Origin of the sequence: Nocardia salmonicida NBRC 13393, assembly GCF_001613085.1 — a bacterium.
GTDB classification, from domain to species: Bacteria; Actinomycetota; Actinomycetes; order Mycobacteriales; family Mycobacteriaceae; genus Nocardia; species Nocardia salmonicida.
The window spans coordinates 1-57,671 of record NZ_BDBR01000036.1 but is presented as its reverse complement, the minus strand read 5'-3'; the positions used below and the strand labels follow the sequence as shown (position 1 = coordinate 57,671).

General features: G+C 67.0%; 49 protein-coding genes and 1 pseudogene (1 of these 50 running past the window's edge). 21 read left to right on the top strand and 29 right to left on the bottom strand.

Annotation, left to right across the window (positions count from 1 at the left end):
* A protein-coding gene (locus tag NS1_RS28620) for an MFS transporter (protein WP_218019985.1) crosses the window boundary here: on the bottom strand, positions 1 to 25 show its 5' portion. Its footprint begins 1,454 nt before the window's first position; 25 of the gene's 1,479 nt are visible here — the first part of the coding sequence; it begins with the start codon at positions 23 to 25; the stop codon falls past the left edge of the window.
* A gap of 85 nt (positions 26 to 110) precedes the next feature.
* Here NS1_RS28620 and NS1_RS28615 point away from each other — a divergent pair, with 85 nt between their 5' ends.
* The gene (locus tag NS1_RS28615) at positions 111 to 530 is read left to right on the top strand and encodes a MarR family transcriptional regulator (RefSeq protein ID WP_056822221.1); all 420 of its coding nucleotides are present in this window, start codon (positions 111 to 113) and stop codon (positions 528 to 530) included.
* On the opposite strand, the gene NS1_RS28610 is transcribed toward NS1_RS28615, so the two are convergent.
* Positions 514 to 1,359 carry a helix-turn-helix domain-containing protein gene (locus tag NS1_RS28610; protein ID WP_062989457.1) on the bottom strand — a complete coding sequence of 282 codons (846 nt, stop codon included), beginning with the start codon at positions 1,357 to 1,359 and terminating at the stop codon, positions 514 to 516. The genes NS1_RS28615 and NS1_RS28610 overlap by 17 nt on opposite strands.
* A gap of 123 nt (positions 1,360 to 1,482) precedes the next feature.
* Positions 1,483 to 2,067, bottom strand: coding sequence for a DUF4282 domain-containing protein (locus tag NS1_RS28605; RefSeq protein WP_056822226.1), 585 nt, complete (start codon positions 2,065 to 2,067; stop codon positions 1,483 to 1,485).
* A 194-nt stretch (positions 2,068 to 2,261) separates the two neighbouring features.
* On the opposite strand from NS1_RS28605, the gene NS1_RS28600 reads away from it, so the two are divergent.
* The 3 genes from NS1_RS28600 to NS1_RS28590 all read left to right on the top strand — a co-directional run bounded on the left by NS1_RS28600 (position 2,262) and on the right by NS1_RS28590 (position 5,842).
* Entirely contained in the window at positions 2,262 to 2,768 is a 507-nt protein-coding gene (locus tag NS1_RS28600) for a hypothetical protein (RefSeq protein WP_056822229.1), read from the top strand.
* A 107-nt stretch (positions 2,769 to 2,875) separates the two neighbouring features.
* Positions 2,876 to 5,050, top strand: a complete 2,175-nt coding sequence (locus tag NS1_RS28595) for a molybdopterin oxidoreductase family protein (protein WP_062989456.1) — start codon at positions 2,876 to 2,878, stop codon at positions 5,048 to 5,050.
* A 168-nt stretch (positions 5,051 to 5,218) separates the two neighbouring features.
* On the top strand, positions 5,219 to 5,842 hold the full coding sequence (locus NS1_RS28590; RefSeq protein ID WP_062989455.1) for a pyridoxamine 5'-phosphate oxidase family protein: 624 nt from the start codon (positions 5,219 to 5,221) through the stop codon (positions 5,840 to 5,842).
* A 1-nt stretch (position 5,843) separates the two neighbouring features.
* Here the strand turns inward: NS1_RS28590 and NS1_RS28585 are convergent, their stop codons facing one another.
* Entirely contained in the window at positions 5,844 to 6,341 is a 498-nt protein-coding gene (locus NS1_RS28585) for a GtrA family protein (protein ID WP_084504580.1), read from the bottom strand.
* Between the two features lie 15 nt (positions 6,342 to 6,356).
* On the opposite strand from NS1_RS28585, the gene dprE1 reads away from it, so the two are divergent.
* The 3 genes from dprE1 (at position 6,357) to NS1_RS28570 (ending at position 10,682) form a co-directional block, all read left to right on the top strand.
* Positions 6,357 to 7,784: a decaprenylphosphoryl-beta-D-ribose oxidase gene (dprE1, locus tag NS1_RS28580; protein ID WP_062989454.1), complete on the top strand. Its 1,428-nt coding sequence runs from the start codon at positions 6,357 to 6,359 to the stop codon at positions 7,782 to 7,784.
* Positions 7,781 to 8,560 carry a decaprenylphospho-beta-D-erythro-pentofuranosid-2-ulose 2-reductase gene (dprE2, locus tag NS1_RS28575; RefSeq protein WP_056822241.1) on the top strand — a complete coding sequence of 260 codons (780 nt, stop codon included), beginning with the start codon at positions 7,781 to 7,783 and terminating at the stop codon, positions 8,558 to 8,560. Before dprE1 ends, dprE2 begins: the two co-directional genes overlap by 4 nt.
* A gap of 115 nt (positions 8,561 to 8,675) precedes the next feature.
* Complete coding sequence (locus tag NS1_RS28570; RefSeq protein ID WP_062989453.1) at positions 8,676 to 10,682, top strand: galactan 5-O-arabinofuranosyltransferase; 2,007 nt, start codon at positions 8,676 to 8,678, stop codon at positions 10,680 to 10,682.
* A 28-nt stretch (positions 10,683 to 10,710) separates the two neighbouring features.
* Here NS1_RS28570 and NS1_RS28565 read toward each other — a convergent pair whose 3' ends face one another.
* Positions 10,711 to 11,340 (bottom strand): TIGR03086 family metal-binding protein, encoded by a 630-nt coding sequence (locus tag NS1_RS28565; protein ID WP_062989452.1) that lies wholly within the window; start codon positions 11,338 to 11,340, stop codon positions 10,711 to 10,713.
* Positions 11,341 to 11,423: 83 nt separating this feature from the next.
* Between NS1_RS28565 and NS1_RS28560 the strand changes: the two genes are divergently transcribed.
* From NS1_RS28560 to NS1_RS40380, 7 genes are all read left to right on the top strand, one after another.
* Entirely contained in the window at positions 11,424 to 12,386 is a 963-nt protein-coding gene (locus tag NS1_RS28560; protein ID WP_062989451.1) for a helix-turn-helix transcriptional regulator, read from the top strand.
* A gap of 176 nt (positions 12,387 to 12,562) precedes the next feature.
* Complete coding sequence (locus NS1_RS28555) at positions 12,563 to 13,105, top strand: hypothetical protein (RefSeq protein WP_062989450.1); 543 nt, start codon at positions 12,563 to 12,565, stop codon at positions 13,103 to 13,105.
* A gap of 215 nt (positions 13,106 to 13,320) precedes the next feature.
* Positions 13,321 to 13,833 (top strand): hypothetical protein, encoded by a 513-nt coding sequence (locus NS1_RS28550; protein WP_062989449.1) that lies wholly within the window; start codon positions 13,321 to 13,323, stop codon positions 13,831 to 13,833.
* 33 nt (positions 13,834 to 13,866) lie between these two features.
* Positions 13,867 to 14,550, top strand: a complete 684-nt coding sequence (locus NS1_RS42545; RefSeq protein ID WP_157125434.1) for a helix-turn-helix domain-containing protein — start codon at positions 13,867 to 13,869, stop codon at positions 14,548 to 14,550.
* Positions 14,551 to 14,575: 25 nt separating this feature from the next.
* On the top strand, positions 14,576 to 14,884 hold the full coding sequence (locus NS1_RS42540) for a zinc ribbon domain-containing protein (protein WP_373864372.1): 309 nt from the start codon (positions 14,576 to 14,578) through the stop codon (positions 14,882 to 14,884).
* Positions 14,885 to 14,960: 76 nt separating this feature from the next.
* A complete protein-coding gene (locus NS1_RS28545; protein WP_062989448.1) occupies positions 14,961 to 18,308 on the top strand; it encodes an arabinosyltransferase domain-containing protein in 3,348 nt (1,115 codons plus the stop codon).
* Between the two features lie 162 nt (positions 18,309 to 18,470).
* The gene (locus NS1_RS40380; protein WP_156677619.1) at positions 18,471 to 18,632 is read left to right on the top strand and encodes a hypothetical protein; all 162 of its coding nucleotides are present in this window, start codon (positions 18,471 to 18,473) and stop codon (positions 18,630 to 18,632) included.
* Positions 18,633 to 18,753: 121 nt separating this feature from the next.
* On the opposite strand, the gene NS1_RS28540 is transcribed toward NS1_RS40380, so the two are convergent.
* Positions 18,754 to 22,086 carry an arabinosyltransferase domain-containing protein gene (locus tag NS1_RS28540; RefSeq protein ID WP_062989447.1) on the bottom strand — a complete coding sequence of 1,111 codons (3,333 nt, stop codon included), beginning with the start codon at positions 22,084 to 22,086 and terminating at the stop codon, positions 18,754 to 18,756.
* Positions 22,087 to 22,418: 332 nt separating this feature from the next.
* Between NS1_RS28540 and NS1_RS28530 the strand changes: the two genes are divergently transcribed.
* The 4 genes from NS1_RS28530 to NS1_RS28515 all read left to right on the top strand — a co-directional run bounded on the left by NS1_RS28530 (position 22,419) and on the right by NS1_RS28515 (position 24,840).
* Positions 22,419 to 22,931: a hypothetical protein gene (locus NS1_RS28530; RefSeq protein WP_062989445.1), complete on the top strand. Its 513-nt coding sequence runs from the start codon at positions 22,419 to 22,421 to the stop codon at positions 22,929 to 22,931.
* A gap of 100 nt (positions 22,932 to 23,031) precedes the next feature.
* Positions 23,032 to 23,529, top strand: coding sequence for a peptidylprolyl isomerase (locus NS1_RS28525; protein WP_056822265.1), 498 nt, complete (start codon positions 23,032 to 23,034; stop codon positions 23,527 to 23,529).
* Between the two features lie 146 nt (positions 23,530 to 23,675).
* Entirely contained in the window at positions 23,676 to 24,191 is a 516-nt protein-coding gene (locus tag NS1_RS28520; RefSeq protein WP_062989444.1) for a hypothetical protein, read from the top strand.
* 88 nt (positions 24,192 to 24,279) lie between these two features.
* Positions 24,280 to 24,840, top strand: coding sequence for a Uma2 family endonuclease (locus NS1_RS28515; RefSeq protein WP_062989443.1), 561 nt, complete (start codon positions 24,280 to 24,282; stop codon positions 24,838 to 24,840).
* Positions 24,841 to 24,901: 61 nt separating this feature from the next.
* On the opposite strand, the gene NS1_RS28510 is transcribed toward NS1_RS28515, so the two are convergent.
* The 21 genes from NS1_RS28510 to NS1_RS28410 all read right to left on the bottom strand — a co-directional run bounded on the left by NS1_RS28510 (position 24,902) and on the right by NS1_RS28410 (position 53,514).
* A complete protein-coding gene (locus NS1_RS28510) occupies positions 24,902 to 26,446 on the bottom strand; it encodes an acyl-CoA carboxylase subunit beta (RefSeq protein ID WP_062989442.1) in 1,545 nt (514 codons plus the stop codon).
* A 4-nt stretch (positions 26,447 to 26,450) separates the two neighbouring features.
* Positions 26,451 to 31,643 carry a polyketide synthase Pks13 gene (gene pks13, locus NS1_RS28505; RefSeq protein WP_062989441.1) on the bottom strand — a complete coding sequence of 1,731 codons (5,193 nt, stop codon included), beginning with the start codon at positions 31,641 to 31,643 and terminating at the stop codon, positions 26,451 to 26,453.
* A gap of 99 nt (positions 31,644 to 31,742) precedes the next feature.
* Positions 31,743 to 33,653 (bottom strand): long-chain-fatty-acid--AMP ligase FadD32, encoded by a 1,911-nt coding sequence (gene fadD32, locus NS1_RS28500; protein ID WP_056822283.1) that lies wholly within the window; start codon positions 33,651 to 33,653, stop codon positions 31,743 to 31,745.
* Positions 33,654 to 33,834: 181 nt separating this feature from the next.
* On the bottom strand, positions 33,835 to 34,854 hold the full coding sequence (locus NS1_RS28495; protein WP_056822285.1) for an LLM class F420-dependent oxidoreductase: 1,020 nt from the start codon (positions 34,852 to 34,854) through the stop codon (positions 33,835 to 33,837).
* 140 nt (positions 34,855 to 34,994) lie between these two features.
* Entirely contained in the window at positions 34,995 to 35,987 is a 993-nt protein-coding gene (locus NS1_RS28490; RefSeq protein WP_373864373.1) for a cutinase family protein, read from the bottom strand.
* Positions 35,981 to 36,484 (bottom strand): DUF732 domain-containing protein, encoded by a 504-nt coding sequence (locus NS1_RS28485; RefSeq protein WP_062989439.1) that lies wholly within the window; start codon positions 36,482 to 36,484, stop codon positions 35,981 to 35,983. Before NS1_RS28485 ends, NS1_RS28490 begins: the two co-directional genes overlap by 7 nt.
* A gap of 113 nt (positions 36,485 to 36,597) precedes the next feature.
* On the bottom strand, positions 36,598 to 38,391 hold the full coding sequence (locus tag NS1_RS28480) for an alpha/beta hydrolase-fold protein (RefSeq protein WP_062989438.1): 1,794 nt from the start codon (positions 38,389 to 38,391) through the stop codon (positions 36,598 to 36,600).
* A 203-nt stretch (positions 38,392 to 38,594) separates the two neighbouring features.
* Positions 38,595 to 39,599, bottom strand: coding sequence for an alpha/beta hydrolase (locus tag NS1_RS28475; RefSeq protein WP_062989437.1), 1,005 nt, complete (start codon positions 39,597 to 39,599; stop codon positions 38,595 to 38,597).
* A gap of 393 nt (positions 39,600 to 39,992) precedes the next feature.
* Positions 39,993 to 41,054, bottom strand: coding sequence for an alpha/beta hydrolase (locus NS1_RS28470; protein ID WP_255284731.1), 1,062 nt, complete (start codon positions 41,052 to 41,054; stop codon positions 39,993 to 39,995).
* A 298-nt stretch (positions 41,055 to 41,352) separates the two neighbouring features.
* Positions 41,353 to 42,423 carry an alpha/beta hydrolase gene (locus NS1_RS28465; RefSeq protein WP_062989435.1) on the bottom strand — a complete coding sequence of 357 codons (1,071 nt, stop codon included), beginning with the start codon at positions 42,421 to 42,423 and terminating at the stop codon, positions 41,353 to 41,355.
* Positions 42,424 to 42,656: 233 nt separating this feature from the next.
* Positions 42,657 to 44,552, bottom strand: a complete 1,896-nt coding sequence (locus tag NS1_RS28460; protein WP_062989434.1) for an arabinofuranosyltransferase AftB family protein — start codon at positions 44,550 to 44,552, stop codon at positions 42,657 to 42,659.
* Between the two features lie 4 nt (positions 44,553 to 44,556).
* A complete protein-coding gene (locus NS1_RS28455; protein ID WP_056822319.1) occupies positions 44,557 to 45,489 on the bottom strand; it encodes a decaprenyl-phosphate phosphoribosyltransferase in 933 nt (310 codons plus the stop codon).
* Between the two features lie 26 nt (positions 45,490 to 45,515).
* Entirely contained in the window at positions 45,516 to 46,004 is a 489-nt protein-coding gene (locus tag NS1_RS28450; protein WP_062989517.1) for a phosphatase PAP2 family protein, read from the bottom strand.
* Between the two features lie 98 nt (positions 46,005 to 46,102).
* Complete coding sequence (locus NS1_RS28445; RefSeq protein WP_062989433.1) at positions 46,103 to 48,025, bottom strand: glycosyltransferase; 1,923 nt, start codon at positions 48,023 to 48,025, stop codon at positions 46,103 to 46,105.
* On the bottom strand, positions 48,022 to 49,260 hold the full coding sequence (gene glf, locus NS1_RS28440; protein WP_062989432.1) for a UDP-galactopyranose mutase: 1,239 nt from the start codon (positions 49,258 to 49,260) through the stop codon (positions 48,022 to 48,024). Before glf ends, NS1_RS28445 begins: the two co-directional genes overlap by 4 nt.
* Before the next feature lie 236 nt (positions 49,261 to 49,496).
* The gene (locus NS1_RS28435) at positions 49,497 to 50,159 is read right to left on the bottom strand and encodes a hypothetical protein (RefSeq protein WP_157125432.1); all 663 of its coding nucleotides are present in this window, start codon (positions 50,157 to 50,159) and stop codon (positions 49,497 to 49,499) included.
* Positions 50,160 to 50,241: 82 nt separating this feature from the next.
* Positions 50,242 to 50,787 carry a hypothetical protein gene (locus NS1_RS28430; protein ID WP_062989430.1) on the bottom strand — a complete coding sequence of 182 codons (546 nt, stop codon included), beginning with the start codon at positions 50,785 to 50,787 and terminating at the stop codon, positions 50,242 to 50,244.
* Between the two features lie 89 nt (positions 50,788 to 50,876).
* Entirely contained in the window at positions 50,877 to 51,287 is a 411-nt protein-coding gene (locus NS1_RS28425) for a hypothetical protein (RefSeq protein ID WP_157125431.1), read from the bottom strand.
* A 31-nt stretch (positions 51,288 to 51,318) separates the two neighbouring features.
* On the bottom strand, positions 51,319 to 51,645 hold the full coding sequence (locus NS1_RS40375) for a hypothetical protein (RefSeq protein ID WP_157125430.1): 327 nt from the start codon (positions 51,643 to 51,645) through the stop codon (positions 51,319 to 51,321).
* Between the two features lie 343 nt (positions 51,646 to 51,988).
* Positions 51,989 to 52,747, bottom strand: a complete 759-nt coding sequence (locus tag NS1_RS28415; protein ID WP_062989425.1) for a MerR family transcriptional regulator — start codon at positions 52,745 to 52,747, stop codon at positions 51,989 to 51,991.
* 56 nt (positions 52,748 to 52,803) lie between these two features.
* A complete protein-coding gene (locus tag NS1_RS28410; RefSeq protein WP_062989423.1) occupies positions 52,804 to 53,514 on the bottom strand; it encodes an SDR family NAD(P)-dependent oxidoreductase in 711 nt (236 codons plus the stop codon).
* A 14-nt stretch (positions 53,515 to 53,528) separates the two neighbouring features.
* Between NS1_RS28410 and NS1_RS28405 the strand changes: the two genes are divergently transcribed.
* Positions 53,529 to 53,936: an SbtR family transcriptional regulator gene (locus tag NS1_RS28405; protein WP_174562691.1), complete on the top strand. Its 408-nt coding sequence runs from the start codon at positions 53,529 to 53,531 to the stop codon at positions 53,934 to 53,936.
* A 14-nt stretch (positions 53,937 to 53,950) separates the two neighbouring features.
* Here NS1_RS28405 and NS1_RS28400 read toward each other — a convergent pair whose 3' ends face one another.
* Positions 53,951 to 54,958, bottom strand: a complete 1,008-nt coding sequence (locus NS1_RS28400) for an EamA family transporter (RefSeq protein WP_084504572.1) — start codon at positions 54,956 to 54,958, stop codon at positions 53,951 to 53,953.
* Positions 54,959 to 55,060: 102 nt separating this feature from the next.
* Between NS1_RS28400 and NS1_RS28395 the strand changes: the two genes are divergently transcribed.
* The gene (locus NS1_RS28395) at positions 55,061 to 55,561 is read left to right on the top strand and encodes a MarR family winged helix-turn-helix transcriptional regulator (RefSeq protein WP_062989421.1); all 501 of its coding nucleotides are present in this window, start codon (positions 55,061 to 55,063) and stop codon (positions 55,559 to 55,561) included.
* Between the two features lie 21 nt (positions 55,562 to 55,582).
* On the opposite strand, the gene NS1_RS28390 is transcribed toward NS1_RS28395, so the two are convergent.
* Positions 55,583 to 57,043, bottom strand: coding sequence for a SpoIID/LytB domain-containing protein (locus NS1_RS28390; RefSeq protein ID WP_084504570.1), 1,461 nt, complete (start codon positions 57,041 to 57,043; stop codon positions 55,583 to 55,585).
* A gap of 217 nt (positions 57,044 to 57,260) precedes the next feature.
* Between NS1_RS28390 and NS1_RS28385 the strand changes: the two are divergent.
* Positions 57,261 to 57,671 (top strand): annotated as a pseudogene (locus NS1_RS28385) (N-acetylmuramoyl-L-alanine amidase); the annotation flags it as partial.

Below are 57,671 nucleotides of genomic sequence, written 5' to 3'. Positions count from 1 at the left end.
CCGAAAGCGTTGCTGGCGAAGTCATGCGGAGGACATTACATGCGTGTGCATTAATTGCCAACACATAAAATGCCGTTGCATGAACAGGGGCGGACCACTAAGATGAGGCCATGAACCCGGCCGCAACGTCAGCTCGGCGCACTGAAGCGCCCACCGAGCTGGTCGGTCAGTGGCGCGAACTGCTCGGCAGGCATGCCGCCGTGAGTTGCGCCCTGGAGAAGGCGCTCCAAAGGGACCACGAGATCGGCCTCAGCGAATTCGAAACGCTGGACCGGCTGGTCGACGCGGCGTGTCAGAAGTACCGCATGACGGAACTGGCCCAGGACATCTACCTGAGCCAGAGCGCGCTGTCGCGCGCGGTGGCCAGACTGGAACGCGACGGACTGGTCGAGCGGAGCATGTGCGATCTCGACCGTCGCGCCATCTTCGTCCAACTCACCGACAAGGGCAGGGCGGTCTACGACCGCGCCCTGCCCACCCACCGTTCGGTGCTCGCCGGGTCGTGGGACAGCCCTACAGCGTGCCCGTAGCCGCCACGGTGATGTCGGTGAACGCCCGCCGGTAGCGGTCGCATTCGGCCGGTTTGTCCAGATAGCTGCTGCCCGCGAAGGTTTCCACGTAGACCACCGGCGGCTCCGGTCGATCCACCGAATCGTCGACCCCGAAATCCAGGATCACGAACCGGCCGGATTCGAGACCGGCGTGATAGCCGGAATCGCCGGGAACCACCTGGATGCGCACCGTGTCGCGCTCGGCCAGCTCCCGCAATCGCGCGAGCTGGCCCGCGCGCACGCGCTCGTCACCGATGAAGCGGGTGAGCACCGACTCGGCCAGCACCACGTCCAGCCGCAACGGGGCATCGGCCCTGGTGACCAGGGCCTGCCTGGCGGCGAGCACCCGCAGCCTGCGCTCGAGCTCTGCCTCGGTCAGGTCCGGAATCGTTTGCTCGAACAGCGCTTTCGCGTAGTCCTGAGTCTGCAACAGCGCCGGGATCAGGCCGTCCTCGTAGAGTGCCAGCCCCGACGCGGCTTCCTCGAGGCCGATGTAGACCTCGAAGCCCTCCGCGATCACATCGCCGTAGCTCGTCCACCAACCCCGCGCCTTGGTTTCGCGAGCCAGGGCGGCCAGCGGTTCGACCAGATCGGCCGGCGCGCCGTACACCTTGCACATGGCCTCGACGTCGAGGCTGCGCAACGACGTCTGCCCCGTTTCGATCCGCCAGATCTTCGCTTCCGACCACTCCAGTTGCGCCGCCGCGGTTCTCGTTGTCATCCGCGCACGATTGCGCAGGTCACGTAAGTGCCTGCCCAACTGCCTGCGCGGCATCGTGGAACCCGTGACGCCCTGTGGTGAAGCCATACTTCCCCCCTGTATCCGAACTCCGGCCTCCGGACAGAACTTTCGGAGACCGCCCTACGCGGCCGACATATCGTCGGATCTGCGTACGGATTGTTTCACAATGAATCGGACACTGCGCAAGACCTATTTTTTCTTGCGGAACCGCCAGAACTGCACTGCTCGAACATCTTCGGAGAGTTGGTTCACCGGCTCGGCGACATCGGACAGGGCCTGGAACAGGCCATCGGCCAGTTCGCTGATGTGCTCGACGCGGCCTGCCAGCCGGGCCGCGTTGTCGGCGAATTCGAGCATCAGGCGCACCGAGGCCGCGATGGTGAGCCCCAGCGGCACGGCGACGAGCGCGGCGAGCACCCCCAGCAGCGCCGAGGCCCTCCACATCAGCACCGTGAGCGCGATCGGCACGCCGATGCCGAAGGAAACGACGCCGAGAACGTAGGCGAGCGGCAGCAATGTCCTGGTCGCGGGCCTGCGGAACTGCACGTCGAGCAGGGAACGGCCCGCTTCGGCAGCCCACTGTTTGGCCGAACCGGTAGTGCGGAAGGGCTCTTCGAACCCCGCGTCGCGTGCCAGGTCTGCCTCGTACGTACCCTCGGCAGGACGAGCCGGACGCTTTCCGTCGCTCTCTTTCCAAGAGAGCCAACGCGATTCGGCTTCGAACTCCTCGGCATCCTCGTCGTTCGACTCGGGGGTGCCAGGCGCTTCGGTCATAGTCCGAATCCTGCCCGCTTTCGGCCCCTACGCCAACCCGGGCGGCGCCATACCTGCGATAGCGAAGGTTACCGAACTGAGACGAAGCAGACACTCTCGAATATTTTTCGGTAACGGCGTAACAAGTGGACTACCCCGCGCCGATACGCCCATGAACGCAGGAACAGAGCTCTTCGGGGAATGGAGAACACACAGTGCGCACGACGTTTCCGACCACCACTACGGCCGCCGACAAAGGTGCCGCCGCGCAGGAGTACACCGCGCGTGGATGGACGGTCGCTGAAACCACCAATGGTCTGTGCTTGATCACCGATGACGAGGTCTCGGCCATCGAGATCACCGGTGAGATCGCGGGCGATGTCCGCCGCTTCCTGCGCGCCAACAACCTGTCCGGCCCCGTGATCGAGATCCCGGGCCAGGAGCGTCGCGAGATCCACCTGGTCACCGGAGTCCGCAAGGCCGCCATGGCGATCGAGGCCATGCGTGAGGCCGGCGTCATCGTGCACACCGACGGTGCGAGCATCCCGCTGCCGCCGACCCAGCTGGCCGCGGGCAGCGCCTCCTGGAGTGTCGCTCCCACCGAGGCCCGCTGGATCCCGCCGGTCGTCGCCCTCGGTGCGGCCGTGCGCTCGGCGATGGCGCGCAAGCAGTCCGGCACCAAGCAGACCGGCAAGCGCACCGCGCTGACTCTGGCCAGCTGACCTGAACCAGCCCGAACCCGCGATCCGCGACGCCTCCCCGACGTCGCAGCTCGCGGGTTTTCGGCGTTTCCGGCCATCGCCCACCCCGGTGGGCGTAAGCATGAGACATGGCTTCTCGTTCGCTGTCTTCTCGGACCGCTCTGCGTACCTGTCCGCTGTGTGAGGCCGTCTGCGGTCTCACGCTCACTCTCGACGACGCCGACCGGGTGTTGTCGGTACGCGGTGATCGCGACGACCCGTTCAGCAAGGGCTTCCTGTGCCCGAAGGGCGCCAGCTTCGGCCAACTCGACAACGATCCCGACCTGGTCACCACCCCGCTGATCCGCGACGGTGACGGATTCCGCGCCGCGGGCTGGGACGAGGCGTTCGACTTGATCGCGGCCGCCTTCGCCGAGATCCCCCGCGGCTCGTCCGCCATGTACCTGGGCAATCCCAACGCGCACACCGTCGCGGGCGCGCTCTATCTGCCCGCGCTCATCCGCGCGTTGAGCACCCGCCACGTCTACACCGCGAGTTCGGCCGATCAGATGCCGAAACAGGTCGCGGCCGGGCTCATGTTCGGCGACCCGCTCAAGGTCCCGGTCCCCGACCTCGACCGCACCGATTTCCTGCTGATGCTCGGCGCCAATCCGCTCGAGTCCAACGGGTCGCTGTGCACGGCGCCCGATTTTCCCGGCCGGCTCAAGGCGTTGCGGGCTCGCGGGGGCAAGCTGGTCGTGGTCGATCCGCGCGAGACCAGAACCGCCGCACTCGCCGACCAGCACCTGTTCATCCGGCCGGGCGCCGATGCCTATCTGCTGTTCGGGGTGGTGTACACGCTGTTCGAGGAAGGTCTCACGGACGTGCGCGTCGACGTCGCCGGGCTCGACGAACTGCGCGCTGCCGCGCTCGAGTTCCCGCCCGAAGCGGTGGCCGAGCGCACCGGCATCTCCGCCGACACGATCCGCGTACTGACCCGCGAACTCGCCGCCGCGCCCACGTCAGCTGTGTACGCGCGGATCGGCACCTGCACCGCGGAGTTCGGCACGCTCACCCAGTGGCTGGTCGACGCCGTCAACACCCTCACCGGCAACCTCGACTCCCCCGGCGGCGCCATGTTCGCCGACGCGGCGGCGGGCGGAGTGCAGCGATCCAAGCCGTTCCGGCTGGGCCGCTGGACCAGCCGCGTTCGCGAGCTGCCGGAGTCGATGGGCGAACTGCCCGTCGCCACCCTGGCCGACGAGATCGAAACCCCGGGTGAGGGGCAGATCAAGGCGCTGGTGACGGTCGCGGGCAACCCGGTGCTCTCCGCGCCGAGCGGCGCGCGACTGGACAAGGGTCTGGCCGGGCTGGAGTTCATGGTCAGTGTCGATCGCTACGTCAACGAAACCACCAGACACGCGAATGTGATCCTGCCGCCGCCGCGCTCGGTGCAGTCGCCGCACTTCGATTTCGCGCTGCTGCAGTTCGCGGTGCGCAACTACGCGCGCTACTCACCGCCGGTGGTTCCCCTGGGCGATCGGCCGTCGGAATCGGCGGTGGTGGCCCGCCTCGCGGCCGCGGTGAGCGGTCAGCCCCATACCGGAACGGGAGCGGCGAGCCCGATCGCGATGATCGACGAACTCGTCATCGCGGGCACCCTGCACAAGGCCGACATGAGCGAACGCCGCGAGGAGCTGACCGGCGCGAACACCACTGAGCAGCGCCTCGATCTGATGCTCAAGCTCGGCCCGTACGGTGCCTGGAACGGTGGTGAACTGAGCCTGAAAACCCTGCTCGACAACCCGCACGGCATCGACCTCGGCCCGCTGCGGCCGCGGCTGCCCGGCATCTTGCGCACCGCGTCGAAGAGGGTCGAGCTTGCCCCGCCGCAACTGCTGGCGGACGTGACGCGCCTGCGGGCCGGACTGGCGAACATCGCGCCCGCGATGGTGCTGATCGGACGACGTCAGCTGCGCTCCAACAACAGCTGGATGCACAACATCTCGGGCCTGGTCGGCGGCTCCAACCGCTGCACGCTGCAGGTACACCCCGACGACGCGACCCGTCTCGGTCTCGGCGAACAGGCCGAGATCACCTCGGCGGCCGGCTCGTTGACGGTGCAAGTGGAGCTGACGCCGACGATCATGCCCGGCGTGGTGAGCCTGCCGCACGGTTGGGGCCACGGCACGAGCACCACCCAGTCGGTCGCGCTGGCGCACGCCGGGGTGAATGCCAATGTGCTGACCGATGATTCGGTGGTCGACGCGGTGTCCGGCACCGCTGTGTTCAACGGAGTGCCGGTGACGGTAGGTCCGGCCTGATCGGTCCCGGCCTGGAAACTGTTGCGCAAACTCGGCTTTCATCCCATTCGCAACAATGGAGACGCCCCACCGACAGTGAGAGTCCCCTAGACTGGGTGAGATTGCGGTCACAGCGGGGGTTTCGTCTAGAGGCCCGCATCAACCGGTACGGCTAGCAGAGGGGGCCCGATGCCCGAAAATTTCGTCGGCAGCGACGGAGAACACGAGCTACAGGACACGTTGGGCACCTCGGACAGAGCCGAGCGTTTCTACGACGACCAGGTGATCGACTACCTGAACCCCACAATGGTGGATTTCGTCGCCCGCATGGACATGGCCTTCATCGCCACCGCCGATTCACACGGGGAATGTGACTCCAGCTTCCGGGCCGGAACGCCCGGATTTCTGCACGTGATCGACGATCGCACGATTGCGTACCCCGAGTATCGAGGTAACGGGGTGATGGCCAGCCTGGGCAATATCCTCGAGAACCCGCACGTCGGGATCCTGATGATCGACTTCGTTCGCGACCTCATCGGCCTGCACATCAACGGGAAAGCCCGCATGGTCGCCGATAACGAGCTGCGCGGCACCGTCACCGACCTGCCACCTGCCGAGCGGGGGAAAACCTCGCAGGTGTGGGTCGTCGTCGATGTCGAGGAGGCCTACATCCACTGCCGCAAACACATTCCGCAGATGGCGCCGGTCGCGCGGGATCAGCGCGAATGGGGTACCGACAACGTGCGCGCCAAGGGTGGCGACTACTTCGGCGTCAAGGCGGGCCGACAGCATGTCGAGGCCAAAGCGGGCTGACCTACCCGAGCTTGAAGATCACCGCACGCTGCACCACGAAGTTGATGACCGTTGCGGTGCCCTGCGCGACGACGAACGCGAGGGGCTGACGCCACCACTCGTCGGCCAGCGCGAAGTACATCGCCGCGTAGATCCCGACCTGCACGGCGAAGGTCACCGCGTACAGCGCGACCACCGCGAGGAACCGTGCCCTGCTCGGCTCGGCGTTGAACGTCCAGCGCCGATTGATCAGGTACGCGGTGGTCGTGCCCGCGATGAAGCTGATCGCCTTGGCGAGAACCTCCGGCAAACCGAGCACGTTCGACAGCAGGGTGAGCAGGCCGAAGTCGACGACAGCCGACAAACCACCGGTCAGCGTGAACCGCACGATCTGCGTCTTGAGGTCTACATCGGTCCCTCCTGGCTCGTCGACCAGGGGAATTTCGGCGGGCAGCGGCAGATGCGGTTGGGCTTGCACGTGAGGAAGACTACGAGACCGGTCGCTCCTCGCGCCATGCATGTAGCCTCTTAGCCGATGTCTGAGAACATTTCGACCACCAACGATGACGCGTTCGCGCTACCCACGCGCACCCGCAAGCTCACCGGTTGGGGTCGCACCGCACCCACCTCCGCCGAAGTGCTCTCGACCAGCGATCCGGAACTGATCGCCAAGGCCGTGAGCATGGTGGCGCAGGACAACGACTCGAAGCCGGCGCATCTGCGACGTGGCGTGATCGCGCGTGGCCTAGGCCGCTCGTACGGCGATCACGCCCAGAACGCGGGCGGGCTCGTCATCGACATGCCCGCGCTCAACCGCATTCACCGCATCGACCGCGATTCACGCATGGTCGAGGTGGACGGCGGTGTGAGCCTGGACCAGCTGATGAAGGCCGCGCTGCCGTTCGGCCTGTGGGTGCCCGTGCTACCCGGTACTCGCCAGGTGACCATCGGCGGCGCCATCGCCTCCGATATCCACGGCAAGAACCACCACAGCGAGGGCAGCTTCGGCAACCACGTCCGCTCGATCGACCTGCTCACCGCCGACGGCGCGGTGCGCACGATCTCGCCGACCGAGGACGCCGAGCTGTTCTGGGCGACTGTCGGCGGCAACGGCCTGACCGGCATCATCCTGCGCGCCACCATCGAGATGGCGCCCACCGAGACCGCGTACTTCCTCAACGACGGCGTCAAGACCTCGACGCTGGACGAGACGATCGCGGCACACAGCGACGGCAGCGAAGCGGACTACACGTACTCGAGCGCGTGGTTCGACGTGATCAGTCCGCTGCCCAAGCTCGGTCGCAGCACGATCACCCGAGGCCGCCTCGCCAAGCTCGACGAGCTGCCCAAGAAGCTGCAGAAGAAGCCGCTCGCGTTCGACGCGCCCCACTTGATGACGGTGCCGGATATCTTCCCGAACTTCACCATGAACAAGCTGACGCTGTCGGCCGTCGGTGAGGCGTACTACGCGATGGGCGGGAACTACACCGGCAAGGTGCAGAATCTGACGCAGTTCTACCACCCGCTCGACATGATCTCGGAGTGGAACCGGGGCTACGGCTCCAACGGTTTTCTGCAGTACCAGTTCGTGGTGCCGACCGAGGCCGTCGAGGAATTCAAGCGGATCATCATCGACATCCAGGCGTCCGGGCACTACTCGGCGCTGAATGTGTTCAAGCTGTTCGGTCCGGGTAACCAGGCTCCCTTGAGCTTCCCGATGCCGGGCTGGAACATCTGCGTCGACTTCCCGATCAAGAAGGGCCTCAACGAGCTGGTCACCGATCTGGACCGGCGCGTGATGGAGTTCGGCGGGCGGCTGTACACCGCGAAGGACTCGCGCACTTCCGCCGAGGCGTTCCACAAGATGTACCCGCGGATCGACGAGTGGATCAAGATCCGCCGCAGCGTCGACCCGAATGGCGTGTTCATGTCCGATATGGCCAGGAGGCTGGAGCTCCAGTGATCAACGCAGTTGGCAACCCGCAGACCATCCTGCTCTTCGGCGGCACCTCCGAGATCGGTCTCGCGATCTGCGCCGAGTACCTGCGCAAGAGCCCGGCCCGGGTCATCCTGGCGAACCTGCCCGGCGATCCGCTGCTCGAGAACGCCGTCACCACGCTGAAGGCCGCAGGCGCGACCCAGGTCGACGTCATCGACTTCGACGCGCTCGACACCGACTCGCACCCGAAGGTCGTCGATTCGGCGTTCGCCGCGGGTGACGTCGATGTCGCGATCGTGGCGTTCGGTGTGCTCGGCGATGCCGAGGAGCTGTGGCAGAACCAGCGCAAGGCGGTCATGACCGTCGGCATCAACTACACCGCCGGTGTCTCGGTGGGCGTGCTGGTCGGCGACAAGTTCAAGGCACAGGGCCACGGCCGGATCATCGTGATGTCCTCGGTGGCCGGTGAGCGCGTTCGCCGCTCCAACTTCGTCTACGGCTCCACCAAGGCGGGGCTCGACGGCTTCTATCTCGGCCTCGGCGAAGCGCTGCGCCCCTTCGGCCCTCGCGTCACCGTCATCCGCCCGATGCAGGTGCGCACCTCGGCGACCAAGGCCCACTGGGAAGCCACCGGCTCCAAGGAAGCCCCGCTCACCGTCGACCCGGAAGACGTCGCCAAGCTCGCCGTCGCCGCCTCGGAGAAGGGCACCGAGATCGTCTGGGCCCCCGGCGAGGCCCGCTTCCTGATGTCGGCCCTGCGCCACGTGCCGCGCCCGATCTTCCGCAAGCTCCCGATCTGATCGACTGCGTTTCGGACTGCCGCATCATCCCCGGATGGTGCGGCAGTTCTGCGTTGGGGCTCCACTAGGCTGGCCCGGACCGTGGAGCACAGTGGAGCCGGAGGATTGCGCGCCGATGACGACCAATGACGAGGTGCGGGCGGGGCGCAGGATCTGGACCGGGGTCGGTGAGGGGGTCGCCGCCGCGGTGGTGGCACTCGTTGTCGCCGCGGTGGGACTGTTCGCGTTCTCGGCGGTGCAGTGGCCCGCGTTCAACTCCTCCCATGTGACTCGCGCCCTGACCACGGTGGGCCAGGTCGTTTCGATCGCGCTGCTGGTGGTCTCGGTGCTGTTGATCCGTCTGCGGAAGTGGCCGGTGGCGGCGAAACTGCTGTCCTGGGTGGGCATTTCGAGCTTCGTCACGGTCACGCTCGGGATGCCGCTGGCCGCGACGAAGTTGTACCTGTTCGGTGTCTCGGTGGATCAGGAATTCCGGACCGAATATCTGACGCGGCTCACCGACAGCGCCGCACTGCGCGATATGACCTATGTGGATCTGCCGCCGTTCTATCCGGCCGGGTGGTTCTGGATCGGCGGGCGCGTGGGCAACGTGCTCGGCCTGGACGGCTGGGAAGTGTTCAAGCCGTACGCGATCGGGCTGCTCGCCATTGCCGCCGCGGTGGCGCTGGTGTTGTGGATGCAATTGGTGCGGGCCGATATGGCGGTGGGGGCGGCTGCCGCTGTCACGGCGATGACGTTGGCTTACGCCTCGCCGGAGGCGTATGGCGCGGTGCTCGTGGTGTTCATTCCGCCGGTGCTGGTACTGGCATGGGGTGCGTTGCATCGTCGTTCCGGCGGGTGGGGCGCGGTGCTCGGAACCGGGGTGTTCCTCGGGGTGGCCGCGTGTTTCTACACGTTGTATCTGGCGATCGCGGCGTTCACCGTGGTGATCATGGGGGTCGTCGCGGCCGGGTTCGCCGTCTACTCGCAGCGGGCAGCCGGGCCGCGGGCCCGCCGGGTCGGCGGAGCACGGGTCGGCTCGGCGGCCACTGATGCCGAAACGACGTCGATCAGTGCGTCGCCCGCCTGGCGTGCCGCGATCGCGCCGCTGACCAGGCTGGCGGCCATCGGCGGTATCGCCGTTGTGCTGGCCCTCGTCGTGTGGACGCCGTATCTGCTGAAGATGCTGTCCGGTGCGAAGTTGCCGTCCGGCAACGCCTTCCACTACCTGCCCGAATCCGGCGCCCAGCTCGCGTTCCCGATGCTCGAGTTCTCCCTGCGCGGAGCGTTCTGCCTGCTCGGTGTGCTGTGGCTGGTGATTCGGGCCGGATCATCCAGGCGCGCACAGGCACTGGGCATCGGCGTCGTATCGATCTACCTGTGGACGCTGCTCTCGATGGCGGCGACCGCGGCGGGCACGACCCTGCTGTCCTTCCGACTCGAGCCGGTCCTGCTCGCACTGCTCGCCGCCGCCGGCGTTTTCGGCTTCGTCGAAGGCGCGACCGCCGTCTACCAGGCGTTGAACGAACCCACCCCCTTGCGAACCGCCGCGGCGGCGATCGCCGTCCTCGGCGCTCTCGCCTTCGCCCAGATGATCCCCACCGTCCTCACCCACGAGATCGACACCGCCTACACCGACACCGTGCCCACCGATGTCCCGAACGCCGACGGCACCTACGGGGAACGCGCCGACAAGCGCAAGCCCTCCGCCGTCGCGTACTACCACGCCGTCGACGAGGCCATCCTGGCCCGAACCGGCAGGCCCCGCGACGAATCCGTCGTCCTCACCGCCGACACCACCTTCCTGGCCTTCTACCCCTACTGGGGCTTCCAGGCCCTCACCTCCCACTACGCGAACCCCTTGTCCGACTTCAAGGCTCGCGCCGCCACCATCGCCGACTGGAGCAAGCTCCCCGACTCCCCCGCCCTGGTCGAAGCACTGTCGAAGTCCCCGTGGCGGGCCCCCGACGCCTTCCTCTTCCGCAGCGACGGCGACAACTACACCCTGCGCCTGGCCGAAGACGTCTACCCGAACGACCCGAACGTCAAGCGCTACACGGTGTCGTTCCCCAAGTCCCTGTTCACCGATCCCGCCTTCACCGCCACCGAGATCGGTCCCTTCACCCTGATCACCATGCGCTGATCCGAGGCCACGTTCGGCCGATCCCCGCTCACGCAGCGGTGCGGCCGAGATAGTGGAGGAGTTCGGCGGTGGGCGTGGTTGCCGGTCCTTCGACGATCGGGGCGTAGGCGCCCCACTGCCGGAGGGGTTCGATGATCTCGGCGTCGGCGCCCGAACCGGGGGCCGGGTGGATCGTGCGGGCGGCCGCGAGGAGATGTGCCGACAGTTCGTCGGTGAGGGGCGACGGCTGACCGGTGGCGATCGCGATGTCCCAGGCGTGCACCGCCGCGTCGAGAGCGGCGAGGGTGGCGGCGACGGGGGTGGGGAGATCGCCGTGCGGGAGAGGCGTGGGCACGGTGGCGGTGCCGGCGGAGACCGTGGCCCAGGCCGCGGCGGTCTGGTCGATGGCTTCGCGGACCAGCGCGGCGGCGGTGCCGTCGATGGCGCCGGAGGGGTCGAAGGGGTTGTAGGACGGGCCGGGGCCGACTCCGAGGGCAGCGGCGTAGGCGAGTTGATCGCCCGCCGCGTGCTGGATGACCTGGGTGACGGTCCAGTCCGAGCAGGGGGTGGGCAGGTCCCACTGGTCGTCGGCGATACCGGCGACGGCGTCGCTGAGGGCCTGGTAGGAGGTGGCGACCACGTCGCGCCAGACGGTTTCGAGGGCTGCGGTGCTGTTCATGATGGTGCCTTTCGTTTCGGTGATGACTCCAGCCTAGAAACCTATTAGGCTTGTTTCTTTCCTAATTTTCTCCGAGGTGAAAAATGGCTGCGACAACGCCGCGCGTCCTGCGTCTGCTCGCCCTGCTGCAGGACCGCGGCTACACCGGCCGCGAACTCGCCGAGCGACTCGACATCACCGAACGCACCGTGCGCAACGACATTTCGCGACTCCGCGAACTCGGCTATCCCGTGCACGCGGAACGGGGCGCGATCGGCGGCTATCGCCTCGGCCGAGGCGCGACCATGCCGCCGCTGCTCCTCGACGACGAGGAAGCCGTCGCGGTCGCGCTGTCCATCGCCGTCGCCCACGACGGCTCGCTCGCCGTCTCCGACATCGGCGACCAGCTCACCCGAGCACTGCGCAAGATCGAACAGATCCTCCCGAAACGCCTGCAGCGCAAGGTCTCCGCACTGCGCGATGCCACCGAGATCGGCCCGGCCACCACCGGCTCACGCGAACCCGACGCACCGGTCGCCACGGGCATCCTCACCACCCTCGCCGACGCCGTCCGCCGCACCACCGCCGTCACCGTCGAAACATCCGACGGCGCAACAGAGCTCGAGCCCTACCGGCTGATCAACTGGCAACGCCGCTGGTACCTCGTCGCCTACAGCATGAACACCCATGACTGGACGGCCCTCCCAGCTGCCGGGATCACCCGGGCCGAGGCCGGCGCGCGTGTGTTCGCCCCGCGCGCACTCCCGGACGACGACCTCGTCGCCTTCGTCATGCGCCACATCGCGTCCACCGGCTGGCGCGTGCACGCCCGCGTCACCGTCCTCGAACCGGCCGAGACAGTCATCGCCAGGATCAACCCGGCGGTCGGTGTGGTCGAGCCCATCGACGAGCACAGTTGTGTGCTGCTCACCGGCGCCGACGCGATGGAGACGATCGCGATCTACCTCAGCATGTTGATGATGGATTTCCGCGTCGACGGCCCGCCGGAACTGGTCGCGCACCTGCGCACCCTGGCCCGCCGCTACACCGAATCGGTCGCACCGTGACGCGGTGCCGATCGTGTCCGATCCGTGCCGGAACCAGGTGTTCATCCGGCCCTACGGCACTACACTGACGGGTGCGGCACGGTCGTCGCCGACGGAGCGCACAACCCCATCGGCGGCTGTTGGAATCAGATCCTGCACGTCACGGGTCCCGGCGACCCGCTACCGGAGGAGGACGTATGTCCGATCCGTTGCACACGAGGGTGTGCCTCACCGGCCTGAACTGCTCCTGCCCGAGCATCAGTGTTTTCCTGGTGCCCGAACCGCTGGTTCTGGGCGGGCAGATGATGCACCTGCTCGAACAAGCCCCGGTCGCCGGGCGAATACTCGAACCCACCCCCGACACCGAACTGATCGACCTGATCCAGGCCGTGCGCACGCCGCTGGACACCCGTGGGCTCGCTCGCGCGCAGCAGGTCGCGTTCTCCGGTCCGCGCCACGATCCGCCGGTCGCGCGGGAGGTTCTGCACGACCATCTCATCGAAGAACCCGCGCCGTGGGGGCTCGATGTGGACGATCCGGCCGAGCTCACCCGGCTGGCGATGCTGCCCGAACAGCGCATCGGCGTGCGCCGCATCGATGATTTCCAGGCGCATTCGGTCCGCCAGGCGATGGAGGCCGTCTATCGGTATTTCGCGATCGACCAGCGCATTCCCCTGGTCTATCACGGCTTCGCCGACCCGCGCGATGGCTGGTTCGCGCTGCGCGCATCGGCGGCGTGAGCCGATTCCCGTGGTGTGACGGCATCGACCCTGTGTCTATCGACACCTGATAGCTACTGGTGTGCGGGAGCTCGATAGACCACAATATGTCCGGTCAGTGTCAACAAACCGCGCGGTCGGTGTCGCGGGGCGAGTACGCTGCGAAATGTTGGAAGTTCGGCCGACCGAAATCAGGTTTTGGTAGCGCTGATCGGTACGGATGCAGAGGTATAGCTATGACGCTCAACCGACCGGAGCGGATCGATCTTTTGTTGACACGGACGCAACGTCTCGGCCGTGAACCCGAACCGCGCGAGCAGCTCGACTCACTCGCCGCGATCGAACGGGTCGTCATCGACGCCACCATCGCCCTGCTCGCGCCAGGCCAGAAATTCGCACTGCTGTGGTCGCTGCAGGTCGGCGAGCAGATCGTCGCCGGGGTACAGCTCAAAGAGCGCAATGGAACGGTCACCAACCTGATGCCGCCCACCGAGGTGCTCGAATACCTGGCCGATCACAAGCGCATGTCCTACGACCCCGAGACCGGGGCCTGGCTCAGCGCCGAGATCTTCATCGCGGGCCCCACGCGATACAAGACCAACTACTCCACCGTCGCCGTCGCGGACTGGATGCCGGAGGTCTCGGCCGACGACCTCCGCGCCGAATTCGCCGCCTTCCCGCGCCCAGACACCGAGATCCCCGACTGGGCCCGAACCCAGCTCGACTGGGCCGACCGCCGCACCGGATAGCTGTCAGTGCTCTATGGCAGGCTGACCGCTGCCATGAGCAGGCACACCACCTTCCGCTACTGCCTCGATCCAACGGTCGAGCAGCTGAACAGCCTCGTTCGGCATGCGGGCGCGGCAAGGTTCGCGTTCAACCAATGTTTGCAACTGCATTTGCTTGCACGACGTGCCCACAAACGGCAGGCCGCAGTGCCAGTGCCGTGGACTGGATTCGATCTGATCAACGTCTTCAATGCATGGAAGAAGGCCGTGCATGCGGGCCGCGTCATCACCGTCGACAGCACAGGTAGCGCCGATGTCACGGCCACCGGGCTGGCTTGGCGGAACAGCGTTTGTCAGCAGGTAGTCGAAGAATCGGCCGTCGACTGCGGCCGTGCGCTGAAAGCATGGACGGACTCCCGGCGTCACAAACGCGCTGGACCCCGGGTGGGGCATCCCCGATTCAAGCGGAAAGGCCACTGCCTGCCTTCGTTCCGGCTGCGCAATAAATCTCCCGAGAAGCCCACCATCCGTATCGGCGACGGGCAGCGGCCGAGATCGGTAACACTGTCTGGACTCGGCCTGATTCCGGTACACGATGACACCCGGCGCCTGCGGCGACTTCTCGGAAGCGATCGGGCGAATATTCTGTTCGCCACGATCAGCCAGCGAGCCGGACGATGGTGGATCAGCGATCAGCGATGCCGGCTGGGCCGAATTCGCCCGGCTACTCACCTATAAACAGCAGTGGCGCGGCGGTGAATTGGTGAGAGCGCAGCATTGGTACCCGTCTTCTGAAACATGCTCCACCTGCGGTTGCGCCCGCGCTGATCTGAGACTGCACGAGCGAGTGTTCAATTGCGACACGTGCGGCGCCGCGCTCGATCGTGACCTGAATGCCGCGATCAATCTCGCCACCTGGGCCGAACAGCGTGTCACCCAGGTCCGGGACCCCCAAGCAGGAGGCCCGGTCCGCAACGCCCACCGACAGTCCCGCTCTGGCCGCCACCTCCGTATCGGTGAAACAGGTCTGAATGACGTGGGAACCGAAGTCCGGCCAGCATCCGCTGTCTGAACCGATGGACGCCCGAGAAGGGCGGTGCCGTACCGCTCACACCAAAGTGCGACGGCACGCTTTAGCATCAGTCCCCGTGCGACCGGACCGATCTGAACGAGCGTTCACCCGATACCGCCTGATCGCCCTTGTCTGTGGGCTGCTCGGGTTCGTGCTCGCCCTGCTCACACCGCTGTTGCCGGTGCGCCAGGACCGCGCGAGCCTGGACTGGCCGCAGGCGGGCGCGACCAGCGTCGAGGCACCACTGGTGTCGTATGTGCCGCAGCGGCTCGACGCGCAGCTGCCGTGCACGATGCTGAGTGGGCTGCCCGGCCCCGGCGCGGAGAACCCGAGCACGACCACCCTGTTGACGACGATTCCGGTCGCCTCCGGCAAAGCCGACCGCGGGCTGAGCGTCACCGTGCGCGACGGCGTGGTGGGCGTGCAGGCGCGCGATGTGCCGATGCTGTCGGCGCCGATCGCCGAGATCGGCGGTTGCGAGCGGATCAGCATCGTCTCGACCATCGAGGCGACGACCGTCGAGTTCGTCGGCGCCGCGCGCCAGGACGGCACCCCGTTCCGCAACACCGTCACCGTCGACAAACGCCCGCAGATCGTCGGCGTCTACACCGACCTCGACGCGGCGGCCCTCACCGGCGCCCGGCTGCACGCCGATATCGACTCCCGCTTCACCTCGACGCCGACCACGCTGAAACTCGTGGCAATGATCGGCGCCGGGGTCTTCACCCTGCTCGCGTTGATCGCGCTGCACCTGCTCGACACCGCCGACGGCCGCCGCGCGCGGCGCTTCCTGCCCCGGCACTGGTGGCGGATCACCCCCACCGACGTGGTGGTGGTCGTGACGCTGCTCGGCTGGCATGTGATCGGCGCCAACACCTCCGACGACGGCTACATCCTCAATATGGCGCGCGCGTCGGGCCCGTCGGGCTACATGGCGAACTACTACCGCTGGTTCGGCGTGCCGGAGGCCCCGTTCGGCTGGTCCTACGAACTGCTCGCCTGGATGACGAAGGTCTCCGACGCAAGCCCGTGGATGCGCCTGCCCGCCCTCGCCGCCGGATTGGTCTGCTGGGCGGTGATCAGCCGAGAAGTGCTGCCCCGCCTCGGTGCGCGCGTGCGCCGCGACAAGGTGGCGCTGTGGACGGCGGGCCTGGTGTTCCTCGCCTTCTGGCTCCCCTACGACAACGGCCTTCGCCCCGAACCGCTGATCGCGGCGGGCGCCCTGCTCACCTGGTGCCTCATCGAACGCGCCATCGCCACCGCGCGACTGCTGCCCGCCGCCCTGGCCGTCCTCGTGGCCGCGTTCTCGCTGGCGGCAGGCCCGACCGGCCTGATCTGCATCGCCGCGCTGCTCGCGGGCACCCGCCCGGTCATGCAGATCATCATCAAACGCGCGCAAGGTCTGCGACCACGCCGGATCGCCGCCGACAGTGCGGTCGACGCCGCCGCCGACCGGAGTGCCGCGCCTGCCGGCCACGAGCCCGAACGACTCTCACTGGGCACCAAGATCTTCCGTTATGCCGCGCTCCTTGCCCCCGGCGTCGCGGCGGGCACGCTGGTGCTCATCATCGTCTTCGCCGACCAGACGCTGGCCACCGTCATGGAAGCCACCCGAGTCCGCACCCTCGTCGGCCCGAACGTCGCCTGGTTCGACGAGCGCACCCGCTGGGACTCGCTGTTCATGCTCTCCCCCGACGGCTCGCTGGCCCGCCGTTTCGGCGTCCTGGTGATGCTGCTGTGCCTGCTCGTCTGCATCCTGCAGGTCCTGCGCAAGGGCCGCATCCCCGGCACCTCACGCGGCCCCTCGGTGCGCATCCTCGGCATCGTCTTCGCGGCACTCCTGCTGATGATGTGGACGCCGACCAAGTGGACCCACCACTTCGGCGTCTACGCGGGCCTCGCGGGCTCGCTGGCGGCCTTGGCGGCGGTGGCTGTGGGCACCAACGGAATTCGCGCCCCCCGCAATCGCTCGCTGTTCGCGGCCGCCGTTCTGTTCCTGCTCGCGATGACCTTCACCGGCTCCAACGGTTGGTGGTACGTGTCCAGCTACGGCGTGCCGTTCTGGGACAAGGCGCCGATGGTGGCGGGCAAGGGCGTATCGACCCTGTTCCTCGGACTCAGCATCCTCGCCCTCCTCGTCGCGCTGTATTTCCACCTGCGCGACCCCTACCGAACCCCTTCGGACACCGGCCGTTTCGATCGTTTCGCGACCATGCCGCTGACCATCGCGGCGGCCCTGCTCGTGCTGTTCGAGGTGGCGTCGATGGCCAAGGGCGCCATCACCCAGTACCCCGCCTACTCCATCGCGAAGTCGAATATCAATTCGCTGCAGGGCAATACGTGCGGCCTCGCCAATGACGTTCTGGTGGAAACGAATACCGCCGATTCACTGCTCACCCCCTACACCGGCGCCCCCGCCGACGGGCTGAACGCCGAATCCACCGGCTTCACCCCGGACGGCGTAGCCGACGACCTCACCGCCGATGCCGACGAAACCGTGGTCGGCGGCGCCAACTCGGTCGACAACGATTCCGCCAACAAGACCACCAAGACCACCGGCGCGGGCACCGGCGGCGGCACCAGCGCCGAACCCGGCATCAACGGCAGCACCGTCGCCCTGCCCTTCGGCCTCGACCCCGCCCGCACCCCGGTCCTCGGCTCCTTCCAGGACGGCGTGCAGCAGCAGGCGAAGCTGACCTCACAGTGGTATCGCGTCGACCTCGGCGACAGCGTGCGCGACGATCCCGCCTACCAGGCCCTCGTGGTCACCGCGGCCGGGCGGATCCGCTACGTCGATACCGACGGCGTGGTGCACTACGGCCAGGATCTGCGCCTGGAATACGGCACCCGCGCCGCCGACGGTTCCGTCGAGGTCACCGGCTCGGTCGCGCCGATGGATATCGGGCCCGCCCCGTCGTGGCGCAACCTGCGCGTGCCGATCGATCAGCTGCCCGTCGGCGTGAACGCGGTGCGCCTGCTCGCCGCCGACAACGACATCACCGGCAAGCAGTGGCTCGCGGTCACACCGCCGCGCCTGCCGAAACTGGCCACCCTGGACTCGGTGGTCGGCCGGACGGACCCGGTGCTGCTCGACTGGCACGTCGGCCTCGCGTTCCCCTGCCAGCGTCCGTTCGAGCACCACGACGGCGTCGCGGAGGCCCCACAGTGGCGGATCATGCCCGACAGGGTCGGTTCGGACGCGTCCAACGCGTGGCAGGACGACATCGGCGGCGGCCCGCTCGGGTGGACAAATCTGCTCTTGAAGGCCGAGACTGTGCCCACCTATCTCGACCACGATCTCGGCCGTGACTGGGGCTCGCTGGAGCGGTTCACGCCGTATCAGCCCGCACCGCCCGCGAAGATCGGCGTGACTGTGATCGATCAGACAGGACGAGCCAAAGAACCGGCAATTCGGGCACAGTAGGACCACGTAGTGACACTGGCAGCGTAAGGGCAGTGACCGGGCACTGGCGCAGGTCTCTCATGAAACCTTCAGTGCCCGTTAGGGTTTCGATTTGATGAAACACCTGTAAATGACATGGTAAAGGTCCTGTGCCTGCACGTTTGAGCACGTACCCTTGTGGGTATGACAGGAGCCTTCGATGACATGGATCTACGAGATCTCGTCGAGTTGCTCAGCAACGACGAGAAGCAAGAACTACGACCGGCCGTAATGCGGGTACTGGAAAGACTGCCTTCACAAGAGGTATTACGCCGCGACCTGAACCGTCGCATGCTCAACGTCTGACTCCTGTCCCTCATACGACCACAAAGGCGCGGACCACATCCTGTGATCCGCGCCTTTATCTTTGGCGGCTGGCGCCGCGAATTCTCGGCCCTGTGGGCCTCGAACTACAAGACCTCCATGGCTAGAAGACCCGCAGGGGGCCCGGGCTCCACAGGCCGTTCCGCGGCGCGGTGCCGGTCTCCAGCTCGGCGGGCGTGGCCTGCGCGTACTGGTCGTAACGTTCCAGCGAGCCCCAGTCGCGGGCCCAGTCGTCCTTCAGATAGGTCGGGATGGTGACCCGGCTCGCCAACATCTGCGTCATGCCGAGCGGACCACCGAACTCCTGCGCCTGCCAGGTGTCGGTCGACGAGATCGCCAGCGGACGGTCCGGCAGGATCCGGTAGTTCGCCACCTCGGCCACGCCGTTCTTGTGCGCGAACGGACGCTGGCACGGGAACTGCAGGCCCACGGCCCAGTCCAGCAGGACCGGCTGGTCACGGCCGATGAACGTGTCCAGAGTCTGCAGCTTCGGCACCCGAGGCGGGGTGAACGCCAGCCACTGATCGCCGATCAGGATCGGGTCGTTGACCATCACGCGTACCGCGTTCACCTCGGTCGGGAGGTCGGCCAGCGGCACCCGCAGGTTGCGCCACGACGGGGCGGGGCCGATATCGCGCGGCTGGTAGGCGCCGAGCGCGGTGACACTGCCGTCGGGGTTGCGGGTGCCGTATTCGACGAACAGCGCCTGGCCGTACTTGTCGGAGCCCGAATCGTCCTTGGAGGCGATGCGACCGGCCGCGCTGATCACGACCAGCGGCGAGTCGTCCGAGCGGGCGGGCAGACCGTACCAGGCCGATTCCAGGTGGGCAGGCTGCTGCATGCCCTCCTGGTAGGAGCCCAGAATCGGGGTCTGAGCGGGGTCGAGGCCGAACGGCAGCGCCACGGTCGAACCGTTGATGCCGCGTGCGCCCTCGCCGCCGCCGGTGCCCGCGCTCTCGCCTTCGGCGAAGGCCGCGCCCACCGACTGGTTGCTGGTGTTGCCGGTGCCCGGCTTCACCTCGACCGCGTCGGCCGACAGGTCGCTCGGCACGCCGTTGGGGGTGAACCCGACCGAGCCGGTGCCCGCGAGCGGGTCGTTGGGGTCGGTGAACGGACGGGCCGGGTCGACGATCGGGTCGAGCCTGCCGCCGTTCGGGTCGGGTTCGACCAGCACGTCGTTGGCCAGGCCACACGAGTTGTTGCTCAGCGCGTCGATGTTGGAGCGGCCGAGCGAGTAGCCGGGGTACTGCTGGGTCGCGCCCTTGACCAGTGAGAGCACCTCGAACAGCACCATCAGGCCGACCACGATGGTGAGCGGGATGGCGGCGAACTTGCGGATCCGTTTGCCGCGCTCGGTTTTCGCCGACGGCACCGGCCGCACATAGTCCTCGCGCAGCGCGTACCAGCCGACCAGGGCCAATGCCACGCCGAACAGGATGAGCATCACCGTGTTCGAGTGCACGCCGCGCAGCGAGATGGTCTTGTCGAACCACGGCACGCCGTAACTGGACACATACCAGTAGCCGTTGATGCCGGAGAACGACAGCGCGAGCACGAACAGCAATCCGGCCAGGAAGATCGCCCGGTTCTTGCGTGAGCGCAGCGCGCTCTGCGACACCGCCACCGCGGTCACCGCCGCGAGCCCGCCCGCGATGCCCGCGTAGGCGCCGAAGTGGTGGGTCCACTTGGTGGGGTTGAACATCATGAAGAAGATCGTGCCGAAGACGATTCCCATCAAACGCCAGGTCGGACCCGACGCGATCCCCGGTACCTGACGGCGGCGCAGCAGCACCAGCAGCGTCGTGAACAGGCACAGCAGCATCACCAGGAAGGCGAAACGGCGAGCCAGCGAGCCGTCGACGGTCTCGACGAACATGTAGTAGTAGCGCAGGTAGTCCTCGTACCAGGCCAGGTTCGGGCCGGTGGCCTGACGCACCCGATTGGCTTCCTGGATGCCCGCGAAGGTCTGGTCGCCGTAGACGACCGTGAGCACGAGCACACCCGCCGACGCGATCGGAGCCAGCAGCGCGAGCGTGCCGAACTCGCGATGACGGCGCACGATGATCCGCACCAGCGGCCGGATACCGGCCAGCAGCGCGGCCACACACATCAAGCCGGTGGGCGCGGCGGCGAGCGTGAACGCCGCGATCAGCACCGCGATGCCGGCGGGCAGCAGTCGGCCGGTGGCGATGGCGCGTTCGATGGAAACCCAGGTGAGCAGCGCGCCGAGGGCCACGATCGGCTCCGAACGCAGGCCGTTGTCGAACGGCAGCCAGAACGCCAGGAACACCAGTCCGCCGGTCCACAGCGCCACCTGAGAGCGCTTCACCGCATTGCCGAGGCGAGGGACCACCTCGCGGCTGATCACCATCCAGCACAGGATCGCGCAGATCAGCGCGGGCACGCGCACCCACGGACTGGCCGTGGAGATCTCCGCGAACACCTGGATGACGTAGTAGTACCAGCCGAACGGCGCCTCGGGGACGCCGTACCAGCGGAAGTAGTTGGCCATATAACCCGCGTCGGGGGCCACGCGCACCATCGACAGGATGTAGCCGTCGTCGGAGGTGTTGGCGCCGACGAAATGCCAGACCAGCAGCGTGCCGACCACCGCGCCGTCGGCCCAGGTCGGCTTCAACCAGTTGCGCGGCAGGAAGCGGCGGTGCCCACGCCCGTCACTGCCGTCGAGACGACCGAGCGCGCCGAGCGCCAGCAGGGTGCACAGCACGGCCGCGATGATCGCCACCAGCTTGATCAGCGACGGGCTCGACGAGAAGCGGGTGTCGATCGTCGAGGTCAGCGAGAGTCCCGGCGGCACCGCACCTTCGAGATCAGTGAACACGCCGACGATCTGGGGCCGCAGGTCACCGGCGAGCTGCCCCTGCACGGGCATCTGCACGGTTTCCACCACGCCCGGCTGACCGGCGATCGGCCGCTCCACCTGCTTGGTCAGCCCGACGAACTCCGCACTCGTGCGGTTCTGATCGGAACTGATCCGGATCGCCGAGCACCCGTCCATCGCCGACCGGTCCGCCGAGGCGACCACCGCGTTGCGATCCACCACATCGACGGCCGTATCGGAGACGCGCACGAACAGCGCCTCCAGGGCCGCGCGATCGCCCTGCGGCGGCGCGGTCGCCAGCAGCATGCCGCCCTGTTCCGGCAGCGTCGCCACGGCCGAACACGGGATCGACACATTCAGGTCGATCGGCACCTGCGACATCAGCGGTGCGGCCACGTTCGCGAGCGTGCCGTTCTGCGGCCAGTTCAGTTGCGCGGTCGTCTGGGTGACCGGAAGAAACGGCGTGGCCACCGCGAACAGGGCACCGAGAATCCCGGCGACGATCGCGATCCATCGCGCGATCCGGAAGTCCTTCGCGGTGGCCACCGGGTCGGCAGGAGGCTTGGTAAGAACGGCTGTAGCGGCGTCTGGCACGGTTCGACATGCTATCGGTCCCTCGGTACTTGTGAGGGGTCGCACGCCGAGTCGGTAAAATGGCTGGTGTGACTATGCACCATCGGTGTATAGTCACACCACATGGTCAGCAGGGGGCGGCATCCGAAAAAGGCAATCAATACGGCCCTCGCAGAGCTCGACCTCGATCGTTTCGAGGTCGAAGAAATCCACCGCGGACACCGCTGGGGCGTCGTCCGCCACCGTTCCAGCGGTGACACGATTGCTATCTGGTCGACCCCTCGCGTGCCAGAGGACAACGCCGACGCCATCCGCCGGTTCACGCGAGGGCACACCGATTGAAAGGAATCGTCATGGGTCGCCATGAATTCACGCTGGTACTCGATCACACGCCAACCGATGACGACCTCGACGCGCTCTACGACGCGGGGCTCGACGATTCAACTCCCGAGTTCGGCCCACGCACGACCCCTCTACTGCACCTGCATCGTGATGATGACTCCCTGGCATCGGCCATTATCAGTGCTGTCGGCCAGGTCGAGACCGCCGGTTTCGCCGTCGTGGGCGTGCGCACCGAGAACCTGGTGACCCTGAAAACGATCGCAGCCAGGACCAGCCGCACATACGAAAGCGTTCGTCGACTCGTCAATGGCGATCGCGGGCCGGGCGGCTTCCCCGCGCCGATGAGCGGTGACGGTTACGCGCTGTACTCATGGACCGAAGCCGCGCGGTGGTTCGCCGAGCACTACGGCATCCCCGACACAACCACGCGCTACGACCGAATCATCGCCGCCGCGGATCATTTGGTACGCGCCCGCCATTTGCTCGGCGGCGACACCGGCCAACTCTCCGCGCTGGCGAGCTGACCTTCATCACCAGCAGATTTACGCCCGAGGCTTTCGGCCCGGCACTCCGACCGTGCAGCACCTGCCAGAACGCTCGGCGGTTCGCCCTAGACTCGACTCCATGACCAAGGTGAATCTCGAAACCAATTACGGACCGATCGTGCTCGAGTTGGACGACCAGGCCGCGCCGAACACGGTCGCCAACTTCGTGAACTACGTGAACTCGGGCCATTACGCCGGCACCGTGTTCCATCGCGTCATCCCCGGTTTCATGGTGCAGGGCGGCGGCTTCGAGCCCGGCCTGAAGCAGAAGCCGACTCAGGCGCCGATCCAGAACGAGGCCACCAACGGCCTGAAGAACGACAAGTACACCGTCGCGATGGCCCGCACCAACGACCCCCACTCGGCCACCGCGCAGTTCTTCATCAACATCTCCGACAACGCCTTCCTCAACCACTCCGCGCCCCAGGGCCAGGGCTGGGGCTACGCCGTCTTCGGCAAGGTCACCGACGGCTTCGAGGTAGTCGACAAGATCGCCGCCGTCACCACCGGCAGCGCGGGCCCCCACCAGGACGTCCCGGTCGACGACGTCATCATCGAATCCGCCTCTGTCGCCTGATTTCTCGACGCAGTGCGGCGGGCCGCCACCGAATTCCTCGGTGGCGGCCCGTTTTTTGACTATCGAGTCGTCGCCGATGCGATCGTGAAGGTGTTGCAGCGCACGCGGTACGGTGTTTCGACTGTTCAAAATTCTTGGGGGAATACGTGAAAGACCTTCTTTACTCGGCGCTGGGCGTAGTGTTCGGCGCCTTCCTCGTTTTCGGCGGAATCGTCACGCTCAACAGCGGTGCCGACTGCGACGGCAAGGCAATGTCGGCGCGCGAGATCTGCGTGACGACCAGTAAGGGTTCGTCGGTGGAGCGTGACGCCGCCGAACAAGAAGCCCAGAACAAGCGCACCGGGTGGATGCTGATCGGCGGCGGCGCCCTGATGGGCATCGGCTCCGCGTTCTGGCTGCGGAGCAATCTCCGTTCGCGCCGGGCTCGCCGCGCCGCTACCGCGCCGCAGGGTTTCCCGCCCGTCGGCACCCCGCATGGACTGCCACAGGGCCAGTGGCAGCAGGCCGCACCCGCTCCGTACGGGTCGCCGCAACCCCAGGGCCAGTGGCCGCAGCAAGCTCCCGGATACAACGCACCCGCTTACGCGCCACACCCCCAGAGCCAACCGCCCGCACCGCACCCGGGCGCCGGGTACAACCCGAACCCGAACTACCGGCGGTAACGGGTCATTCCTTCGAGCTTTCAAGTCGCACGATTAGACTTGGTCCAGCGGGTTCGCCGACCGCTCGAAGATGTCCGGAAGGAGCGCCATGACTGCCATCGCCCCCGCGTGGATGCACGAGCAGATCACGGCTGCGGAGTACGACACCTGGTCCGAGGAGCAGTGTGCGGGCATCGAGATCGTGGACGGGATGGTTGTTGTGAGTCCCAGCGCGTCCAAGCGGCATAACCGGCTGGCTCGGATCCTTGCCAACGCGCTCGACGCCGCGGCCGGACCGGACTGGAATGCCGACACCGACTTCGACGTCCGACTCCAGGATGTTCCGCTCACCAATCGGCGACCCGATGTCGTTGTCTATCGCGCCGATACGATCGACCTGACGCCGACCCGGCCCGAACACGTGCTGTTGGTCGTCGAGGTCGTCTCGCCCGGCTCGGAGACCACCGACCGGATCGTCAAGGTGGACCAATACGCGAAGGCGGGCATCGCCTTCTACTGGCGGATCGAGCAGGCGGCCAACGGTGTCCCACTGATCTATACCTACATTCTCGACCCGGCGACCGGGTCATACCGGACCGGCGACATGTTCACAGGAGCGGTCGATGTCTCGGCTCCCTTTCCCGTGGAGATCGACCTCGGGAAAATCTGATCCAGACTGAACGAACGGGCCGCCTCGGAGAGTTTTCCGTGGCGGCCCGTTCGGGTTCGATCTACAGCGGCAGGACGTGGTGCTTGCGCGGGTTGCGCTGGATCTTCTTGTCCTGGAGCAGTTTCAGGGCTCGGCGCAGTTCGAGGCGGGTGGAGGCCGGTTCGATGATGGCGTCGATGAAGCCGCGTTCGGCGGCCACCCATGGGGTGGCGACGTTGGCGTTGTAGAAATCGATCAGGTTCTGGCGGATGGCGGCGCGCTGGTCTTCGGGGGCGGCGGCGATCTGGGCTGCGCCGAGGAGGCTGACGGCGCCCTCGGCGCCCATGACCGCGATGCGGGCCGTCGGCCAGGCGAGGTTGATGTCGGCGCCGAGCTGCTTGGAGCCCATCACCGCGTAACCGCCGCCGTAGGACTTGCGGACCACCAGGGTGATCTTGGGGACCGAGGCTTCGACGTAGGAGAACAGGAAGCGGCCGCCGCGCTTGATGACGCCGACCTTCTCCTGTTCCACACCGGGGAGGAAGCCGGGGGTGTCGACGACGAAGACCAGCGGGATCTCGAAAGCGTCGCACAGGCGCACGAAGTGCGAGGCCTTGTCGGAGGCGCGGGCGTCGAGCGCGCCTGCCGCCGACATCGGCTGGTTGGCGACGACACCGACGGTGCGGCCGTCGATGCGGGCGTAACCGGTGATGATGTTCTGGCCGGTGTCGGCGCTGATCTCCTTGAACTCACCGTCGTCGAAGATGCGCAGCAGGATGTCGTACATGTCGTAGCCCGCGTTGTCGGAGTCGGGCATGAACGTATTCAGCTCGCGGTCGGAGTCGGTGATCTCCGGCTCGAGACCGGGGTTCACCACCGGCGGCAGTTCCTGGCAGCTGCTCGGCATATAACCCAGGTACTCGCGCACCCAGGTGAAGGCCGCCTCCTCGTCCTTGGCGACGTGGTGGATGTTGCCGTACTGGGCCTGCGTGCGCGCGCCGCCGAGCTCCTCGAGGCTCACGTCCTCGCCGGTGACTTCTTTGATGATCTTCGGGCCGGTGACGAACATGTGCGCGGACTCGGTCGCGACCACCACATCGGTGCAGATCGGCTCGTACACCGCGCCACCGGCGCAGTTGCCGAGGATCACCGAGACCAGCGGCACCATGCCGGACAGCGGCTCGAGGTTGGTCGCCATCCAGGCGTACCAGGCCAGCGAGCTGATCGCCTCCTGCACGCGCGCGCCACCGGAATCGTTGATGCCGACCAGCGGAATGCCGACCTTGGAGGCGTACTGCATCAAGCCGCACAGCTTGCGACCGAACGCCTCACCGACCGAACCGCCGTAGACGGTCTGATCATGGGAGAACACCGCCACCGGGCGGCCCTCGACCTTGCCGTGGCCCACTACGACACCGTCACCGTAGAGAGCGGTCGCGTCGCCGGGCTTGCGCACCAGCGCGCCGATCTCGACGAAGGTGCCGGGATCGAGCAGCTGGTTGATCCGGTCGCGGGCACTGGGAATGCCCTTGTGCGCCCGCTTCGCGATGCCCTTCGCGCCCGCGGGCTCTTTGGCGAGCTCGAGCCGCTCGTGCAGATCGGCAAGCTTTTCGGCGGTCGTGCTCACTTACTTACTCTCCCTTTGCGGAAATCGCGGCCAGCTTGGCGGCGAGGTCGGCACCGATCTGGCCGATCCGCGGTTCGTCGACAATCTGTAGGTGGTCGCCCGGAATGTGGATGACCTCCAGGTTCGGGATGTACTCATCCCAGCCACCGTTGGGCTTGCGGTCCGCGAAGCGCGGCTCGAGCTGGATCATGCCATCGTGGTAACGATCGGCCAGGTAGAGCACGGCGTCACCGTCGTACTGGGTCGGCTTCGCCTTGGCGAGATGGCGGCTCTCGATCCACGAGGTGCGCTGGTGTTCGAGCACACCGCCGGGGATCTTCGCGCCGGTCAGCTTCACCAGGCTGGCGACGATGTCGTACTGCTCCTCGTCGTTGGCCTGGGCGAGTTCCTGCAGCTGCTCGTCGGGCAATTCGCCCTCGACGCCGTAGGTGGTCTTGGCGAACTGCTGGTAGCGCTGAATGCGACGAACCCGCTCCTCGGGGCTGTTGTCCTCGCCCTTGACCGGGAGCGCCAGGTCGATCAGACCGACAACGCGCACATCTGCGCCTTCTTCGCGAAGGAGCTGAGCGACCTGCAGCGACAGCACCGCACCGAGCGACCAGCCGTACAGCACGTACGGGCCGTTGCCCTGCAGCTTGCGCAGTTCCGGCAGGTACTGACGGGCGCGTTCTTCGATATCACCCTCGACCCGCTCGAATCCGTACATCGGGGTATCCGAGGCGAGGCGCTTCAGCAGCGGTTCGTACACGAGGGTGTTGCCACCCGACGGATGGAACACGAAAACCGGGACGGCGTCCGAGCCCTCGGTACGCGCACGCAGCGGGCGCACAAAGCCGTCGACATCGGCGCCACTGTCCTGCAGATTGCGCACGATCTCGGCGAGCTGCTCGATCGACTCGCAATCGAGCACATCGTCGACGGTGACCTCTGCCTTGACCCGCTCGGTGAGGCGGGCCGCCATCTTCTCGGCGACCTCTTCTTCGAGGATCGGCAGGGTGTTGTAGACGCCGCCGGGTGAGGTGCCAGTGACAACTGCCCACGTGGCGTAGGCGAGACGCTCGGCAGCGTCACGTGGAGGAACGTTGTCCTCGTCTGCGCTCGCGTCGGCGAAGTAGTCGATGTCGACAACGGCCGATTCGGCGGGAGCCTGCTCCGCGACCGCTTCAGCTACGCCACCTGCCTCAGCGGCGACGTCAGCGGCGGCTTCCGAAACCGGTTCGACAGCAGCGGCTTCCGAGGCACCGGCCTTCTTCGCCACCGCCAGCGGATCCTCACCCGCGGCGATCGCGGCCCGAGCCGCCTCGACGAAGTTGGCGTCGACACCCAGCTCGACATCTTCACCGGCGGCCTTGGCGGCAGCCTGCTTCTCCGCCATCGCCGCGACCTCGTCGCGATGCTCGATCGCGTAGCGCAGCACCTTCGACACCTCGTTGAGGCTGGCGTCGCGCACGGCCGAGATCTGCAGCTGCGGGATGTCGAATTCGTATTCGACGCGGTTCTTGATGCGCATCGCCATCAGCGAATCGAGGCCGAGTTCCATCAGCGGGATCTCCATCGGGAGGTCCTCGACGGCGTAGCCCATGGATTCGGCGACGATGACGCACAGCCGCTGCTCGATGGTCTCGCCACTGTCGGGGCTCCAGCGGTCGCCGGTGGCGATGGCGATCTCGGCGGCGGTCGGTGCGGCTTCCTCGGCCGGAACCGCCACGGCGGCAACGGGTTCGGGGAGCGCGGCGCCGGAGGTGACGACCGCGTCGAACAGCAGGGTGAACCCGGCCGCGGACTTGGCGTGCACCTGGACCGACGCGCCACCGAGGTGCGGAGTCAACGTGGTTGTCAGCGTGCCCGCGGTGGGCAGCGCGGCATGCGGATGTGAGACCGAGACCGCGGCATCGGAAAGAACCTGTGCGGCAGCGGCTTGCACCAGCGCGGCCAGGTCGCTCACCGAAGAAGCCTGGATCTCCCAGGCGTGACGGCCGTCCGGCATGGCGACGTGCGCACCCGGCACCCGGGTGTTGCCGCCGCCCGAGGACATCGAGACCTTGGGCCAGTACGGCTTGCGCACGAACGCGGTTCGCGGCACGTCGGCGTAATCACCTTCGGGCAGCAGCGAACTCAGGTTCACGGCGTGGCCGTGGACGTAGAGCTGCGCGAGCGCGCCGATCACACCGGCGGACTCGTCTTCCTTGCGCTTGAGCGTCGGGATGAGCTGCGCGTCGTGCACGCCCGCCGCGAAGGTGGTGCCGAGAACCTGCATCAGCGCAACGGAATTGGGCGCCAGCTCGAGGAACGTGGTGTGCCCGGAGTCGACGGCGGCCTTCACCGCGTTGGTGAACCACACGCTGTGGCGCAGGTTCTTCACCCAGTAGGGCTCGTCGTGGATCGGGTCGGAACCGGGCCTGAAGTACAGGCCCTCGTGCACGGTGGAGTACAAGCCGGTCTTCAGCGAGGTCGGCTCGATGCCTGCCAGTTCGGCGGCGAGTTCGCCGAGCAGCGGGTCCATCTGGGAGGTGTGTCCGGCGCCGCGGGTCGGCAGGATGCGGGCGAACTTGCCCATCGCCTCGACCTCGGCGACGATCTGCTCGACCTGCTCGCGGGGCCCGCCGATGACGGTGTTGGTCGGCGCGGCGTACACCGCGCACTCCACGTCGGGGTACTTCGGCAACAGCAGCGCCACATCGTGGGCGCTGAGTTCGACCAGCGCCATATTGCGCACTTCGTCGTCGGTGAGCATCTGCTCGCCCTCGCCCATCAGGCGCGAACGGGCGCAGATCACGCGCACCGCGTCTTCGATCGACAGGCCACCGGCGATGTAGGAGCCGGCCACCTCACCCATCGAATGCCCGACCACCGCGGCCGGTTCCGCGCCGTGGGCACGCAACAACGCGGCGAGGCCGAGCTGGATGGTGAAGATGCCGACCTGGCAGGTGCCGACGTCGTAGTCCTGCTCGTCGTCGAGGAACATCTCGCGGATCGAGTAACCGGCCTCGTCCTGCACCAGCTCGTCGACCTCGTCGACCGTCTTGCGGAAGATCGAGTTCTCACCGTAGAGCTGCTTGGCCATCTTGCGGTGCTGCGAGCCGAAACCGGAGAACACCCAGATCGGCCCGTTGGACGCGGGCGAATCGGCGGTGAACACCCCGGCGCCCGGCTTGCCCTCGGCAATGGCGCGCAGGCCGGTGACGGCCTCTTCGCGAGTCTTGGCCACCACCACACCGCGCGAACGCTGGTGGCTGCGCTTGGCCAGCGCGCGGGCGACGTCGGCCAGCGGCACATCCTTGCCCGCGCCTTCGAGCCAGTCGGCCAGCTCGGTGGCGGCGCGCTTGCGGCGCGAGGGCAGGTAGGCCGAGACGGCAAGGACCACGGGCAGCGGCTCGTCGCGCTCGCCGTCCCATTCGACGACCGGCTCCACCGGCTCGACAGCGGCCTCGGTGATCGCGATGGCCTCGGCGACCACATCGGTGGTCTCCTCGCCCTCGATCTTCTCGGCGGCGACCTGCTCAGCCGTCACGTCCTCGACGACCGGGGCCGTGGGCACATACTCCTGCAGCACCACGTGCGCGTTGGTGCCACCGAAACCGAAGCCGGAGATGCCGACGGTCGCGACGCCGCTGTAGCGCGGGTACTCGGTGGCCTCGTCGACGACCTTGAGATTGGCCTGCTCGAACGGGATGTACGGGCTCGGGCCCGCGTAGTTGATGCTCGGCGGAATCACGTTGTGCTGGAACGACATCAGCACCTTCGCGAGGCTCGCCGCGCCAGCGCCGGATTCGAGATGACCGAAGTTGGTCTTGGCCGAACCGAGCAGGGCGGGCTTGTCGGCATCGCGGCCACGGCCGATCACGCGGGCCAGCGCCTCGGCTTCGATCGGGTCACCGATCGGAGTGCCGGTGCCGTGCGCCTCGATGTAATCGACGGTGTTGGGAACGATGCCCGCGTCGCGGTAGGCGGCGCGCAGCACGTCGGCCTGTGCGTCGGGGTTCGGCGCGAACAGACCGTTGGAACGGCCGTCGGAGTTCACCGCGGAACCCTTGATGACGCCCATGATGTTGTCGCCGTCGCGCTCGGCGTCGGCCAGGCGCTTGAGCACGATCATGCCCGCGCCCTCGGAGCGAACCATGCCGTCGGCATCGGAGGAGAACGCCTTGATGTGCCCGTCCTTGGCGACGGCGCCGTTCTGGTCGAACCCGAGGGTGATGACCGGGGCCAGGATCATGTTCACGCCGCCGGCGAGCGCCACGTCGGCCTCGCCGGTACGCAGCGCGCGCACGGCCTGGTGCACGGCCACGATGGTCGACGAGCAGGCGGTGTCGACGGTGACCGACGGGCCGCGGAAGTCGTAGAAGTAGGAGACGCGGTTGGCGATGATGCCGGTCGAGCCGCCGAGCAGCGCGTATCCCCGGGACGAGGCAGGCGCGTCGGGATCGGTGTCGCCGAGGCCGAGCGAGGCGATCATCTGGAAATCGTTGGTGGACGAGCCGACGAACACGCCGACCTGCCCGCCCTTGAGGTCACTCGCCGGGATGCGCGCGTGTTCGAGCGCCTCCCAGGTGAGCTCCATCATCAGCCGCTGCTGCGGGTCGACCTGCTCGACCTCGATCGGCGACATCGCGAAGAATTCGGCGTCGAAACCCTTGATGACGTCCTGTTCCAGGTAGCCGCCGAGGGTGTTGGCCTGGTCGATGGTCTTGGCCACGGACGGATCGGTCAGGAACTCCGACCAGCGACCTTCGGGCAGCTCACGGATCGCGTCACCGCGCCCGATGATGAACTCCCAGGTCGACTCGGGCGTGGTACCCGCACCCGGCAGACGCGTGGACAGGCCGACCACCGCGACATCGTGCGCCTCCGAAGGCGCGAACGCGGCCGTGTACTCCGAGGAGTCCTCGGCAGGCGGCTCCGGCTCACCGTTGACGATGACCTCGGCCAGCGAGGCGATCGTCGGGTGCTGGTAGACCACCGTCGGGGTCAGCACCACACCGGTGAGGTCCTCGATGTCACCACCGAGGGCGAGGGCGTCGCGCGAGGCGAGCCCGAACTCCTCCATCGGCCGGTCGACGGTGATCGCGTCGACAGACTGTCCGGTCGCATCGGCGACCCAGCGGCGCAGCCATTCACGCAGCTCGGCCACCGAGAGATCGTTCGTCTCGGCAGGGACGTCAGGGTTCGGGGTGGGCGTGCCCTCGTTGTTAGCCATCAATTCCTCAAGCTACCTGTCTGCGTACAGGGCGCGCCGTGGAATGACGCCCGGCCTGCATCGCACACCGGGCGTCACCTCCTTCTCGGACGTGCCGAATTACTCTTCCGGTGCATCGGGGAAAGCCTGCTGGGTGTAACCACCGCGCAGCGTTCCCTCGAGGTAGGCGGCCTTGCAGGCGCGCCGGGCGATCTTGCCGCTGGAGGTACGCGGGATGGAACCCGCGGGCACCAGCAGGATGTCACGAGCGGTCACACCGTGGCGCAGCGACACCGCGGCACGCACCGCGTCGGCGATCGGGCCGGGGTCGGCCTTACCGGCGCCGGGACCACGTTCGGCCACGACCACCAGCTGCTCGGACGCGTCGTCCACGTCGAACTTCAGGCCGGAATGGCTGTCGGCGGCGAAGACCTCGGCGGGCAGCTGATTGGCAGGCACCGCGAAGGCCGCGACGAAACCGGGACGCAGCGACTTGGACGCCTCCTGGGCGGAGAACTCCAGGTCCTGCGGGTAGTGGTTGCGCCCGTCGACGATCACCAGGTCCTTGACGCGACCGGTGATGTAGAGCTCACCTTCGAAGTAGACGCCGAAGTCGCCGGTGCGCATCCAGTCGGCATCGGGACCGGTGCCCTCGGCGTGCCCGCCTTCGACCGGCTCGGTGACCTTGTTGCGGAAGGCCTTGGTGGACTCGGCGGGGCGACCCCAGTAACCGATGCCCATGTTGTTGCCGTGCAGCCAGATCTCACCGACCTGCCCGTCGGGCAGCTCGCGACCCTGCGCGGTGTCCGCCGATTCCGGGTCGACGATCACGGCCCACTGCGACAGCCCGACGTAGCCACACGACACCTGCGCGATGGCGGTCTCGTCGGACTGGTCCACGCGCACCATGCGGCCCGCGTTGAGCTCGTTGCGATCGACGTAGACGTACTTGGCCTCGTCCTCGGCGCGGGTAGCCGAGACGAACAGCGTCGCCTCCGCCATGCCGTAGCAGGGCTTGATCGCGGTCTTGGGCAGCCCGTACGGCGCGAACGCCTCGTTGAACTTCTTCATCGAGGAGACCGTCACCGGCTCGGACCCGTTGATCAGGCCGATCACATTCGACAGGTCGAGCGACTCGCCCGCCTTGGGCACACCGCGCGCGGCAGCGTGCTCGAAGGCGAAGTTCGGCGCGGCCGCGAACGTGCCGGCACCGTCGGAGACCGCGGCCAGTTCGTTGATCCAGCGCGAGGGACGACGCACGAACGCACTCGGCGACATGATGGTGATGAACTTGCCGCCGACCGCGGGCAGGATCACCGTGAGCAGGCCCATGTCGTGGAACAGCGGGAGCCAGGTGACGCCACGCGAGTTCTCGTTCATGTTCAGCGAGTTGATCATCTGCAGCAGGTTGGTGCCGACCGCGCGGTGGGTGATCTCCACACCGGCGGGCACCCGGGTGGAACCCGAGGTGTACTGCAGGTAGGCGATGTCGTCGATCGCGGTGTCGGGGCGCACCCAGGAGTCACCGAGGGTGTCCGGGATGGCATCGACGGCGATGATGCGCGGACGCTGCGCGGCGGGCAGCGAGCGGAAGAACTGGCGCACACCGGCGGCCGAGGAGGTCGCGGTGAGGATCGCCGACGGCTCGCAGTCACCGAGGACGGCGTGCAGGCGGTCGGTGTGACCCGGCTCGTCGGGATCGAACAGCGGCACCGAGATGGTACCGGCGTAGATCGCCGCGAAGAAGGAGATCACGTAATCCAGGCCTTGCGGCGCGAGGATCGCGACCCGGTCGCCCGGGTTGGTCACCTGTTGCAGGCGAGCGGCCACCGCGCGCAGCCGTACTCCGAACTCCTGCCAGGTCAGCTCGTGCACCTCGCCGTCGCGTTCCCGCGAATAGTCGATGTAGCGGTACGCGAGCGTATTCGCATCGTTACGGGTGTGCTTCTCGACGTGATCGACCAGGGTCCGGCCCTCGGGAATGTTGATATTCCCGGTTGCGTCCAGGTAGTCGTCGAAAGTCTCTTCCATTCCTTCTTCTCCTTGCGAGGACGCGATGACAAGCTCTGCGGCCTCGACTCGCTATATCGCCACCGGCCGTCGAACTCACACGAACGTGCGTCGACAGCCTGCGGATTTTCGAGCGGTCTGCGCGGTGACCGCTATCGGCTAGATGTTCTCAAACCAGAGTCATGTTACAGAGAGCCCCCGCTCAGTCCTCCCGCAGCAGCGGAATGACAGGCGCGAATGCGTCCATCTGGGTGGGAAAGATGCCCACATACGACATCGAAGTGAGTTGCCGCACACGCTTGACCTGTTCGGCGATTTCCTCGAACGTGCCGATCGCGATGTAGGGCGAGCTCAGGATTTCCTCGACGGTCAGTTCGACGTCGACTTCGAGGTCGGGATGCAGGCCGCGTTCGATCGCGCGCAGCGCCATCTCGGCGGTCTTCTCCCGGTCGTCGGTGATGACGATAGCGGTGATGGCCCAGTTCAGCTCGATGTCGGCGAACCGGTCACCGGCAGCGGCCTTGACGATGTTGACCTTCTCGATCGTCTTCTCGAGCGTGATGCCCGAGAGCAGACCCTTGCCGTTCTTGGTGGTCTGCGGTACGACCGAGACGATGTCGGCGTGCTTGGCCGCCAGTGCCAGCATCTTCGGACCGCCGCCACCGGTACACAACGGCGGGCGCGGGCCCTGCCGTGGGCGCGGAGTGCCCTTGATGCCACGCACCTGGTAGTGCTTGCCCTCGAAATTGCACTCCTGACCGCGCAGCAGCGTGTCCAGGATGGTCAGCGACTCGTCGAGCTTCTCCAGCCGGATGCCGGGACGCTCGAACGGGATGCCCGCGTTGTCGAACTCTTCCTTGATCCAGCCCGCGCCGACGCCGACCTCGAGCCGTCCCTTGGACAGGACGTCGAGGGTGGCCAATTCCTTGGCGACCACGACCGGATGGCGTAAACCGTTCGCCAGCACCGAAGTGCCGAGGCGGATCTTGGAGGTGGCTTGGGTGAGTGCGCCCAGCGCGGCGATCGGGCCGATCTGATCGCCCAGGTGATCAGGAACGAAGAAGGTGTCGTAACCCATCTCTTCGGCTTCCTGCGCCGTCTGAACGAACTTGCGCGCGCCACCCTCCTGCTTGTTGCCCTCTCCGGCCGCTCCGAAGCGGAACGGACGCAGCGGCGTACCCAGCGCGGTCAATTCACCGACGGGTGCGGCAGCTTCGGTCATGAACTCTTCGCTCCTGGCTGGTGTGTACTCGGGCGCAATTCCCAGCGCACTTTACAGCGTGCGAGCGATCCGGCGTGCGGATGTCACAGCGAGGCATGATCCATGGCAATCACGCCCCCACTGTGACTGTGACAACTCCGTCAAGAATGCGGCGGATGCGGTGCGTTCTCGATGAGCCCCGCAGCCCAGTTGACCGTCCATTGGGTCGCCGTTGTGCCGTCGCCGTCTACCGGATTCGAGGCGTACAGCGCGTGCACCGGGTTACCCGCGGAGCGGATCAGCGCCGCGAGGCTGCCCAGCGCGTTGGCCGGATTGAGCGCCTGGCGTGGTGCGTCGCAGATCATGTCGCCGGGCGCGCAGACGGAGTTCACCTTGGGCGCCAGCGTGCCGAAACCGCCGGGGCGGGGACCGGTCATGCTGATGCCGGGGACATTGACGCCCTTGAGCGCCACCTCGGCGCCCTCGCCCGCCGGCGGCGGGTCGCCGATCTCGGTGGGCTGACCGGGACCGGTCGCGGTGCGACGGCCGTCGGCGATCACCGTCACGCCGAGCACATTGGCTTCCGGGATCGGGCCGTTGCCCGCGCCGATCTGCGCGGCGACGTCACCGGCGATCACCGCGCCCTGCGAGAAGCCCGCGATGACGAAATTCGTCAACGGGCATTCCTTGTGGCGCTGAGCCAGCACGTCGGTGGCGCGCGCGGTGCCCTCGGTGCGGCTGTTGTTGTAGGAAGCCTGGCCGTCGGGCGGGAACGCGATCGGGTTCGAGAACTGCGCCACGTACGGAACCGTGTACACCTCGAGCCGGTTGTCCGGGAACTGCGCGCGCAGCGGCCCGGAAACGCTGAGCATCAACGAGATCGGGTTCGCCTGCGGGTTGTACGGATCGTCGGCGCTCGACGACTCCCAGGTACCCGGGATCGAGAGCAGCATCACATCGGGGCACTCCGCCGACTGCGAGGTCGGCGGCGGCGGGCCGGGCGGCGTCGGCCCCGGCTCCTTCAACCGGCCCGCGAGCAGGTACCAGAGCAGCACGATGACGATGATCGCCAGCACGAGCAGCGCCAGCACAGTGAAGCACCCCGCAGGCCAGAACCCGCGGGAGCGTCGCGTCGGTCGGGGCGTCACTAGCAGTAGGTGGAGTTCGCGGCAGCGATGTAGATCTGTGCTGCCTTGTTGACATCCATCTTCGACGCGTCGAATGACGGGTCGGTGCCTGCCATCGCGGCGACGAAGGTGGCGACATCGGCGTCACTGGCGCCGGTGCCCTTGGTCGAGCAGATGTAGGTCGCGGTGGTCACCGCGGTCGTCTGGTCGCCCGGGGTGATGCCGTTCTTGGCCAGTTCGTCCAGGAACGCCTTGTCCTTGCCGGTCGCGGGCGCGGCGGCGCTGGTCTGCGGGAGCGGTGTCGGCTCCTCGGCGGACGCACTGGTCTCCGGCGCGGTGCTCGACGGGGCCTCGGCCGGCGGCTCGATGACCACGGGCGGCGTCGTCGTCGCCTTCGCGGCCACGCTGGTGGACAGGGTGGGCGTCTGCGACGCGGTCGAGTCGTTGCCGCCACAGGCGGACAACAGGGCGACGGCAGCCAGGGCCGCGACCGATCCGGCTACCTTGCCAGAGATCCGATGCATGAAGATGTCTTTCCTCGATCGTTCGTCAGGGAAGCGGTCGCAGACCAGGCTAGCCGGACAATCGGCGGTGCCGGGCACCGAGCGGCGAAGCTCAGAGAGTTCTCAGCCCGAGATCACACCCCGTGTACTTCGGATTTGCCGTCTCGCACCACGATGAACCCGGTCTGAAAGTTCTGCTGGATTCCGCCGGGAACGGCGAACTCGTCACTCACCGGATACCCGAGTCTGCCGTTTTCGAACCCCTGCGCCCCCCAGGTGTCGGCGAGCGCGCCGTTGCGCACCGACCACGCGCCCGACAGCGGGCTCCAATAGATATTGCCGCCCTCGAACCGGCTGTAGCGCCCGAGATCCTTCAGCGGCGCCTCCCCGGCGACCGGGAAACCGAGCGGGCTGTTCTCGAAACCGAGCTGGCTGTACTTGTCCAGGACGAAGCCCTGCACCCGGTGTGCGCCGGTGGCCGGGCTGTAGAACATCGGGCCGTTCTCGAAGGCCTGCACCGAGCCCGCACGGCTGGGCGTCGGCGCCTCGGCGGCCACCGGATAGCCGGCGGGGCCGCCCTCGTAGCCCTGCTTGCCCCACTCCTCGAGGAACGCGCCGCGCATCACCTGCGCGCCGGTCTGCGGGGTCCAGTAGATCGAGCCGCCTTCGAAGGTCTGCATGCGGCCGCGCCCGTCGGGTAGGCCGCGCTCGTCACCGTTGGGCAGGCCGAGCGGCGAGGACGCGCCGCCGATACCGGCGTAGGTGCCACCGATGCGCCCCGCCACCGCGTGCGTGCCCGCCGCGGCCGAGTGGAACACCCGACCGTTCGGGAAGTCCTGCACCATTCCGGTGCCCGCCGGGTACTCGGCGGTCAGGCAGTTGCCCAGCCAGTTCGCCGCTTGCGCGACCCCGCCGATCGCCCCGCCCAGCGCGCAGGTCGAGCCGCCGGGATCGGTACCGAGCGCCGCCGCGGCCTGTGACCACGATTGCCGCATCTCGAAATCCCAGTACGGCCACGTGTGGGTGCCCGCGGGCCGGTAATTCGCCTGCACCGGAATCGCCAGCTTCTCGAGCTTGGCGACGAAATTCTGAGTCGACAGCCGCGAGAGGATCTCCAGGCCGGTGCCCGCCCAGTTCTCGCTCATCAACGGCACTTCACCGAGCTGATCGTGCGAGCCCGCCAGTCCGCTGCCGCTGGAGACGTACATGCTGACGCCTTTGAGCTTGTCGGCCAGCTGATAGGGGTCGTGCGCGTCCCACTCGGGGCTGCCGGGCGGGCCCCACATCGCGCCCGCGTCGAAGCCGCCCGCGTCCTTGTTGGCGAAGGTGATCGCCTGCGGCATGCCGAGCGTTGTCGTGGTGAGCAGGCCCGAGTACGAGGCCACGTATTTCATCAGCCCGGGGTTGCGCCCCGCCAGGTTCATCGCCGCCGTGCCGCCCATCGAAAGTCCTTGCACGCCACGCACATCCGTGGTTCGCCAGTCACGTTCGAGGATCGGCGGGAGTTCCTTGGTCAGGAAGGTCTCCCACTTGTAGGTGAAGCCGTTGTCGGGCGCGAGCCAGTCCGAATACCAGCTCGACTGGCCGCCGACCGGCAGCACCACATTGACGTTCTTGTCGGCGTAGAAGCCCTCGGCGTCGGCGTCCTTGGTCCAGCCGTTCTCGTCGTCCTGCGCGCGCAGACCGTCGAGCATGAGCATCATCGGAAACTTCGCGTCGGGACGCGCATTCCAGTCCCGCGCCAACAGCATCTGCACCTGGATCGGGGTCTTCATGGCGGCCGAGTACACCCACAGCGCCACTCGCCGATCCGAGAGCCAGTCCACCCGCTGCACCCCGGACACCACCGGTTGGGCCTGCACGGGAACGGCCACAGCAGGCGCGAACAACGCCGCCGACATGGCCGCGATGCCGAGGATCCGCCGCATCGGCGCTGAGACACTATGTACCGAGACACGATGTTTCATCACACGCGACCTTCCTCATCCCGGAATTGGGACACAGCCTCACCGTCGGTTGTACCGCAGTCAGCGGCGATAACTGGGGAGGACACGCGAGGGATCGACACAGCAAAAAGACCGGCCCACCCTGGGGGTGAGCCGGTCTCCAGAAAGTTGCTGGGCGGAAACTACTAGGCGCCCAGTGCATTCAGGATGTGCGGACGGGCCTTCCACAGCTCGTCTTCCCAGTACTTCCACGAGTGGGTACCGGAGGCACCGACGTCGTAGACGGCGTTGATGCCGAGGGTGTTGAGGCGACGCTGGAACGCCAGGGTGCTCACGAACGAGATGGCCTCGATGCCCATCGCGTTGGCGGTGTTGTAGGCACCGCCGAGACCGGCGGGCTTGTCGTGCTGGGCCGGCAGGCCGTTGGCCGACGAGATGAACATCGGCAGGCCGCGCAGCTCGGGCGCGAACACCATCGGGTCCATCCGCAGCCACGCCGAGCTCCAGGGAGCAGCCATGGCGTCGACGTTGAAACGGCCCGCGTCGAGCATCATCACGCGGATGGCCTCACGCATGCCGGGAGCGCCCCAGTTCAACGGGCCCGAGAGCGAGGACGCGTGCTTGAACTGATTGCGGTTCAGCGCGGCGAGGCGCAGCGCGGCCGGGCCCGACATCGACAGGCCGAGCACCGCGTTGTTGCTGCGGGACACGCCATAGCCCTCGAGGAAGGTGGGGAGCTCTTCGGTCAGGAAGGTCTCCCACTTGTAGGTGGTCTTCTGGCCGTTGGTGTTGCTGGCGGCGGTCCAGTCGGCGTACCAGCTGGACTGGCCACCGACCGGCATCACCAGGGTGACGTTGTCGTTGCTGAACTGCTGCATCGCGTTGGTCTCGAACGACCAGGCGTTGCGGTCGTCACGGGCGCGAAGGCCGTCGAGCAGGTAGAGCGCGGCGTTGCCGCCGTTGCGCGCCCACTGCACCTGGACCTTCACGGGGCCCATCTTCGAGGGCACCATCAGTTCTTCGTAGCCACCGGCCGGTGCGCGCAACACGGGTGCCGACACCGACGGTGCGGCAAGCGCGGTCGGGGCCGCTCCTGCGGCGATCGGCAGCACGAGGGCTGCAGCGCCGACAGCTAGAATTCGATTACGCCAACTACGAGATGCCGGCGCGACGGCCTTGCCGAAACGCATGTGAATTCCGCTCTCTTTCTGCTGTTATGGCATGCCAGACACGCTGGCCGCCGCCGACACGGCCCCGACAGCCCGGTCGATCAGACGGATGAAACAACGATCTGGTCACACTTACGCTCGCTGGAGGATATTCCACGCGCGAATTAACTGCAAGGGCAGTGACATTGGCGGCTGGCGCCGCGGGGTTTTCGGCCCTGCGGGCCTCGAATCCGAAGGGCGATACTGCGCCTTCGGCGTTCCGTCTCGCCCTTCGGATCCGAGGCGGCCGAAAACCCGTGGTTGTCGAGTTATTTGCGTGGCGTGGTCGTCATATGAACGTATTGTTCAGTCGCTGCGGTGGTCCGGGCAGACAGAACCGGCACCGCAAGTCTCGCGGTGCCGGTTCCGTGATGTTCACCCGATGTTGGCGGACAAATCCGGGATCATCCGCAGGGCTTCGTCATTCCAGTTGTTCCAGGCGTGGATGCCGAAGGCCGGGAAAGAGTAGGTGACGTTACGGGCGCCGAGCGTTGCCATCCTGACTTCGAAAGCCCGAGTGTTGGCCAGCGCCAAGGCTTCCAGCGCCATCCCGTTGACGGTGCCCATGTTCGGGCCGTCGGTACTGGTCGGCAAGCCTGAGCCCGCCGCTATCCACAGCCGGGTGTTGTTGCCCACCAGGTTGGGGGCGAACACGAACGGATCCATCCGCAGCCACTGTGGGCCCCACGGCGGTGCCATGGCGTCCACGTTGTAACCGCCCGCGTCGAGCATCGCGATGCGAATTGCCTCGCGCATGCCGGGGGCCGAGATGTTCAGGTAACCGGAATACGCACCGGCGAAGGAGAATTGGTCGGGATGGTAGGCGGCCAACGTCAGCGCGGCCGAGCCACCCATCGACAGACCGAACACACCGTTGCGGAACCGGTTGAAGCCGAGGCGGTCGGCGAGGGCGTTGCGCAGGTCGCCGGTGAGGAACGATTCCCACTGGTAGCGGTAGCTCTTGCCGGGTCCGCCGGACAGCACGTTGCCCGCGCCCGAACCCGAGGACGGCGCGCCGTTGCCGGGAATGCCGAAGAAATCACTCGGCGCGTTCCAGTCGGCGTAGAAGCTGGACATACCGCCGACGGGCATCACCACATTGATATTCGCCGCGGCCAGCGCATTCGGGATATCGGTTTCGATCTCCCAGCCGTTGAGATTCTCCGGTGCGCGCATGCCGTCGAGGACGTAGACGACGCGGTTGGTGTTGCCGTCGGCGGCGCGCAGCACGCGCGATTTGATCGGACCCATCCCGGAATCGACCCAGAAATCGAAGGCATTGCCGTTGAATCCGGCCGAGGCGGGGGCGATTCCCCCGGTAACAGCCGTCGCGATCGGAACGAGCAGAGCCATGGATACGCCCGCGGCCCAGCGCCGAGCCCACGAACCAGGGGCTGCAACCTTCACGGGCCCACGCTTGCGGCGCAGTGTTCGCATTCGACTAGACCTTTCTCGCAGACCGAACGCGCAAATCCCGAGCTACGCAGTCGGATCCCTCATCGGACGTCGATGGGAATCGATCCAGGGCAAAACGGACGATTCAACCTCGACGCATGCTCTCTGTGTATTAATCGGTGACGAATGGTCTACATGTTGCTGGAAAGTGACCCGGAGCACAACTCCCGGTGATCTGTCGCACATGATTCGTCACCGCGTGTCGCTCGGATCGTGACGAAAACGAGGAAACCGCCCGGTGCGACGAGGCACCGGGCGGCTTCGGGTCTTGCGGGTCCGACTAGCCGATGTTCGCGGAAAGGTCCGGGATCATGCGGTTGACTTCGGTCTCCCAGTTGCGCCAGTTGTGCACGCCGGTGATCGGGAAGTCGAAGTGGGCGTTGCCGCCGCCGAGGGTGGCCATGCGGACCTGGAACGCGCGGCTGTTCACCATCGCGAGCAGCTCCAGCGGAACGCCCTGGACGATCTCCATCGGGTTGGACACATCGCCCGCGCCGGGGATACCGCTGGCCGCGGAGACCCAGATGCGGGTGCCGTTGCCGACCAGGCGCGGGGCGAAGACGAACGGGTCCATATGGAACCACTGCTGGCCCCACGGCGGCGCCATCGCGTCGATGTTGAAGGCACCGGCCGAGATCATCGCGACACGCATGGCTTCACGCATACCGGGCGCCGAGATGTTCAGGTACCCGGAGAACGAGCCCGCGAAGCTGAACTGGTCGGGGTGGTAGGCGGCCAGCGTCAGGGCGGCGGAGCCACCCATCGACAGACCGAACACGCCGTTGTTGTTGGGGTTGAAGCCCAGGCGCGCCGACAGCGCGTTGCGCAGGTGGCTCGTGAGGAAGGTTTCCCACCTGTAGGTGTTCTTCTTGCCTGCCACCTGGGTGGGCGCGACCGACGAACCGGTCATCGATGATCCGGTCGCGGCCGAACCGGTGGAGCTACCACCCGAACCGGCATCGAGACCGAAGTAGCTGCTCGGTGCGTTCCAGTCGGCATAGAAACTGGACTGGCCGCCGACCGGCATCACGACGTTGATGTTGGCGTCCATCAGGGCGCGGGCGACATTGGTGTCCTTCTCCCAGCCGCTGAGGTCGTCGCCTGCACGCATACCGTCGAGCGCGTACACGACCCGATTGGTATTGCCATCGGCCGCGCGGAAGATCCGCGACTTGATCGGGCCCATCTCCGAGTCGACCCAGAAGTCGAAGCCAGTGGGATCGAAGGCCGCCGTCGCGGTGCCGGCGGGACCGGCCACCGCCGCACCGATCGGCAGCACTACAGCCAGGGAGAGAAGCACCGATCGTTTGAGCCAGCCGGCTCCCCGGGCTCTGAGACGTCCGCCACGCATTCTGTTATGGGCCTTTCCTCATGCGGTTCGCGCGGAACCGCGGTTGCAATGACCGCCGACTGATTACCGGCACACCAGTGCGCCGACGGGCCGTTCCTCCAGTGACCATATCGCTACATCGATAGCTTGGCGTTACCGAAAAGTGATTTAGCGGCGAACGCCACTAAATAAACGCTGGCCAGCCGGTGTAAGTCATAGGTCTAGGGGTACTTATACCGACCGACCGGGCCGATTCAGCGCGGGGGTTCGGGGAACGGGTCGATGAGACCACAACGCTGGATCTCGTACTTGGGGATCCGATCGATTCGGTACTTCGAGAACGCCAGGGCGTTGCGGAAGTTGTGCTTGAACCGGGCGAAGGTCAGCGGGTCGCGGACGGAGACCATCAGCGCCTGGGTCTGCGGGCACGACATCGCCGTGCGCGCCTGGGTGACCCATTGTTCATCCATGTACCAGGGCATCCACGGGTGGATGTCGACCATTCCCGAGTCGGCCACCACCCAGTCGGGCAACAGGCTCTTGTCGTGGCCGATGCGGCCGTCCGCCAGCCGGTCCGAGTGTGCGGCAAGCGGGTAGGCCAGGCCCATCGGGTCGATCACGCGCACGTCGAGCGGCACGTTCATGCTCGTCATGCCCAGGTTCAGGAAGTAGACCGTGTGCCCGGAGCCCCCATCGGGGATCGGCTCCGGCGGCGGGTCGAGGTACCAGAACGTGAACGCGGGCGAGTTCAGCAGCAGGCCGCCCTTGGGGTTGGCGGCGATGTCGTTGACCATGGCCCGCATCCGCGGATAGTCGAGGTAGTCCTCGGCCCGGATCGGGTGGTCTTTGCCGGTGTTGAGCACGTAGTAGATGCGCTCGTCGACGATGCCCGACGAGCGGATCTTGGTGCCGGTCGTGATCGCGGTCGTGTTCGACGCGTACAGCGACCAGCCCGCGGTGCCGAGCAGTGCGATCAGCAGCGCCACGACCGACCAATCGGCCTTCCCGAGGCGCGTCGGGATCGGCAGCACTGCCACCGGCAACAGCAGCAGGAACAGCTGAGTGAGCAGCATTCGCCCATGCATGAAGTCGCCGCCGACGCGCACCGCGTACACGGTGAGCAGCAGACCGCTGCCCAGCACCATCACGACCACCGCACTCGGCGAACGCAGCCACGCCCGCACACCCGCCACCGACAACCGCGGCAGCGCGAAGCCACGCGCGATCCCCGCGACAACGCCGGCGATCAGCAGCACGAGCAGCGGAATCCACAGGTAGTACGGACCGACCAGGTCCCACAGGTAGGTGGCCCCCTGGCCCCACTTGGCTCCACCCGCGTCCTTGGCGACCGCGGTGTTCGGATAGGGCAGGCCGTAGTAGCCCATCCGCCAGATCTGGTAGCCCACCGGCACGATCCCGGCGACGAGCACGATCAGCGCGCGCAGCGCGACCGGCCCGAACCGGAACTGCGGCATCGGCGTCAGGAAGATCATGCCGAGCGCGAGCACGCCGATCAGCGTGGCCTCGGGGCGAACCAGCGGCGCGAGCCCGGCCAGGAAGACCAGGCCCAACAGGCTGGGCACGCGAACGACAGCGGCCTGGCTCCAGCGGATCATCAGCCACCACAGCAGCCCGACCCAGCAGATCACCAGACCGCTCTCCAGCCCGGAGGTGGCGTAATCACGCGCGGGCGGCAGTGCGATGTAGACCAGCACACCGGCCGGAATCAGCAGCTGACCACTGGTTCCACCCCACAGCCGTGCGGTGCCGAGCATCGCGAACACCACCGCGAGCACCGAGACCCCCAGCGCCACCCCGAGCACCACGTACTCGAGACGGGCCTGGGTGAGCCAGGAGAAGAACCAGATCAGGTAGGTCCACGCGGTACTGGTATTGGCCTCGACCCGCTCGTCGACATTGAAGACCGGGCCGTTGCCCGCGAGCAGGTTGCGGACCGTGCGCAGCACGATCAGGCCGTCATCGGCGATCCAGCGCCGCTGCCACGCACCGACCGTGAACAGCACGGCGGTAATGACCACCCCACCGACGAAGATGGCGCGGGACAGAACCGAGGAACGCGCGTCGGTACGCGGCGACTCGTCGTCGCGTAGCTGCTCGTCTTCGGTTGAATCCTGCTCCGCTACCAACATCTCGTCAGGTGAGATAGACAGCGACACCTACCGCTCCGATCCAGGCAATAGCGAGGAACTGCAGGATGCGGTCCCCCAACGCGATCTCTTCGGGTTCACCGGCCTCGCCACCATCGACGTCGACCGCGTAACGCAGGATTGCGATGGTAAACGGGATCATCGAGATCGAGTACCACTGGGTGTCTCGAGCCGAGTCCTGCTGGAATGCCCAGAGGCCGTAGAAGACCACGACGGCGGTGGCCGCGAGCGTCCAGATGAAGCGCAGGTAGGTCGGGGTGTAGTACTCCAGCGACTTGCGGATCTTGGCGCCGGTGTCCAGCGCGATCTGCAGTTCGGCGTAGCGCTTGCCCGCGGCCATGAACAGCGATCCGAACGCCATGATCAGCAGGAACCACTGCGACAGGGCGATGCCCGCCGCCGCGCCACCGGCGACAGCGCGCAGGAGGAAGCCAGAGGACACGATGCAGATATCGAGCACGGCCTGGTGCTTGAGGCCCAGGCAGTACGCCAGCTGGATGCCGATGTAGATCGCCATCACCACGGCCAGATGCCACGACGCCAGGAACGAACCGGCGATCGAGCCGATCAGCAGCACGGCCGAGAGAGCGTAAGCCAGGTTGACAGGAACGACGCCAGCGGCGATCGGCCGGAACCGCTTGGTCGGGTGGGCCCGGTCGGCATCGACATCGAGCGAGTCGTTGACCAGGTAGATGCCGGAGGCCGCCATGCAGAACACGACGAAGGCGATCGCGACATGCACGAGCACGCTCGCGTCGCCGACCGCTTCCGGTCCGACGGCGAGCGGTGCGGCGAGCACCAGGACATTCTTCACCCACTGACGTGGGCGCATGGCCTTGATGACACCACCGAGCAGCGTCTTCGGCGGGCCCTTCACAGCACCCTCGTCAAGGACGGCGGCGGACGGTTCTTCGCTCATCTCAGCCAAGGTTCTTTCAGTTGCGGTCACTGTCGGAGTCTCTTTTCGGCGGCTAGCACGGCGGCAGCCGACGCGGCCCCCAAAGCGGAACCGGCGATCACGTCGGAAGGGTAATGCACCCCGAGCACAACTCGGGACAGCAGCATCGGTGGGACGATCACCGCAGGCAAGGGTAGCCCGGTCAGGCGACCGAGCAACACCGCCGCCGCCGTGGTGGACGTGGCGTGCGAGGACGGGAAGCTCAACTTGCTCGGCGTCGACACGTTGACCTGCACCGACGGATCATTGGGGCGCGGGCGCCGCACGATCCGCTTGATCACGATGGACGCGGCGTGCGCGCCCACAGCGCCGACCGCGACACCGGCCCACTGCCGACGACGCGGCTTGTCGACCAGCCAGCCCGCGGCGGCGATGCCGACCCAGCCCAGCGCGTGCTCGCCGAAATGCGACATGCCGCGCGCGGCGGAGACGACGGCCGGGTTGTTGCCGATGGCGCCCTGGACGGCGTTGAGGATCGCGACCTCGACCGGGACCTCGACGTAGTCGCCGCTGCAATCGCAGCCGCCGCAGCAACCTTCGTCGGCCAGTTCGAGCTCGGGCAGTTCGGTGTCGGTCACTTCTCGGTTCCGTTCAGGCCGAAGGTCTTCTCCCACGCCGCCGTGCTGGTGAGCTCGGCGTGCGCGGCCCGGTAACGCTGCTGCATCTCCGGGAAGCGGGCGGTGAGTTCCTTGCGCAGGCGCATCGCTTCCTTGAGCAGGTCGCGGGCCTGACGCGGGTCACGCTTGCGGTAGACGACGCCGCGACCGTCGGCGGTGGTCACGGTGACACCGTCGACCTGCGAGAGCAGGTACCAGCGCGCGTCCAGCGTCGGCACGTTGAGCTGGGGCGTCTCGTAGGCGGCCGGGTCGGCCTTGCGGAAGTTGTGCACCACGCCTTTGGCCAGGCGCGCGACCTTGGCGAGCGGGTTGCCCGGTTCGCCGACCGCGCCGACACCGTGGCGGTTGGCCAGCGGCAGTTCGGTTGATGAGGGCACCACGACCGCGTCCGGGAACTCCTTGCGCATGCCGTGGATCTTGCCCAACGCGGTGGGGAGCAGGTCGAACAGACCCTCCGGGCCCGCCAGGAAGTCGCGGATCGCCTCGTTCTGGATGGCGACCGTGGAGTACTCCAGGCACAGCAGGTGTTTGAGGGTGGCCTTGATCGTGTTCACGATCATCGGCTTGCCGTCACCGGGCAGGTGCAGGGAGGCGACCACGAGGCGGTTGCGCAGGTGGAAGTACGCCTGCCAGTCGATCGCGTCGTCCTTGTCGGACCAGGCCATATGCCAGACGGCCGCACCGGGAAGGGTGATGGTCGGGTAGCCGGCGTCGCGCGCGCGCAGGCCGTACTCGACGTCGTCCCACTTGAGGAACAGCGGCAGCGGCTGACCGATCTGCTCGGCGACCTGACGCGGGATCACGCAGGTCCACCAGCCGTTGAAGTCGACGTCGATGCGCCGGTGCAGCAGCTTGGAGTTGTCGCGGTCCTTGAGCGGGTACTTCGAGAAGTCGTGGTCGTATTCGACATTCGGCGCCGATGACCACATGAAGATCGAGCGATCGACGACCTCGCCCATGCTGTGCAGGTGCGAACGCTCCTGCAGGTTCAGCATCTGCCCGCCGACCAGCAGCGGCGACTTCGCGAACCGGGAGAACGCGAGGGCGCGCAGGATGGAGTCGGGCTCGATCTCGATGTCGTCGTCCATGTAGACGATGTACTCGGCGTCGGTCTTCAGCGCCTCGTACATGACCCGGCTGTACCCGCCGGAGCCGCCGAGGTTGGGCTGGTCGCAGATGGCGAGCCGGTCGCCGAGGGTCGCGGCGGCTTCGGTGAAACCGGGCTCGTCGACGACCTTGCGGTTGCCCTGGTCCGCGACGATCACCGCGGCGATGTTGTTGAGCACCAACGGATCCGAGCCGAGCGCGGCGAGCGTCTTGACCAGGTCGGTGGGGCGGTTGAACGTGGGCATGCCGACCGCGATGGAACCCGTGCCCGGCGCTTGCTGGGGTGCGTACCAACCGCCGGACAGCAGCGTGACGGCCGTGTCGGTGGTGATGTCGAACCAGATCCAGCCGCCGTCCTCGAACGGGCCGAGATCGGTTTCGAACTCCACGTCCACCGAGTCCGCGCCTTGCGCGACAGCGAACTCCTTGCCCTGCACGTGAATTCGCGAGCCGTCGGCCTTGGAACGGTAGACGTCCACCCGGCCGTGCCCGGCCAGTTCCAGGCGAAGGACCACCGACTTCAGCACACTCCAGCGACGCCAGTAGCTGGCGGGCAGCGCGTTGAAGTAGGTGCAGAACGACACCTCCGACTCCGCGCCGATCGACAGCGCGGTGCGGCTGGTGGCGTGGGCGCGACGAGCGTTGGTGGTGGATTCCTCCAGGTAGAGGGTCCGCACGTCGAGGGGCTCACCCGGTCGCGGCAGGATCACCCGCTGCAGCAGCGAGATGGCGCGAGTTTCGGTGGTCACGTCTTCGAGCATCGCTTTGGTCATGCCTCGTCCACCAGCGCCGCGCCCGATTCCAGGTGCGGACGGAGCACGTTCTCGAACATGTTCAGCGCCGAACCGATGGCCATGTGCATGTCGAGGTACTGGTAGGTGCCGAGACGGCCGCCGAACAGCACCTTCTTCTCGGCGGTTTCCTGCTTGGCCCGCTCGCGGTAGGCGAGGAGCTTGGCACGGTCGTCGGGGGTGTTGATCGGGTAGTACGGCTCGTCGCCGGTCTGCGCCGAGCGGGAGAACTCGCGCATGATGACCGTCTTGTCGGTCGGGTAGTCACGCTCGGGGTGGAAATGGCGCGGCTCGATGATGCGGGTGTAGGGGACATCGGCGTCGTTGTAGTTCATCACCGAGGTGCCCTGGTAGTCACCGGTCTCGAGAACTTCGGTCTCGAAATCGATGGTGCGCCAGCCCAACTCGCCCTCGGAGTAGTCGAAGTAGTGGTCCAGCGGGCCGGTGTAGACGATCGGGGCGTCGGGGCTGGCGGCGACGATCTCGTCGCGCACGTCGAACCAGTCGGTGTTCACCCTGACCTCGATGAGGTCGGAGGCGGCCATGTTCTCCAGCCACTTCGTGTAGCCGTTCTTGGGCAGGCCCTCGTAGGTGTCGTTGAAGTAGCGGTTGTCGAAGGTGTAGCGCACGGGCAGGCGGGTGATGATGCCCGCGGGCAGTTCCTTCGGGTCGGTCTGCCACTGCTTGGCGGTGTAGTCGCGGATGAACGCCTCGTAGAGCGGGCGCCCGATCAGCGAGATCGCCTTCTCCTCGAGGTTCTGCGCGTCGGCGGACTCGACCTCGGCGGCCTGCTCGGCGATGAGCTTGCGGGCCTCATCCGGGGTGATGTAGCGGCCGAAGAACTGCGAGATCATGCCGAGGCCGATCGGCAGCGGGTACGCCTGCCCCTTGTGCAGCCCGAACACCCGGTGCTGGTACCCGGTGAACTCGGTGAACTGGGTGACGTAGTCCCAGACCTTCTTGTTCGACGTGTGGAAAAGGTGCGCGCCGTACTTGTGGATCTCGATACCGGTTTCCGGTTCGGGTTCGGAGTAGGCGTTGCCACCCAGGTGGTAGCGGCGGTCGATCACCAACACCCGCTTGCCCAGCACGTTCGCTGCACGCTCGGCGACGGTCAGCCCGAAGAAACCGGAGCCGACCACGATCAGGTCGTACTGGTTTGCCGGGGCGTTGGAATCTGCGTTGACGGAGTTACCCGAGGACGATGCGGCGGTCACGGGTGCCCAGCGTATCGGAAGACCACCGTTTGTCCCGGCGGAGTCTCCGACCACGCCTTGACCAGGGCCTATTCATCCCAGATGAAAGTGCCCGGCCCCGAGTCCACCGTCAGTACCCCTGAGGCGGGTATCCACCGGGCCGCCCGGCGCGGATCCCGCCGACTCCGGGTCGAGGGTGCCCGGCGTACGGGTCGCAGCCGTACGTCGCTAGTACGAGCTGAAGGTGGCGCTGACCGTCAGTACTGCGGGTACTGCTGATAACCGCCCGCGCGTCCGGCGCGAATCCAGCGGCCCGTGGACGGTGCGACGGCGAGCAGGAAGATCAGCAGCGGCGCCGCGGCACTCACGGCACCGCCGATCAGCACGTACGTCGCCTCTTCTCCCGCTACGCCGTTGCCGCTGATCAGGGGGAGAACGGTCGAGAGCACGCTGAACACCAGGGCGAGCCCGGACAAGAGGAGGAGAATCACCCGACCCGCGGTCTTGCGCCGGAACAGCAGAATCGAGCCGAGCAGCAACAACAGGCACGGCACGATCCCGATCAACATGCCGACCGTCAATGCCCCGCGGAATTCGTTCTCGGACGTGGTGGCGGCATCGCTGCCGAAGATGACGGCCGTGGCGATCCCCATGACGAGCAGCCCGAGAATCGACAGCAGCAGCGCGATCACCGCGGCGGTGATCGCCGTACCGCCGCCCGCTCGCGGCTCGCCGTAGCCCGGCGCGTACGGATAGGGTGCGCCGTAAGCTGGTGCACCATAACCATTTTGGACGGGTGCGCCATAGGGCTGCGGGTAACCCGGCTGACCCCCGTACGGGTCGGGCCCGTAGCCGGGTTGCGCGTACCCCTGTCCCGCATATGGGTCGTGGCCCTGCTGTGGACCGTACGGATACCCCATGGTGTCCCCCTCCTGACAAGCTGTACCTGTAGCCGCTATCTCGCCTCGCAGCACCCGCCGCGACGATGCTGACCTGCTGAAACTATACGTTCGGTCCGACAACACTTTCCGGGCGAGCGAGGGTGTGCGCCGCGGTCTGCGGCAGCGCCGCGGCCGACAGCACGAGCCCACCGAACACCGCACCCGAAAGTGCCGCCGCCCAACTGTGATTCACGATCGCCGTCACGGCACCGGGTACCCCACCGAGGCCGATCAGAAGCGAACGAACGACGGATTCGTCGGCGAACCAGTGGATCCCGTACCCGGAGTCGTAGTTCACGAGCGTGGCGAGCAGGCCGAGGACGCCGAGGGCGAGTTGCGTGCCCGCGGCGACCATGATCACCCATCGCCCCGCCTCGTCCCGGCGCGCCACAAGCACGCCGCCGTAGACGAACGCGAACACCGACACCAGCGCGCCGAGCGTGGCGAACAGCGTCAGCGAGTCGTCGAGCTCGCCCGGATCGCTCAGGAACGACCGCACGAGAACCACGGCCCCCACCAGATTCGCCACCGCGGCGCACCCCGCGAGGCACACGGCCACGATCGCCGCCACCTCACCGCTCTTCGACTTCGTCTCCAGCACGACCATCCCCCGACCGTATCCCGTACCGCCCTAGTAAGCGCGGCCGCGCAGCGTTCCTCAGCTGCGCATGGCCGGAGCGCAGGCGCAGGTACGCCTTAACGCGTAGTGGTCCAACGCCGCGTCGGCTCGCTCAGACTGAGCGCGAGGATCACCACATTGACGATCAACCAGAAATCCAGCGGCCCGACCCCCCATCCATGGCTGGCCCCGTTGAGCACGATGACCAGCAAGGTCGCCCCCGCCATCACCGCCGCCATGCTGAGCAGTAACCGCCTGCCGACCATCCGCCGCCGCAACAGCAGCACCGCTCCGACCAGATAGACCACCCCGAGCCCACCCACGATCCCCGCGCCCACGTAATCGAGGTCGATCTCGCGCCCTGTTGCCCGCAGTACGGCGGTCGCCGTGCCGACGAAGATTCCCGCCGCGCCGACCAGCACCCCGAGCCAGCCCGCGATCAGCGCGGTCACCGCGCGCGAAGGCCGCTCCGGCCGCACCTGTTCCACCACTGCCCCCGCAAATCTGTCGACGTCGCCGTCAGTTATACGGCGGAACCGGCGGGTGCGGGGTGTTCGACTGTGCGAGCTGGGCGTTCGGCCCGGAATCAATCCATCGTTGACTCGATGGGAGCAGCGCGGCGAGCAGAGTCCCGCACGGGAGCAGCGAGTACAGGACGAAGAACACCAGCTCGTCGGACCTGGCAGACATCGACGCTGCGCCCCAGAGCGCGAATATCGCGAGCCCGCTACCGATGATCACCATGTTCAGTCCGCGCGCACGCCGACCGAGCACCAGGACTCCGCCCAACCCGAGCAACACCGCGAGCACCGCGCCGACCGCGAGGTCGATTTGATGCTCGAGCATCTGGAGATTCCAATCGACGGGCAATTGCGACTGTTTCCATCGGGTGGAAGTAGCGTGCAGAGCCGAAAGGGCCGCCGCAGCTCGGCTCAGCCCGAACAGCCCGACCACGACGGACCCGATGCCGCCGAGCAAGACAGCGACGGGCGGACTCGACAACGATCCGCTCTTCTGCGGCACATGACCCCGCGGTCTTTGCTGGTCATCCATCGCTCCCCCTCGCGACCTCGTGCAGCACATCATTCGGTATTCGGCAGCCTATTATCCTCGACGACAACCGAACCCGGACACTGACTGCCCGGGTGCGGATGCCCGCTCGGCGTACGACCGCCCGCCCACCAGCTCGTCAGGCGGGATGCGCTGCGACGTAAGCCCGGAAGGCTTCGAGGATGTACTCGGCAGCGCCTTCGCCGTGCACGTCGTAGTTGCCGCGGAAGCGCGGGTCGGCGACGTACATTTCGCCGAGTCCGAGCAGGTATTCGTTCGACACCGGCTTACCCTGCGTGCCGTCACCGAGCCAGGCACGATGCCGGGCGACGATCGCCTGGACGACGCCGCCTTCCACGGGAAGCCCTGCGGTAAAGGCCTTCCCGAAGTCGGCGGCGATGTCGAGCTGGGTCTGCTGGAAACGCTTCTTCTCGGCAGCGGTCAGCGAGCGCCACCAGCGATCACCGCTCTCGTAGGCCTCCTTGCCCCAGCGCTCGGTGACCTCGTCCCTGTACTGCGTGTGGTCGAAACCGTCGAAAACCTCTGCGGCCATGAGCGGTTCACCTCTTTCCGTCTTGTGCAAAGTGGTCGACACCGAGTCGATCTGCCGCGCCACCCGATCCTGCTGCTGCCGAAGCAGTTCCAGGTGGGTCCGCAGCGCACCGGCGGTGTCCTGTTCTCCGGCGAGGACTTCGGCGATCACGGGAAGGCCGAGGCCGAGTTCGCGCAGCAGCAGAATTCGCTGCAGCCGAACGAGAGAGGTCTGGTCGTAATAGCGATAGCCGTTGGCCCCGATCCGGCTCGGCTCCAACAGCCCGAGCTGCCCGTAGTGGCGCAACGTACGACTGGTGGTTCCCGCGGCCTTCGCGAGGTCCTGAATGGACCATTCACCCACCATGACCTGCTCCCTTTCTCGTCGGTTCCTCCACTCTGCAAGTTGACGCTACGTCAAGGTCAAGACGCGAAGCCGACTTCGACCTCCACCGTGTCGCGCTCGGTGTACATGCGCCACAACCGCGCGCCCAGCTCGGCATTACCGATCCGCGGCAGCACCAGCCCGGCGGGTACGAGGTCGGGATTCGCGTCGATGACCGACTGGACCGCACTGTTCCCGATGAGCGAGCCGATGGCGAACAGCCCGACGTAGACACCGGTGCCTTCCACTTCGCGCGCCAACTGCCGCACGTAGGCGCGCTGCGCGCCCAACGCGACCCCGACATTCGCCAGGTAGGGCTGCAAAAACTCCTCCGAGGCACCTGAGGTGAACAGCAGCGTGCCACTGCCGCGGGCGATCATCGCGGGCAGCAGGGCACGGGTGAGAAGGATCGGCGAGTACACCTTGAGCGCGATCGGCAGCTCGAGTGACGGCAGGTCGACGTCGATGGTCGTGGCGCTGCGTACCGACATGTCGGCGGCCGCCGAATGCAGCGCCACATCGATCGGCCCCAGCTTCTCCTCGACCCGGCCGATCACGTCGAGCACTTGCGCGGGATCGGTGACGTCGGCGACGAACGGTTCGGCATCGATGCCCTCCGCGCGCAGGGCCGCGGCGCGCGCTACCGGTTCGCGGCTGATCACCGCGATCCGAAAACCGTTTCGGCCGAAGTGCCGTGCCGTCCCGGCGCCGAGTCCTGGTCCGTAGCCGAAGATCGCGAGCGTACTCATCAGATGCCCCTAAGTTGAGTATTGGTTCAAGTTATGCCGAACGCCCGTGGGAGTCGTTCGTCTTTCTGGTCGAGAAGATCTGCGAACTCCAGGCGGCGGACCGCATTCTCGGCGATCTCGCCCTGCGAAATCCCCCCAGCGCCGCCGTCGAGCGCGCACGCGAATACGGCCACGGCCTCATGCGCCGCATCATCGCCCGCGCCCAGGAGGCAGGCGCCCTGCGTCCGGACTGGACCCTCGAGGACATCGCCTTCATCACCTGGTCCCACATCAGCGTTCTCGCGGCCACCAGCACCGTCGCCCCTGACATCTGGCGGCGCAACCTCGCCCTCATCTTCGACGGCCTACGCGCGAAAGCCGCGCACCCCCTGCCGGTTCCGGCCCTCACCGAGGACCAGTTGATGCGGGCGATGCGCGGCTGACCCGATCGGCACGCTCAGACCCGAGTAGTCGCCGAAACCAATTCCGGCGCAACCGAGTTCACTGTCGGCTCGGCATCGTCGCGGCGTTCGACCGGATTACCCACAGGCGGCACCTGTTCTCCCACAACATCTCCGGCGGAACCGTCGACCGACCTGGACGGCATCTGCCCGAAGACCGTAGCCGCGAGAGCGACGCCGAGGCCGATGATCTGCAGGGCGGTCAGCGCCTGACCCAGCGCGATCCAACCGATCACCGCGGCCGACACGGGACTGAGCAGCCCGAGGAATGACACCGAAGTCGCCGGCACCCGCGAGATTCCGCGCACCCACAGCCAGTAGGCCAGCGCGGTGCCGATGACGCCGAGGTACAGGTACCCGCCGATGGCCTGTCCGTCGAGCGCGGGCGGTGCGCCTTCGATCAGCAGGGCGAGCGGCGCGATGAACAGCCCGCCCGCGGTGAGCTGCCAGCCGGTCATCGCCAGCGGGCCGACGCCCTCGGGTCGTCCCCACTTCTTGGTGAGCACGGTGCCCGCCGCCATCGAGGCCGCACCGGCGAGCCCGGCGAGCACGCCGATCAGATCGAGTTCGACAGTGCCGCGAAGCACCACCAGCGAGACTCCCAACACGCCGACGACACCCGCGATCACCTTCCGCCGCGACGGCGCTTCGGCCAGCAGCACCGCGGCGAATCCGAGCGCGAACATCGGCGCTACCGCGCCGAGCACCCCCGCGACCCCACCCGGCAGCCGATACGCGGCCAGGAACAGCAGCGGGAAGAACGCGCCGATATTGAGCACGCCGAGCACCGCGGCCCGACCGAGCCACTGACCCTGCGGCAGCACCCTGGTCAGCGCGAGCAGCACCAACCCAGCGGGCAGCGCGCGCATCAGGGCCGTGAACAGCGGCCGGTCGGGCGGCAGGAATTCAGTGGTCACCGCGTAGGTGGAGCCCCACACGATCGGGGTGAGGGCGGTGAGCGCGAGGGTGCCCGCGTAGCCGGTGGAACGGGTTGCGGTCGTCATGTTCACTCCTGATTGATAATCTCAACATTGAAATATCTACTCGCCGAGATATCTCTGCGTCAAGTAGATGAACGTTAAGAGTTTCAACCGAGAGGGAAAGAAATGCGCGACGCGGTCGACCTGATCACCGAGCACTGGAACATCGAACGCCCGGATGTCGACGTGTCACCGATGGCGATCATCGGCCGGATCACCCGACTCTCGCGCGTCCTCGAGCAGGATCTGAAGCGCTTCTTCGCAGGTCACGGCCTGGAATTCTGGGAGTTCGACGTGCTGGCCACGCTGCGTCGCTCCGGCGGCGAGACCGGCCTCACCGCGGGCGCGCTCAACCGGGCCGCCATGGTCACCTCGGGCGCCATCACCAACCGCATCGACCGCCTGGCGGCGAAGAACCTGGTCCGGCGCGTCCCGTCCCCCGACGATCGCCGCTGCGTCTTCGTGCAACTCACCGCCGAGGGCCGCGAACTCGTCGACCGGCTGCTGCCGCTGCACGTGGCCAACGAGCAGCGCCTGCTCGCCACCCTCGGCGCCACGGATCGCGAGCAACTCGCCGACCTGCTGCGTACCCTGGCCGTCGCACTGGACGACACCACGCTCGACTGACCAGAACAGCGCTGAGCGCGGTTACTCCCCGTCGTGGATGCCGGGAGCAGCGGCCGGGCCGTATCCGCCGTCGTGCACGCCGGGGTTCACCGGGCCGTGGACGGGTTCGCCCCTGACGTCGGCAACCGAGGGAATCTGCACGCCCCCCGCACCGCCGGGCGAACCCAACTGGGACAAACCACCTTCCGGCATCTTCAGCCTGGGCTTGCCCGAAGCCGTCGCGGGCAACTGATCACCCACGTCGGGGACGAGCTGAAGCAGCGTGGAGAAGTCGACGACCTGCGCGCCGAGCGTCTGTGTCACGACGATGACACCGTTGGTGTACAGCCGATACGTGCCTGCCCGTTGCGGCAGCAGCATTTCCGGGCCGATCGGCTCGCCCACCGCGCTGTTGGCGCCGCCGATCCGCCGGTACTCGGTGTCGATCACCGACTCCCCCGCCAGCGCCTCGATGGTCAGATCCGGCTCGGCCGGTGCGGCGGGAACCGCAGGGGGCGGCGCGGATTCGACGAGTTCACTAGGCGCCGGTCCGACCGCGAAGGTTTCGATATCGGCGGGCCGACCGCCATCGGGAGCTGCGGAGTATTCCGAGCGCAGGATCTGCCCGTCACGTAACAACACCGTGCCCGTGGTCGCGGCGACCGCCTCGGTACTGCGTGAATCCTCTTTCACCGTACCGGGATAGGCCTGGCAGTCGGTGGTGTCGCAGGTCTGCGCGTAGTCGTAACGACTCTCGGCCAGCGCGTAGGAGCGGGCTGCGATCGCTTGTGCGCGTAAGGCTTCGAAGGCACCCTGGTCGGCCCAGTTGGCCTGCATCTCCGCGGGCAGTACGCCGGCGAGGTAGTCGTCGAGGTCCACCTGGTTGACGGTGCGGAAGGACTCGCCTTCGAGCGCCACACCGAGCGCGCCACGATAGGCCGTGCCACCGCACAGAGTCAGATGTTCCTCGGCAGGTCGGCCCGCACCGGCGCCGATCGGATAGACGAACGGATCGTCGGTCGCGGCCTGCCACAACACTTCGCCGTCGCAGCCCGCGGTCACCACCACACTCGCCCCGCCGTCGGGCAGCGGCGTGAGATGGGCCGCGTCGCCGGGGCCGATCGTGCGACCGGCGACCTGCGCACCGGCGGCGGCGAAGGTGTCGAGGGTGGCGTCGTCCTGCGCCTGGAGGCGGACACGGATCTCCGTCGGCCCGATTTGCCCGAGATCAGCCCCGGGGTAGTAGTGGCCGAGAATCTCCTCGGCCGACCAGCCCGCCCGCGCGTTGTCGAAGGCGCCGACCTGGCTCATCCCGCGACCGTGTCCCGCGCCGGCGGTCGGCGTGATCTGACCCGGGGCGATCTGCCACAGCCCGATCGCCCCGGTCAACGCCAGCACAGTACCGCTGACCAGCAGCGGCAGCGGCACGGTTCGGATGACCGGCACAGCCCGGCGACGGGTGCCACGGCCGGTACTGCGGGTGATCTTGGTGTCCGCTCTCATACTGTGCTCCCACGGTTTCATGGTTCGACCGGCGGAGCTCGCGTCGGCATGTCGTCGTCGCCGGGCGGGATCCGAGGGCTACATTCGAGCAATCACATAAGTCTCGAGTTGAGGTTGAGATGTGTGACGTATGTTAACTAGTGTGATGCGTGAGGTTAGAGGAAGCAAGCATCACATGAGCGAAAAAACGCGAGCTCGACCCTGATAGGAGTCGCACGTGAGATACCGAAAGCCGAAACGTTCCTACGTGCTCCCGGTGGTCACCACCCTCGTTGTCGCCGCACCGATCGGCGCGTTCGCTCTCAGCGACTCGACCGACTACCGCAGCGCCAACGATTCCCAGGTCGCGACCGTGCCGACGCAGCTGGCCGAGGTCGCGCTGACCTCGATTCCCGACATCACGGTCCCGCTGCGCGACCTGACCGGCCTCGACCTGCCCGACCTGCATCTGTCGGACCTGCGCATGTTGCAGTTGCCGAGCTCGATTCCGATCCCGCCGGGATTGCCGGTCCCCCCGGGCGTGGCGCTGCCCACCGAGATCCAGCTGCCGCAGCTGCCGACCAAGCCGCAGCCGACCCCGACGCAGCAGGCCACGCCGGGCGCCGCGACACCCGCCCCCGCCGCACCG

Excerpts from the sequence above, each read along its gene's own strand:
- NS1_RS28605 (WP_056822226.1), bottom strand. The coding sequence starts at position 2,067 with ATGACCGAAGCGCCTGGCACCCCCGAGTCGAACGACGAGGATGCCGAG.
- NS1_RS28465 (WP_062989435.1), bottom strand. The coding sequence starts at position 42,423 with ATGCGTGGCGGACGTCTCAGAGCCCGGGGAGCCGGCTGGCTCAAACGA.
- fadD32 (WP_056822283.1), bottom strand. The coding sequence starts at position 33,653 with ATGGAAGAGACTTTCGACGACTACCTGGACGCAACCGGGAATATCAAC.
- NS1_RS28530 (WP_062989445.1), top strand. The coding sequence starts at position 22,419 with ATGGGTCGCCATGAATTCACGCTGGTACTCGATCACACGCCAACCGAT.
- NS1_RS28390 (WP_084504570.1), bottom strand. The coding sequence starts at position 57,043 with ATGAGAGCGGACACCAAGATCACCCGCAGTACCGGCCGTGGCACCCGT.
- NS1_RS28415 (WP_062989425.1), bottom strand. The coding sequence starts at position 52,747 with ATGGTGGGTGAATGGTCCATTCAGGACCTCGCGAAGGCCGCGGGAACC.
- NS1_RS28525 (WP_056822265.1), top strand. The coding sequence starts at position 23,032 with ATGACCAAGGTGAATCTCGAAACCAATTACGGACCGATCGTGCTCGAG.
- NS1_RS28515 (WP_062989443.1), top strand. The coding sequence starts at position 24,280 with ATGACTGCCATCGCCCCCGCGTGGATGCACGAGCAGATCACGGCTGCG.
- NS1_RS28610 (WP_062989457.1), bottom strand. The coding sequence starts at position 1,359 with ATGGCTTCACCACAGGGCGTCACGGGTTCCACGATGCCGCGCAGGCAG.
- NS1_RS28445 (WP_062989433.1), bottom strand. The coding sequence starts at position 48,025 with ATGACCAAAGCGATGCTCGAAGACGTGACCACCGAAACTCGCGCCATC.
- NS1_RS40375 (WP_157125430.1), bottom strand. The coding sequence starts at position 51,645 with ATGCTCGAGCATCAAATCGACCTCGCGGTCGGCGCGGTGCTCGCGGTG.
- NS1_RS28430 (WP_062989430.1), bottom strand. The coding sequence starts at position 50,787 with ATGGTCGTGCTGGAGACGAAGTCGAAGAGCGGTGAGGTGGCGGCGATC.
- NS1_RS28485 (WP_062989439.1), bottom strand. The coding sequence starts at position 36,484 with ATGCATCGGATCTCTGGCAAGGTAGCCGGATCGGTCGCGGCCCTGGCT.
- NS1_RS40380 (WP_156677619.1), top strand. The coding sequence starts at position 18,471 with ATGACAGGAGCCTTCGATGACATGGATCTACGAGATCTCGTCGAGTTG.
- NS1_RS28565 (WP_062989452.1), bottom strand. The coding sequence starts at position 11,340 with ATGAACAGCACCGCAGCCCTCGAAACCGTCTGGCGCGACGTGGTCGCC.
- NS1_RS28395 (WP_062989421.1), top strand. The coding sequence starts at position 55,061 with ATGCGCGACGCGGTCGACCTGATCACCGAGCACTGGAACATCGAACGC.
- NS1_RS28410 (WP_062989423.1), bottom strand. The coding sequence starts at position 53,514 with ATGAGTACGCTCGCGATCTTCGGCTACGGACCAGGACTCGGCGCCGGG.
- NS1_RS28470 (WP_255284731.1), bottom strand. The coding sequence starts at position 41,054 with ATGCGAACACTGCGCCGCAAGCGTGGGCCCGTGAAGGTTGCAGCCCCT.
- NS1_RS28595 (WP_062989456.1), top strand. The coding sequence starts at position 2,876 with ATGGCTTCTCGTTCGCTGTCTTCTCGGACCGCTCTGCGTACCTGTCCG.
- NS1_RS28455 (WP_056822319.1), bottom strand. The coding sequence starts at position 45,489 with ATGAGCGAAGAACCGTCCGCCGCCGTCCTTGACGAGGGTGCTGTGAAG.
- dprE1 (WP_062989454.1), top strand. The coding sequence starts at position 6,357 with ATGTCTGAGAACATTTCGACCACCAACGATGACGCGTTCGCGCTACCC.
- NS1_RS28495 (WP_056822285.1), bottom strand. The coding sequence starts at position 34,854 with ATGACCGAAGCTGCCGCACCCGTCGGTGAATTGACCGCGCTGGGTACG.
- NS1_RS28475 (WP_062989437.1), bottom strand. The coding sequence starts at position 39,599 with ATGCGTTTCGGCAAGGCCGTCGCGCCGGCATCTCGTAGTTGGCGTAAT.
- NS1_RS28570 (WP_062989453.1), top strand. The coding sequence starts at position 8,676 with ATGACGACCAATGACGAGGTGCGGGCGGGGCGCAGGATCTGGACCGGG.
- pks13 (WP_062989441.1), bottom strand. The coding sequence starts at position 31,643 with ATGGCTAACAACGAGGGCACGCCCACCCCGAACCCTGACGTCCCTGCC.
- NS1_RS28400 (WP_084504572.1), bottom strand. The coding sequence starts at position 54,958 with ATGACGACCGCAACCCGTTCCACCGGCTACGCGGGCACCCTCGCGCTC.
- NS1_RS28615 (WP_056822221.1), top strand. The coding sequence starts at position 111 with ATGAACCCGGCCGCAACGTCAGCTCGGCGCACTGAAGCGCCCACCGAG.
- NS1_RS28585 (WP_084504580.1), bottom strand. The coding sequence starts at position 6,341 with ATGCATGGCGCGAGGAGCGACCGGTCTCGTAGTCTTCCTCACGTGCAA.
- NS1_RS28590 (WP_062989455.1), top strand. The coding sequence starts at position 5,219 with ATGCCCGAAAATTTCGTCGGCAGCGACGGAGAACACGAGCTACAGGAC.
- NS1_RS42545 (WP_157125434.1), top strand. The coding sequence starts at position 13,867 with ATGAGCAGGCACACCACCTTCCGCTACTGCCTCGATCCAACGGTCGAG.
- NS1_RS28555 (WP_062989450.1), top strand. The coding sequence starts at position 12,563 with ATGTCCGATCCGTTGCACACGAGGGTGTGCCTCACCGGCCTGAACTGC.
- NS1_RS28435 (WP_157125432.1), bottom strand. The coding sequence starts at position 50,159 with ATGGGGTATCCGTACGGTCCACAGCAGGGCCACGACCCATATGCGGGA.
- NS1_RS28480 (WP_062989438.1), bottom strand. The coding sequence starts at position 38,391 with ATGCGGCGGATCCTCGGCATCGCGGCCATGTCGGCGGCGTTGTTCGCG.
- NS1_RS28460 (WP_062989434.1), bottom strand. The coding sequence starts at position 44,552 with ATGTTGGTAGCGGAGCAGGATTCAACCGAAGACGAGCAGCTACGCGAC.
- NS1_RS28550 (WP_062989449.1), top strand. The coding sequence starts at position 13,321 with ATGACGCTCAACCGACCGGAGCGGATCGATCTTTTGTTGACACGGACG.
- NS1_RS28560 (WP_062989451.1), top strand. The coding sequence starts at position 11,424 with ATGGCTGCGACAACGCCGCGCGTCCTGCGTCTGCTCGCCCTGCTGCAG.